We start from the raw sequence: 54,609 nt of genomic DNA on the forward strand, positions 1-54,609 counted from the left end.
ACGCGCTCGCAACGGTGTTCCACTCCCACGAGTTGCCGCCGAAGATGCTCTGCGACGTGCGAGCCGTCCACCCTCGGGTCTCCTGCCCGAACGCGTTGCGGGTCGCCACCCGGCTCGGCACCGCCACCTGCTGCACGAAGTCGATGAGCGCCGTGTGGCTCTCGGAGAGGTTCGTGGTCTCGGCGCCCCAGTAGTTCATCTGGATGTTGATGTTGGTGTGATAGTCGGACGCCCACGGCGGCTGGTTGCTGTTGTTCCAGAGGCCCTGCAGGTTCGCGGGCAGCCCGCCGGGGCGCGAGGAGCTGAGGAGGAGGTAGCGGCCGTAGTCGAACATCGCCTGTTCGAGCGTCGGGTCGGCCTTGCCCGTGGCGTAGCGCGCCAGCCGCTGGCTCGTCGAGAGCGCGGATACCTCGTCGTCGGTGTCGCCCCAGTTGACCGAGGCTCGCGACATGAGCTCGGACACCTCGGCGGTGTGCTCGTCGCGGAGCTCGGCGTACGGTCGTGCCGAGGCGGCGGCGATGGCCGCATCGATCGCCGGACGTGGGGCCGCACCGCGCCACCCGTCGGCCGCGCTCATCTCGTAGTCGGTGCGTGCATCGAGGATGAGCGTGAGTGTCGTGCATCCGGTCACGCGCACGGCATTGCCCGCGGCGGTGACCTCGCCGTCGGCCTCCGCGACGCGCACCGAGCAGGCGTGCGCGAGTCCGTTGCCCATGACGCCCTGGAACGACAGCTGCGTTCCGCCGGCCTCGACGACGGTCGGCGCGTCGGCCTGCGCGGAAGCGAGGCTGATCGTCCCCGAGAGCCCCGCAGCCGAGTCGGTCGTGTACCGGAGCACCATGACATCGGCGGTGCGGCTCGCGAACGCCTCGCGCTTCACGCGACCGGCGGTGCCGGCGAACCACGTGACGTGCACGCCGACTGCCGGGTCGAGGGCCCGCCGATAGTCGACCGCCGCGCGCTGGGTGCGTGAATCGAAGGAGGCTCCGACGATCGCCACGGCGCCGATCGCGAACGGCGTCGTCGGCGAGCTCGTGGCGAACGTCAGGCGGTACGAAGCGTATGCGGTCGTGTTGGCGAAGGTGAACGTTTTCGCCTCGCCCCGGGCGGCGAACGAACCCGCGGTCTGCGTGTCGAGCGCGACCCACGCCTGCCCGTCGTGCGAGGCCTCGAGGCTCCACCGGCGCGGATCGTGCCCGGGCGAATCGGCGGCGCTCGTCAGCACGTACGAGGAGGCGACGACCGCGGCGGGAAGGTCGAGCTGCCACTGCACGCGGGACCCGGGTTCGGCAACCTTCCACGCGGTGCTCACGTCGCCGTCGACCGTGCGCGCGAGGTCGGCGCCGTCGCCGGTGCCGTCGGAGTCGCCGCTGGGGGAGGACACGTAGATGAGCGAGCCGCCGGCCAGGCTCACGCCCGTCAGTCCGATCTCCGCCACTTGGAAATGACTGACGCCGGCCTTCGGAAGGAAGATGAAGCGGTAGAAGCGATAGGCCGTCGTGTTCGAGAAGCTGAACTGCTTGACCTGGAATCGACTCTCGAAGGGCGCGATCGCCCTCGTGTCGAGCGCCGTCCAGCTCACGCCGTCGGTGGAGCCGGCGAACGTCCAGTTCTGAGGGTCGCGGGCGGCGACGTCATTGGCGCTGGTGAGGCTGTACGACGAGACCACCGTGGCGTCGGGAAGCTCCACTCGCCACTCCACCGACGAGGGAGGGCCGTCGATGCACCACTTGGTGCGTGAGTTGCCGTCGTAGCTCTTCTCGACGGTCTCCGATGCCGAGCTCTTGTACGGCCCGCCGGGGAAGGTCACCTTCGGGCGAGCCGCGAAGGAGACCGTCAGTGCGCCGAAGTCCCGGTAGGAGCCGAAGCCCGTCATGCTGGTGTCGAAGGCGCCGTCGGGCTGGCCCATGAGGGCGTTGTCGTAATCGTTGACACCGCCCCAGAGGCTCTGCTCGTTGAACTGCACGACCTCTTCGTCGGGGTTGCCGAACAGCATGCCGCCCAGTCGGCCGTTGCCGATCGGCAGCGCCTGCGACTCCCAGTCGGTGGCCGGCAGGCCGTACCAGAGGGACTTCCGCGAGAGGCTCGGCGCGCCCAGCGCGGAGCCGGCGGCGGCGCGGGCCGCGCGCGCCTGCATCGGGACGGCCGCCGAAGCGGCGCCGGGGCGAAGGAGATCGCCGAGCAGTGGTGCCATCGCGAGCACCCCGCCCAGCTGGAGCACGAGACGGCGTTGCGGATCGAACTCGAGAATCATGGAGCCTCCCTGAACATCATTGGTCGGGTGTTTCAGGATGTCCGCTCAACAGTGCACGCGGAAATCCGAGAACCCGCCCCATACTGCCGGAGGATACGTCGGATGTATAGTCTCAGTTCAATGGGAGCGCGACCACGTGAGCACACCGGGGATGCCGCAGGCATGTGCCCGCGGCATCCGCTGCCTCGTCGCCCGACGGCGATTCAGGGGTGCACTCGAAGGTCGACCCACACGAGCCGGTGGTCGCTGCTCGGGAACGGGAACGTGCCCGTCAGGGCCGACAGCGGGTCGGCCTGCACCGGCCAGAACACGCCGGCGTCGAGCACGCGCAGGTCGCGCGAGGGCAGCACGTAGTCGGCGCGCAGGTTGCCCGGCGCCGGGTTGTCGTTGAAGTCGGCCGTGTCGTAGGCCGGGTCGCCCTCGTGCGTGAGGTTCGCGCCGGCCTGCAGCACGGATGCCTCGACGGCACCCTCCGACGTCGGCAGCGGGTCGGTGATACGCGGGTGCTCCAGCAGCTGCTGGATCGCGGCATCGACCGAGTCGCCGTTGAGCGGGTCGGCGTTCTGGTCGCCGAGGATCACGAACGACTCGCCGGGCTTCAGCCCGCCGGTCGCGCCGGCGTCGTCGGAGATGTACCGGGAGGCCTTGCCGGGCGTGACGTAGTCGGCCCAGAAGCGGATCTCGTCGTGATTGCGCAGGCCGTTGCGGTCTTCGGGCCCGTCGAACGTGGGCGGCGTCGGGTGCGACGCGAGCACGTGCACGGTGTTGCCGTTCACCTCGACGGGAACGTCCCAGTGGGACTTGCTCGAGAGGCGGAACACGTCGAGCTCTGCAGGGGAGTACCAGTCGGCGGGCGCGGGCGTGTTCGGGTCGTCGGGCAGCAGCGCGCCCGGCATGTCCTTCCACAGGAAGTGCTGGAACGTGCGCACCTCGTCGAGCACGATCGGGTACTTCGACAGCACGGCCATGCCGAACTGGCCCTCGAACGCGCCGAAGCCGAAGGCGTCGTCGCCCCCGGCGATCACGCCGTTGTTGTTGAGGTCGAAGCCGCTCGGGATGCCCGTGTTCGAGGGTGCCACGAACGCATACGGGTACTCGACCGGGTCGGCTCCGCCCTGCGAGACCTCGAGGTAGTTGTCGCGGAAGAGGTCGGCCGCGATGCCGCCCTCGACGAAGTCGAACTCGTTGAGCAGCACGACGTCGGGGTTCGCGCGCTGGATGATCTCGGCGACGGTCTTCGCCTGCGCGTTCGTGCCGGACGAGAGGTCGGCGACGAGCTGGCCCGGCGCGTTGCGGTTGAGCGACAGGTTGTACGTTGCGACGCGCAGCTCGGTCGGGCCCGTGCCGGGCGGAGGGGTGGCGGCTGCGGCACCGGCGCCGAGGGTGGCAGCGGCGAGGACCCCGACGGCGGTGGCCGCCAGGGCGGCGATGGCGATGCGTCTCGTGGACATGCGTTCTCTCCTTCGTGAACGGGGGGACGGACGAACGATGAGTCCACGGTAGGCGCGCCGGGTGGCCATGGGAAGAACCCGAGGTGACGGGATCGACGCGGGCCGACGGGATCGGGATACTGGCTCTCGTGACTGTCGAACTCGATGAACCGGTGACGCCGGGGGAGCCGCCCGCCGATTCGCCCATCGACGCGCCTGCCGAGGCTCCACGCGGCCGTGTGTGGTCGCGCCGTGTCATCTGGAGCTGGGTCGCCATCGGTGCACTGCTCATCGCGGGCGTGATCGCCGTCCTCCTGATGTTCGACGCGGCGAACGACCGCTACGACTCCGCCATCGGTCGATACAGCGCGGCGGCCGTCGAGGCCGAGGCCCAGCTCGAGCAGCTCCAGCAGGCGGAAGCGGATGCCACGTACACGAGCGATGTCGCCGTCGGGGTGCTCGCGGCCGCCGCCGACGGATACACGGATGCCGCGGCCAAGGCCGACCTCGCGGTGCACGGCGGCGAGCTCGCTGCCGCCCTCGAGTCCGATCCCGATCTCGCCGAGACCCGCATCGCCTCGCCGCCCCGTCCCGAGTCGCGGCCGTTCTGGATCACCGACCTCGACCGTGAGGCCGAGCGCTGGGGAGCCGCGACCGTGCGCGTCGACGCGTCGTCCGCAGCGTTCGAGCAGCGCACCGAGGCACTCGACGCTGCCGAGGCGGGCGTCGTCGAGAGCGGGGTCGTCTTCATGGGCACGCTGCCGGCGTCGGCGGCCGCGATGGACGCGGCAACCGGCTCGGCCCGCAACGCCGACCGCATCGAGCTGCACGCGGCGATCGAGCTCATCGCCGCCATCGGCTCGTCGTGGAATCTCGACGCCGTGGCCCGCGTCGAGCGCTACGTCGCCGCGGCCACTGCCGCGCAGGCATCCCACGCCGCCGAGGAGGCCGAGAAGGCCGGCCCCCTCCACGACCGCCGGGTCGCGGTCGAGGCGTTCGCACGGTCGATCGCGGGCGGGGTGCTGCTCGAGTTCGACTGGGCGCCCGAGGTGAACGGCTACGGTTTCGACGGCTCGTACGCCGGAACGGCGACCTGGACCGCAGCCGACCCCGGATTCTCGAGTATCACGCTCACCGACAGCGTCGCGGCGATGTGGCCCGACAACGGCGTCGCCTCGCTCGTGGCCCACGAGGTGGGGCACGCGATCGTCTCGAAGTGCTACGGCGAGATCATCAGCCCCGCGAGCCCCGAGGAGAATGAGGCGTGGGCCACGGCGTGGGCCATCGGCATGGGCTACACCGCCGACGGCAACGGCGAGAGCATCTACGGGCGCCCGTCCGACGAGCTCATCGAGAAATCCAAGGCGTGCCGCTGAGCGCGGCCACCTCGGCCTGTCGCTCGATCGGCGCGGTGCGCAGACGTAGACTGCGAAAATGGAGGCACCGGCCGGCACCACACTGGTCGTCGTCGGCGAAGAGGCGACGACGGCGATCCGTTCCCTCGAGGGGTTCGCGAACGTACGGGCAGCCACGTTCGCGGATGCATCCGACGACGATGTCGCCCGCTGGGAGGCGACCGCGAGCGTGCCATACCTCGTGCACGACCACGACCCGCTCGCCCATGTGGCCGCGGCATGGGTCGAGTTCTTCGACGACCAGTCCACCTACGGCGTGCTCGAACTCGAGATAGAGCGCGCGGTCGAGGCCGTCGAGCGGCACGCCATCAGCGTGCCCGACTACTACGTGGTGGTGCATCCCGAGGCCCTGCCGGTCACCTGGAAGCACTGGTGGCTCGGCGTGCTCGCGGTCGCGTCGCCCAATCGCGTGATTCCCTGGCCCCGACCGGATGACTCGCTCGCAGGCCTGCTTCGCCGGCTCCCCACCGCCCGGGCCTGGCCCGAGGTGGAGCCCTGGCTCCGGGGCGTCACCGCCGCCGTGCCCGATCGCGTCGGCCTCGGCGGAGCCGCGTAGTCAGTCGAGCTCGACGGTGCTGCCGGCCCGGAGCGAGTCGCTCGCCGCGAGCGCGACCCGGAGGGCGACGACCGCCGACCCCGTCGGGCAGTACTCGGGCTGGATTCGCTCGTCGACGCAGCCGAGGAAGTACGCGGCCTGGCGCGCGAACGGGTCGTCGTGCGCGGCATCCGGATACTGGAACGAGGCGGTGTCCGCATCACCCGTGACCTCGAGCGAACTGGAGAAGCGCGTGCCGGGCGGCATCTCGGCGCACGTCACGACCTCGCCGACCCCGCCGCCCGCGTACTCGACGGTCGTCTCGAACCGCCCGAGCGGGCCGGCCGGCACGGTCGTGACGGCGACCGGGCGACCGAGGAACAGGTTCAGCTGGTCGAAGTCGTGGATGGCGAAGTCGACGAGCATGCCCCCCGATCTCGACTCGTCGGCGATCCACGACGCCCACGTCGGCGCTGCCGAGAGCCGGGTCGCGCGCACGTGCCGGAGCACGCCGAGTCGTCCCGACTCCGCCTCGGCGCGCACCCGCTGGTAGCCCTCGAAGAATCGCACGACGTGCGCGATCATCAGGATCCCGCTGCTCTCCGCGGCCGCCGCCGCGACGTCGTCGGCCTCGGCGGCGGTGAGGGCGATCGGCTTCTCGAGCAGCACGCTCTTCCCGGCGCGGAGGGCACGGATGGCCAGGTCGGGATGCGAGGGGGTCGGCGTGCAGACGGACACGATGTCGGCCGCGGGGTCGGCGAGCACTTCGTCGAGATCGGTGACGAATCGGGCCATCGGCGCATGCGGGAAGGCGCTGCCGGGCGACGGGGTGCAGATGTACCGGATGTCTCGGCCGAGGCCGAGGCGCGACCACGCCTCGGCGTGGGTGCGGCCCATGTTGCCACCGCCCACGATGGCGATGCCGTGCATCAGCGAAGCGCCTCGTTGATGACCGTGGCGTCGAACAGGTGGTCGAGCACGATGCGGACCGCGCCGGTCACGCCGCCGAGCGCCTTCGTGCGCGTGACGGCGATCTCGAGGTAGTCGGTCGCCATGGGGAGGCACTCGGTGTAGATGGCGGAACGCAGGCCGGCGACGAACGCCTCGGCCTCGCTGAGGTTGCCGCCGAGCACGAGTCGTTGCGGATTGAAGAAGTTCACTATCGTGGCGAGCACTCCGCCGGTGCGGGTGCCCGCCTCTCGCAGCATCTGCGTGGCGAGCGGATGTCCGTTGCCGGCCATGACCAGCACTTCCCGGGTGTCGGCGACCTCGACGCCGGCCGCACGAAGGCTCGTCACGATGGCGGCCCCGCCGGCGACGACGTCGAGGCAGCCGACCCGGCCGCAGGAGCAGAGCGTGGCCGGCGCGTTCGGCACCGAGACGTGGCTGATGTCGCCCGCCATGCCGCGGAAGCCGTGGTACAGCGAGCCCGACGCGATCACGCCGCAGCCGATGCTCGACCCGGCCTTCAGGAAGACGAGGTGCTTGACGTCGTCTGGCGCGCTCGAGTACTCGCCGAGGGCCATGAGGTTGGCGTCGTTGTCGGCGATGACCGGCACGCCGGCGAGCTCGCTCAGCCGGGCCCCGGCGTCGAGGCCGTTCCAGCCCGGCATACGCGAGGGCGAGACGAGGCGCCGGCCGGGGAAGTCGACGGGGCCGGGGAGGCCGACGCCAATGCCGCGGAGCACCTGGCCCGGTGCCGCATGCTCCGCCACCATCGTCGCCGCCACGTCGGCGATCCACTGCAGGATTCTCTCCGGTCCGTCGGCGATGTCCATATCGAGGTGGCGCTCGGCGAGCAGCTCTCCGGCCATGTCGAAGAGCCCGAAGGAGGCGTGCCGGGCGCCGAGGTCGACGCCGATGACCCCTCCGGTCGTGGGGTTCACCTCGAGCTGCGTGGGGCGACGCCCGCCCCGGGAGCTGCCCGGACCGGCCTCGCGCAGGTAACCGTGCCTGACCAATTGCTCGACCCGGGCGGTGACGGTTGACGGCGCGAGGCCCGCGAGCCGGGCGATCTCGGCACGCGACGACGACGAGCCCGACCGCACGAGGTTCAGGATGCCGCCGGGCGAGGAATCGAGTCCGGGCACGGTGTCGAAGGTCGAGGTCATCGTCGCTGAGCCAATCCGTACAGGAACACGTGGTTGAACTGTACTGTAGCGGCTTTATTCAGAAATTGGACGAAGTAAATCCAGAATTGCACATTAGTGATGCAACTTAGTAGCATGGCCGAACTGCCAGTCGACGACGATGCGAGGAACAGATGGCCGCCCAGCTTGAACACCGAGATGCGGACGCGAGCGCCGCGTCGACGACCGCCATGGTGAGCATGCGAGCCGTCAACAAGCACTTCGGTGCCCTGCACGTGCTCCGCGACATCGACCTCGACGTGGCGCCCCGCGAGGTCGTGGTGGTGGTGGGGCCGTCCGGGTCGGGCAAGTCCACCCTCTGCCGCACGATCAACCGGCTCGAGCCCATCGACTCCGGCGAGATCCGGGTCGACGGCGAGAGGCTCCCCGTCGAGGGCCCCGGCCTCGCGAACCTCCGCGCCGAGGTCGGCATGGTGTTCCAGTCGTTCAACCTCTTCGCCGACCGCACCATCCTCGACAACCTCACCCTCGCTCCGACCAAGGTGCGGAAGGTGAAGCGCGCCGCCGCGGAGGCCGAGGCCCTGTCGCTCCTCGACCGCGTCGGCATCGCCGACAAGGCCGGGCACTTCCCCGCCCAGCTCTCGGGAGGCCAGCAGCAGCGCGCCGCCATCGCCCGTGCCCTGGCGATGCACCCGAAGGTGATGCTCTTCGACGAGCCGACCTCCGCGCTCGACCCCGAGATGATCAACGAGGTGCTCGACGTCATGGTCGACCTCGCGCGCGAAGGCATGACGATGATCGTCGTCACCCACGAGATGGGCTTCGCCCGTCGAGCCGCCGACCGCGTCGTCTTCATGGACCAGGGCCGCATCGTGGAGCAGAACACGCCCGCCGCATTCTTCGACGCGCCGCAGACCGATCGGGCGCGCTCATTCCTGGCCTCCGTGCTGACGCATTAGAGCCGAGCAGCCACCAGGGTCGACGCGACTTCGCGACGACACCACCGCACCAGAGAACACCGAAAGGAAACGCCATGTCAGTCACCTCCATGCGCAGGAAACTGCCTCTCGCAGGGGCCGTCCTCACTGCGTTCGCGCTCACCCTCACGGCCTGCTCGAGCGGATCGGGCTCGGCCGCCGTTCCCGGCGAGTCCTCCGACTCCGGGAGCGGGAGCGAGACCTCGGCGGTCTTCGAGAACGCGCCCGTCGCCGACGACGAGCTCATCCTCCCGGGCTCCACGATGGAGGCCATCAAGGAACGCGGCACGCTCGTCGTCGCCGAGGCCCTCGACGCCCCGCTGCTCTCCCAGCAGGACCCGACGAACCCCGACAGCGTCACCGGGTTCGACGCCGACCTCGCCAAGCTGCTCGCGATCTACATCCTCGGCGAGCCGAACGTCGAGATCGTGCCTCCCGCCTCGGAGACTCGCGAGGCCCTCCTCGCGAACGGCACCGTCGACGTCGTCTTCAACACGTACACCATCACCGAGGAGCGCGCCGAGCAGGTCTCCTTCGCCGGCCCCTACTTCAGCTCGGGCCTCGCCGTGGCGGTGAAGTCCGACAACGACGACATCAAGGGCATCGACGACCTGGGCGGCAAGACGGTCATCGTGGGCGCCAACACGCCTGCTGTCACCGCCGTGCCCGAGGAGCAGCCCACCGCCACGCTCGTGGACTTCGCGACCGACCCGCAGGCGGTGCAGGCGCTGATCCAGGGCCGCGGCGACGCCTACGTGCAGGACTACACCCTGCTCGCCAGCAACGCGGCCGCCAACGACCAGCTCAAGGTCGTGGGCCAGCCCTTCACCTCCGAGCCCTACGGCATCGGCCTCAAGCACGACGACGCCGAGTTCAAGGAGTTCATCAACACCTGGCTGCTGAAGATCCAGGAGGGCGGCCAGTGGGGCGAGGCGTGGAAGGCCAGCCTCGGCACCGTCGTCGAGTCCGACATCCCGACGCCGCCGGCGATCGGCTCGGTCCCCGGCTCCTGATGCGGGCGGCAGCGCCAGAGAACGGCATCTGATGGACATCCTCATCGAGAACTTCGGGCCCCTGCTCGAGGCGCTCGGAACCACGCTCATGATGGCGGTCGTCGCCGGCATCGGCTCCCTGATCCTCGGGGTGCTGGTGACCGTCGCGCGGGTGAGCCCGATCCCGATCCTCCGGGCGGCCGCCTTCGGCTACGTGCAGTTCTTCATCAATGTGCCGCTCCTGGCGCTGCTGATCCTCGCGGTGTTCGCGCTGCCGGATGCCGGCCTGATCCTGCCGCTGACGCCCACCGCGATCATCGTGCTCATCGTCTACGAGGCCGCCTACGTGGCCGAGGCCGTGCGCAGCGGCGTGAACACGGTGGGCGTCGGCCAGATCGAGGCCAGCCGGGCGATCGGCCTGTCGCTCGGGCAGTCGCTCCGCTACGTCGTGATCCCGCAGGCGATGCGCGCCGTCGTGCAGCCGCTCGGCAACGTGATGATCGCCCTCGCGATGAACACCGCGCTCGCCGCGGCCGTCGGCGTCGTCGAGCTGACGTCGCGGGTGAACAAGGTGAACCTCGTCTACGCGCAGCCGATCGAGATCTTCACCGGCGCGGGTCTCGTGTACATGGCCATCGCGCTCGCGATCGGCCTCGGCACCGGATGGGTGGAACGAAAGGTGGCGATCGTCCGATGAGCACGGCGCGCACGAACCCCGCTTCCTACCTCTACGAGCCGCCCGGTCCGCGTGGCCGCCGCAACATCATGATCGGCTCGGTGGTGAGTGCCCTCGCGCTCCTCGGCGTGGTCGCTCTCGGCCTCTGGCAGTTCGGCTCCCACGGCCAGCTCGATGCCGACAAGTGGCTCCCCTTCACCGAGTGGGCCATCTGGGAGTACCTCCTCGTCGGACTCCTCGGCACGCTCGCGGCCGCGGCGATCGTCGCCGTGCTGGGCTCGCTCTTCGGCATCGTGCTCGCGCTCGGCCGGATGAGCCGCGTGCGGGTCATCCGCTGGGTCTCCACCGGCTACATCGAGATCGCCCGCACCGTTCCCGTGCTGCTGCTCATCTACCTCATGCTCTTCGGCCTCCCGCAGCTCGGCATCAACCTGCCCACGCTGTGGAAGCTCGTGATCCCGCTCACCTTCGCGACGGCGGCGGTCTTCGCCGAGATCGTTCGCGCCGGCGTCCTGAGCCTGCCGAAGGGCCAGAACGAGGCGGCGCTCAGCCTCGGCATGCGCCCGCACCAGGCGATGCGCCTCGTCGTGCTGCCGCAGGCGCTGCGGAACGTGACGCCCTCGCTCGTGAGCCAGCTGGTGAGCCTCCTGAAGGACACGTCGCTCGGCTTCATCGTGGCCTACACCGAACTGCTCTACCGCGGGCAGGTGCTCTCCGCGTTCAACCACCTGCTCATCCAGACCTTCCTCGTGGTCACCCTCATCTACCTCGTGGTGAACGGCAGCCTGTCGGCGGTCGCGTCACGCCTGCAGCGACCGGGACGCAAGCGGATGCCGGTACCGCAGCCGGTCGCGACCCTCGCCGCGACGATGCCGCACGCCGAGTTCCCGCTCACCGACGGCGAACGACACGTGCCCGCGGCAGCAACCTCCTCCGCGCCGGCTCCGACCCTGAAAGATCCCTCGTGACTGAATCCACGTCCACCGCCGGCGCCGCGGCGCCCGCTGTCCCCGGCCTCGCGGAGCTCGCCGTCGTCTGGCGCTCGGGCCTCATCGAGAGCCGGCATTTCGGCTCCCTCGTCGCGCTCGACGCCGACGGCACCGCGGTGCTCGAGCTCGGCGCGACGGATGCCGCGATCCTGCCGCGTTCCACGGTCAAGCCGGTGCAGGCGCTCGCGTGCCTCACGGCCGGCGCCCCCCTCGCCGGCGAGGAGCTCGCCATCGCCGCCGGCAGCCATACCGGCGAAGACGCGCACGTCGCCGTCGTGCGCCGCATCCTCGAGCGGGCCGGCCTCGACGAGTCCGCGTTGCAGTGTCCGGTCGACCGGCCAGAAGACGAGTCCACCTTCGAGGCGCTGCTGAGATCGGGCGAGGGCCGCGCGGCCGTACGCATGAACTGCTCGGGAAAGCACGCGGCGATGCTCCTGGCCTGCGCCGTGAACGGCTGGTCGACCGCCGACTACCTCGACCCCGCACACCCGCTGCAGCAGCACGTGCTCGCCACGATGGCCGAGGTCACCGGCGTGCCCGTCGAGCACACCGCCATCGACGGGTGCGGCGCGCCGCTCTTCGGCACCACCGTGCGCGGTGTCGCGGCCGCCTTCCGCGCCCTCGTGCTCGCCGACCCGGCGAGTCCGGCCGGCCTCGTCGCTGCGGCGATGCGCGAGCACCCCTTCTTCGTGGGCGGCAGCGGGCACCAGAACTCCGAGCTGATGTCCACGATCCCCGGAGTGCTCGCCAAGGGCGGCGCCGAGGGTGTCATCGGGGTGGCTGACGCCGACGGGTCCGCCGTGTCGATGAAGATCGTCGACGGCAGCCCGCGCGCGACCACCCTCATCGCCCTGCGGGTGCTCGAGGCGCTCGGAACGCCGATCGACGGGGCGAGCGCGCTCGTCGAGCTTCCCGTGCTCGGCGGCGGGGTTCCGGTGGGCGAGATCGCCCTCGGCCGCGATCTCGCGTCGGCGCTCGACGCGCTCGCCGGAGACCAGGAGTGACGCTCCTCGAGATCTGCCTCGACGACATCGACGGAGCGATCACGGCCGAGCGCCGCGGGGCCGACCGCATCGAGCTCTGCGCCGGGCTCGTCGAGGGAGGCACGACCCCGAGCCTCGGCACCGTGCAGACGCTGCTCGGGCACGTGGAGCGGATCGGCGTGCAGGTGCTCGTCCGGCAGCGTGCTGGGGACTTCGTCTTCTCAGCCACGGAAGTCGACGCCATGTGCGCCGACATCGAGGCGATGAGAGCGCTGCCCACGCCGACCGGCGTCCGCCTCGGCTTCGTGATCGGTGCACTGAACCCCGACGGCACCGTCGATCGGGATGCGACACGGCGGATGCTCGCTGCCTGCGGTGACGCACCGGTGACCTTCCACAAGGCGTTCGACGAGACCATCGACCTCGACGAGGCGCTCGACATCCTGATCGAGCTCGGGATCGGCCGGGTGCTCACCTCCGGCGGGCCGGGCACCGCAGCGGACGGCGCCAGCGCCCTCGCCCGTCTGGTGCGGCGCTCCGCGGGCCGCATCGCGATCCTCGCCGCTGGAGGCATCCGGCCGCACACTGCGGCGGACCTCATCGTGCGCACGGGCGTCGGCGAGGTGCATCTTCGCGCCCAGGAGGCGATTCAGAGCGGTCGCCGCGAGGACACGGCAACCCGACTCGTCACCTCCGCCACGGTGATCGACGACATGCTCCGGGCCCTCGGCCGATGAGCGAGCCGAGCGGATCCGGCCGGGGACCCCAGCCTGCGCAGGTCGGCAGCGCCGTGGTGATCGCCGTCGACCTCGGCGGTTCGTCGATGAAGGGCGCGGTCGTCGACGAATCGGGCCGGACCCTCTTCACCGAGACGCGGTCGACCCCGCGCGTCGACATCGTCGATGCGCTCGTCGAGTTGCTCCTGCACCTGGCCGACACCGCGGCGACGCATGGCCACCCGGTCGCCGCTGCGGGCGTCGTCACGCCCGGCATCGTCGACGACGCCTCGGGCTCGGTGGTGTACGCGTCGAATCTGGATTGGCGCGACCTGCCACTGCTCGACCTCCTGCGATCGCGCCTCGCGTTTCCCGTCGCCGTGGGGCATGACGTACGGGCGGCCGGCCTCGCGGAGCACCTGCTCGGTGCGGCGCGTGGGTCGGACGATTTCGTCCTCGTCCCCATCGGCACCGGTGTCGCCGCAGCCCTGGTCACCGCCGGTCACACGATCACCGGCGCACTCGGCGCCGGGGGAGAGTTCGGCCACATCCCCGTGGTGCCCGGCGGGGAGGAATGCCCGTGCGGCCAGCACGGATGCTTCGAGGTGTACGCATCCGGCGGCGGGGTCGCCCGTCGCTACCGTGCCCGGGGAGGCGCTGCGCGCTCGTCGCGCGAGATCGTTGCGCGGCTCGGGTCGGATCCGCTCGCCGATGAGGTGTGGAACGACGCGGTGCGGGTGCTCGCCCAGGGCCTCGCGATTCTGACCCTGCTGCTCGACCCCCGCGTGATCGTCATCGGCGGCGGCTTCGCGCAGGCCGGCGAAACGCTGTTGGGCCCGGTGCGCGAAGGTCTCGCCGACCTGCTCGCCTGGCGCGACCCTCCCGAGGTCGTGCAATCGGTGCTCGGCGGCGAGGCGGGTCGCACGGGAGCCGCGATCCTCGCCTTCCGTGCTGCGGGCCTGGGCTCGGTCGTCGACGGTTGGTCGATGGCGCGCATCGGAACGGATGCTGCAGCGGCTGCGCCCCTCGGGACCTGACGGCACCGGGCGCTGGGTCAGCTGACGTCGCCGGCGGCGCGGGCGTACCGCTCCGAGTAGGTGCGGAGCACCTGCCGCAGCTCGGCCGGCGACTCCACCGTGAAGTCCATGCCGAGCATGCCGATGTACGCGGCGATGGTGTCGAGGCTGTCGGCGCCGGTCACCAGCACGGATGCCCCGGCGCCCGCGTCCTCGACGATCCCGACCGCGGGGTTGATGCGCGCGAGCACCGCCTCGGCGGGCGCCGCGACGCGGAGCCGTGCGTGCACGGTCCACCCGCTCGCGGCGATCGAGCGCATCGCGAACGCCGTGTAGTCGCCGCCGGGCACCGGCACTGCGGAGAAGCGGCGACGGGTCGGCATCCGCGGCTCGATCCAGTCGGCGCGGAAGGTGTCCCACACGCCCGATGCCGGGTCGCGGGCGACGAGGTACCAACGGCGCTGCCACGCGAGCAGGCGGTACGGCTCGACGAGACGCGCATCGCCTCGAAAGTCGAACCGGAACCACTCGCCGTCTTGGATCGCGCTCGCGACGGCGCGCAGTACGGCCGGGTCGACCTGGGGGTCGGGCGCATCCGTGCCCGTGTTCTCGGGTGCATGCTCGATCACGGTGCCGAGGGCCTCGACCATGGGTCGGAGGCGCGAGGGGAGCACCTGCTCGAGCTTGGCGAGGGCGCGCGTGCTCGACTCCTCGATGCCCGCGATGCCCTTGGCCGTGCGCAGTCCGATCGCGACGGCGACCGCCTCCTCGTCATCGAGGAGGAGCGGCGGCAGCTTGCCCCCCGCGCCCAGCCGGTAGCCGCCGGTGGCCCCACGGGTCGCATCGACCGGGTAGTCGAGCTCGCGGAGCCGGTCGATGTCGTTGCGCACCGTTCGCGTGGTCACACCGAGGCGTGCGGCGAGCTCGGGGCCTGTCCAGTCGGGCCGGGACTGCAGCAGGGAGAGCAGCGCGAGCAGGCGCGCGGCGGTGTCGGACATGGGCGCCCCCGAATCAAGGATGATGCGGTTCTCACGCTATCCGGGACGGTCGTTCGGATGCACGAACCATTGCGCGGATTCGGTACCCCGGGAAACGGAGCTTGTCCCCCGTTCTGGTGTCTAGGGGGATCGCATCGGGACAGGTAGCGTGTGCCGTACGGCGCAGGGGGGCTACCGGGTGTCGCCATGTTGGGGGACATGGCGTACAACTCGGGGTGTCGGTGCGATCGCGCAGGCACCATGATTGCGCCCGGGGAGAGCCGTCGAGCGCGGAGGCGAAACGCCTTCGCGTCCGGCGGCGCTCCGGTGAACGCGGGCCGCCCGGTGCGAGCGAACTTCGTTGATTAGGAACCAGACATTCCTATATGCCTCGTACTGTCGAAGACATGACGAACCTCAGCTCCGACACCAGCATCGCCATCCGCCCCTTCCGCGTCGAGATCGCCCAGGCCGAACTCGACGACCTCAGGGATCGCCTCGCGCGCACCCGGCTGCCGCAGCCCGCGCCCACCGACGACTGGGACACCGGCACCCCGAACTCCTACCTCCGCGACGCGGTCGAGCAGTGGCGTGCGTTCGACTGGCGGGCCGCCGAGGCGCGCATCAACGAGTTCCCGCACTTCGTCACCGACGTCGACGGGCAGCCGATCCACTTCATCCACGTGCACTCGCCGCACGCCGGCGCGACGCCGCTGCTGCTCGCGCACACCTACCCCGGGTCATCCGTCGACTACCTCGACCTCATCGACGAGCTCGTCGACCCGGTCGCGCACGGCGGGCGGGCGGAAGACGCCTTCCACGTCGTGATTCCGGATGCCCCGGGCTACGGCTTCTCGAACCCCGTCACCGAGGCCGGCTGGACGACCGCGCGAGTCGCCCGCGCCTACGACACCCTCATGCGGCGGCTTGGGTATGCCGAGTACGGCATCCACGGCTCCGACAACGGCGCGATGGTCGCCCGTGAGCTGGGCCTGCGGAGCCCCGACGGCTTCCTCGGCCTCCACGTGCTGCAGCTCTTCTCGTTCCCGTCGGGCGACCCGAGCGAGTTCGAGCGCCTCGAGCCCCAGGATTACGCGGGTCTCGAGCACATGAAGTGGTTCCAGTCGGTCGGCGGCTACAACACGATGAACGCGAGCCGCCCGCAGACGGTCGCGGTCGGGCTCAGCGACTCGCCCGTGGGGCTCCTCGCCTACAGCGAGCTGTTCAACTCCTTCGGCAACGGCACCTCGCTCGTGCCGCTCGAGAAGATCCTCACCGAGGTGAGCGTGAACTGGTTCGCGAATGCCGCAGCGGGCATGAGCCGCAGCTACCTCGAGAACGCCCGTGCGGAGGCCGAGCCGCAGGTCAACGGGGCACCGACCGGCGTGGCCGTGTTCAAGGACGACTTCCAGACGATCAAGGTGTTCGCCGAGCGCGACAACTCGAACATCGTGCACTGGAGCCGCTTCGAGGAGGGCGGGCACTTCGCGGCGCTCGAGGTGCCCGAGGTCGTCGTGGGCGACATCCGCGCGTTCTTCGCCACGCTGCGCGGAGCAGTGCAGGCGTAGCCGCGAGGCGCGAGCTGCGGAACGGGGGCGGATGCCACGGCGCGAGCCGGGGCATCCGCTCCCGTCATGCTCGGGGCTCAGGTGCGCGTCGAGCGGCCTGCCCGGCGGCAGCCGCGTCGAGTGCCTGCCGGGCGAGCATCGTGGAACCCGCCACCGCCGCCGGCATCGTGACGATCGCGCCGAGCGGCACGAGGAAGCACAGCTGCGTGGCGACGCCGAAGCCGAGCAGTTGCGCCCGGCGCCCGTGCAGCACGGTCCGCCGGTCGGCCTTCGACATGCCGCGCGCGTCGAAGGCGCGCGAGGTGAGCTCCCGCGCGAGCAGCCATCCCGAGAGCGCCGTCCCGAGCACCGGGGCTGCGATGGCGCCCACGATCGGCAGGAAGCCGACGAGTCCGACGCCGAGCGCCGAGACCGCGCCGAGGGCGATGAGGCCCGCCGAGTCGCCGACCGCGCTCCAGAACCCGGCGCCGCGATCGGGCACCTCGCCGCCGAGCTCGAGTTCGACGGCCTTCCAGATGCGCTCATAGAACGGGTCGCCGACGGCGAGCGTGATGGCCGTGAACGTGACGGCGGCGAGCAGCACCGCGCCCGCGAACGTCAGGGCGGCCACGGCGAGGCGCACGGAGGTCGCCCAGAACTCGTCCCACGCATCGGCGAACGGGGTGGCCCACTCGACGATCGCGGGCAGCTGCACGCCGAGCACGACGAGCCCGGTGAGGATCACCACGAACACGATCGCGGCGGGGATCAGGCCCAGCATCATCGCGCCGGGGCGGCGACCCCAGAAGCCGAAGCCGCGCATCAGCATGGCCGCGCCCGACAGGAATCGTCTCAGCATCGCACCAGCATAGGTCGGCAGCGCCGAACGGCCGTTTCGCACCCGCGAGGTTGACGCGCGCGCGGCGACGTGCTCGCATGGCGGGATGGAACACGCCTCGGCTCCCGCGTCTCCCGCGCTCATCGGCGACGACGAGCTCGACGAGCTCGAACGCGAGTTCGTCGGCCGCGTGCGGGGCCGCGTGCTCGAGATCGGCGCGGGTGAGGGCGAGAACTTCGGCGCGTTGCATCCGGATGTCTCGTGGCTCGGCCTTGAGCCCGATGCGCCGCGCCGCGCGGAGCTCGCGACCCGGGCCCGCGAGTGGGGGCATGCCGCTGCGCCGCTCGACGCGAAGGCCGAGCGGATCCCGCTCGCCGACAGCTCGGTCGACGCGGTCGTCGGAACCTACGTGCTCTGCTCGGTCGGCGACCTGTCGGCGGCGCTCGCCGAGGTGCGGAGAGTGCTCACGCCGGGCGGCCGGGTCGTGTTCGTCGACCACGTGGTCGCACCGCCGCGCACGGCGAAGCGCGTCATCCAGCGGGTTGCGACACCGTTCACCGCGCGGTTCCACCACGGATGCCACTGGGATCGCGACACCCGGCAGGCGCTCGCCGACGCGGGGTTCGTCGGCGACGACGTGCGGCAGCTGCGCGTGCGGTCGATGCCGTTCGGTCCCGTGCCCACGCTGCTCTTCGACGGCCACGCGCCGTGAGCGGGCGGCTGCCGGGCCCGTCGCAGGGTGAGGCATCCGTCGCCCTCGACTAGCCTCGAAGCATGAGCCGTACCATCTGGACCGTCATCGGCGTGATCGCCGCCGTCGTCATCGCATGGATCCTGGTCGACGTGGTGTTCAGCGTGCTCTGGTTCATCGTCAAGCTCGCGATCGTCGCGGTGGTCGCGGTCGTGGTGTTCTTCGTGCTGCGCAACGTGTTCGGCCGCTCGGGAGACCAGGGCTCGATCGAGCGGTGACGCTGCGAAGGCTCGGACGGTCGGCCTCGGCGGCTGCTTCGAGCTCGGTCACCGCGAGCAGCACGTGCGCGAATGTCGCGATGTCGACTTCTGTTGATGCTCGTCGTCGCTCGCATCGCGTCCGATTCTCACGTTGACGTTCGATTTCCCGTATGACAGTTCCCCCTCATCGATGAGGGGGAACTGTCATACGCGCCGGGAAAATTGCGGCGACGAATCGGCATTCGATCGCTGCACGGGCGCCCTGCCGGCCTGCGCCCGCCGCCGCCGGCCTGCACCGCCGCGCGGCGAGTCAGCCGAGCGAGTCGAGTGCCCCCGCCAAGTCGCGGTGCAGGTCGTCGACGTGCTCGAGTCCGACCGAGAGTCGCACGAGTCCTTCGGGGATCGTCGGCTGCTCGGCGGGCCAGCGGCGACGGCGCTCGAAGGTGGACTCGACCCCGCCGAGGCTCGTCGCGTGCACCCAGAGCGAGGTGCGCTGCACGAGTGCGTCGGCCGGTTCGGCGCCGCCGCGCAGCACGATCGACACGATCGCGCCGAAGCCGGGATATCGCACCTCCTCGAGCGCGGGGTGCCCGGTGAGGCGACGCACGAGCTCCTCGGCGTTCGCCTGCGCCCGCTCGAGGCGCACGGGCAGCGTGCGCAGCCCACGCAGCGCGAGGAACGTCTCGAGCGGTGCGGGAATCGCGCCGTAGAGCGAGCGGTGCTTCACGATCGCGTCGAGGTGGGCAGCCGACGCCGCCACGACGGCGCCCATGAGCACATCGCTGTGACCCGAGATGTACTTGGTGGCCGAGTGCACGACGAGGTCGGCGCCGAGCTCGAGCGGCCGCTGCAGCAGGGGAGTGGCGAAGGTGTTGTCGACCGCGACGAGCGCTCCGTGCTCGTGCGCCGCCCGTGCGATCGCGGGGATGTCGGCGACCTCGAGCGCCGGGTTCGTGGGTGACTCGAACCACACCATCGCGGCATCCGCGCTCGCCGACGCCACCGCCGCGGTGTCGGTGATGTCGACGAAGACGGCCTTCGCGCGACCCTTCGCCTCGAGCTCCCTCAGCGCGCCGACCGTGCCGGTGTACGAGTGCCGCGGTGCGACGATCGTGCTGCCCGGCGCGACGAGGTCGAGCACCGCCGCGATCGCGGCCATGCCGGAGGCGAAGGCCACGCAGCGCCCACCCTCGAGGGCGCCGAGCGTGTCCTCGAACGCGGTCCACGACGGGTTGCCGTAGCGGCCGTATTCGAGCTCTCCACCGGCGACGTACGTCGAGGTGAGGTGCACGGGCACGTTCATCGGCTGGTCGGACGTGTGCGGCGGCCGGCCGGCGACGATCGCGAGGGTGTCGGGGTGGAGCGTCGGCGCGTCGGCCGCGGTCGCTTCGTGCACGTTCGTACCTCCAGGGCTTCGGGGGCGGATGCCACGGCTGCGGCAGCGCGCACGGGCCAGCGTATCCGCCCGGCCGGTGGTGTGACGCTCCGCTGCGGTACCCTAGGTGAAAGCTGTATTCATATATGAAAGCGAGCCGAGATGTCCGAACTCCTCGAACGAGGCGCGTCGCGCACCACCTGGATCAGGTCCCGGATGCCCCTCCTCGCCGCGACCCGTCGCGACTTCGCAGAACGGCTCCCGTTCGCGGGCCGCCGCGTCGGCATGTCGCTGCACGTCGAACCGAAGACCGCCGTGCTCCTCGAGGTGCTCGCCGCGGGCGGCGCCGAGATCATCGCGACCGGCAACCACGGCTCGACGCAAGACGACATCGTCGCCTTTCTCCGCGACCGCGGCATGACGGTCTTCGGCCGCCGCGACGACACGCTCGCCGAGCACGAGGCGAACGTGGCATCCGTCGTCGCGGCGCGACCCGACATCATCCTCGACAACGGCGCCGACCTCGCTGCCGGCATCGTCGCCACCGGCGCGACTGACACAGTCGTCGGCGGCACCGAGGAGACGACGAGCGGCGGCATCCGGCTGCGCGGCGAACTCGCGGGGCATGTGCCGTTCCCGGTGATCGTCATCAACGACAGCCCGCTGAAGGCGATCGGCGAGAACCGGCATGGCGTCGGACAGTCCGTCGTCGAGAGCATCATGCGCATCACGAACCTGATGATCCCCGGTCGCAGGGTCGTGGTCGCGGGCTACGGCTGGTGCGGGCGCGGCATCGCGCAGTACCTCAGGGCCTTCGGCGCGCGCGTGGCCGTCGCCGAGATCGACGAGATCAAGGCGTTCGAGGCAGCGCTCGACGGTTACCGCGTCGACGAGCTCGGCAACCTCGCCGAGTGGGGCGAGCTCTTCATCACCGCGACCGGCCACCCCGGCATCATCACCGACGAGGTCATCGAGCGCATGCCGAGCGGGGCCGTGCTCGCGAACGCCGGCCACTTCCCGTGGGAGATCGACACCGAGGCGCTGTACCGTGGCGCGGCCGCAGTCACCGAGCTCGACGCGGCGATCGAGCGGGTCGACCTGCCCGACGGACGCGAGCTCATCCTGCTCGCCGGTGGGCGCATGGTGAACCTCGCGGGCCGTGAACCCAAGGGCAACTCGCTCGAGGCGATGGACCTCGGCTTCCTCCTGCAATCCCTCTCACTCGAGCGAGTCGCGACCGCCGCCGCCGCGCTCGCGCCGGGCGCGCAGCCCGTGCCCGACGACCTCGAGCGCGAGATCGCCCGCCGGTTCGTGCGGGCGCTCGGCGCGAACCGCTGACCGAGCGATCGACGGAGACATCCGCATGCCTGAACGCACCGCAGATCGCGCGAGCGACTACTCGGCCCCCGCCCTCGACAAGGCGCTCGACATCCTCGAGCTCCTCGCCGGTGAGGCGGGCGGGCTCACCCAGACCGAGATCGCCCAAGCCGTCGGCCGCAACGTGAGCCAGATCTACCGCGTGCTCGCGACGCTCGAACGGCGCGGCTACCTCACCCGCGACGGCGGCGGCCGATACGTGCTCTCGATGGCGCTGTTCGACCTCGCCCACCGGCACCCGCCGCTCCGGGGGCTCGTGCAGCTCGCCGCCGGTCCGATGCGCGAGCTCGCCGACACGATCCGGCAGTCGTGCAACCTGAGCGTCGACGACGCAGGCGCAGTGCGCATCATCGCGCAGGCGGAGTCGCCCGCCGACTTCGGGTACCAGGTGCGCGTCGGCGCGCGCTTCCCCCTCGAGAGCACGGCGACCGGCGTGGTGCTGTCGGCGGGATCGACGGATGCCCCGTCGCTCGAGCCCGACGACGACGCGCAGCTCTCCGACGGGTATCTCACTCGGCCCGACCGGCTCCAGGCCGGCATCACCGATGTCGTCGTGGCGATCACGGGCCGAAGGGGCGAGACTGTGGCTGCGCTCACCGTGCCGTACATCGGCACGTCCTACAGTGCGGTCGGCCTCGACGATGTCGTCGCTGCCGCTCGGACGACCGCGGCGGAGATCTCCGCACGCCTCGGCGGGGGAATCGGGCGCGATCCGGTGGGCCGGTACCAAGGAGGACGATGATGACCGACGAGTTCGACGTCCGAGTCGGCGATCGCACGCTGCATGCCCACGACACCGGCACGGATGCCGCAGCGCGGCTCGCACTCGTCTGGCATCACGGCTCCCCGCAGACGGGGGCGCCGCTCGAGCCGATGCTCGCCGCGGCGGCGGCGCGGGGCATCCGTCTCATCTCCTACGGCCGCCCCGGCTACGGGGGATCGACGCCGCGCCCCGGCCGCGATGTCGCGTCGTCGGCGGGTGACGTGGCGGCGATCGCGGATGCGCTCGGCCTCGAGCGGTTCGCCGTGATGGGCGCCTCGGGCGGTGGGCCGCATGCGCTCGCGTGTGCGGCGCTGCTGCCCGATCGCGTGGTCGGCGCGGTCACCCTCGCGGGCATCGCGCCGTACACCGAGGAGTTCGACTGGTTCGCGGGGATGGCTTCGCCGGGCGCGTTGCGTGCCGCCCGTGAGGGACGTGACGCGCGGGCTCGCTTCGAGGAGACCGACGAGTTCGACCCCGACCAGTTCCTGCCCGCCGACTGGGCTGCGCTCGAGGGGCCGTGGGCCTCGCTCGGCGCCGACGTCGGGCGCTCAGAGGCGTACGGCCCCGGCGGACTCATCGACGACGACGTCGCCTTCGTCTCGCCGTGGGGCTTCGAGCTCGACGCGATCACGGCGCCCGTGCTGCTCGTGCAGGGCGAGCACGACCGCGTCGTGCCGGCGAAGCACGCCTCGTGGATGCTGAGCAGGCTGCGCCGCGCGCAACTCTGGATGCGGCTCGACGACGGCCATGTTTCGGTGCTCGACGTCGTGCCCGACGCGATGGACTGGCTGGTGCAGCGGGCCTGACCACCGCCGCCCGTCGAGCGACTACGCCTCGAGGGCGTCGCGGGCCTCGTCGGCCGCGGCGCGCGCCTCCTCGGCCGAACGTGCCGCCCGGTCGCGATCGCGTGCGACCGGGCGCAGCTCTCGCTCAGCGTCGGCGAGGTCGGACTCGACCCTGCGCAGACGCTCCTCGAGCTCGTCGCGTTCGTCGGTCAGCTCCGCGATGCGACGTCGATGCTCCTCGACGCGACCGTCGAGCTCCTCGAGCGCCGCCTCGGCCGCATCGGCGCGCTCTTCCGCCTCGCGGGCGGCGCGTTCCGCTCGCTCGGCGCGTTCGCGGGCCTTGCGGGTCTCCGCTTCGCGGGCTTCCTGCGCGTCGGTGTCGGTGGGCACATCAGCGTCGACATCGGATGCCGCCTCGGCCTCCGTCGCGCCGCCGCTCTTGCGTGGCCGCGCGCCTTCGTCGACCCCACCGGTGCGGGCCCGCCGGCCACCGCCCCATCGAGGTCGACCTCGAGCCCGACCGCCTCGAGCGCACGAACCAGTCGACCCGACCGAACGGCGTCGGCGGCAGCGGCATCCGACATGCCCGCCTGCAGCGTCTCGGCGACCTCGTCGAGCACTGGGCCGCGCACCGGATTTCCAAGCTCGTCGGCCAGCTCGCCCGCATCGCGCGCCAGTGCGGCCACGAGTTGCCGTCGTTGCCTGGCCAGCCGCGAGAGCGCGGCGGCATCGAGATCGTCCTGCGCCTCGCGCAACTCGGCGCCGAGGTCGATCAGCGCCTCGAGCTGATCGGCGCGATGACGCACGAGCTGGTTGACGAGCCACGCGGCGGGCGATGGGCGACGCAGCTCCTGCACCAGCGACGCGAGCTCACGATCATCACCGCGCAGCTCGCGAGACCGCTCATTGCGCGCCGCCGTGAACTCGTCGGGCGGAAGTGCATAGAGCTCGTCTGCGACGGCGGCGAGCGCATCGGGCGGCATGGGCTCATCCTCGCCCATGAGCGGTGCGGGAGGAAGGGCCCGCGGAATCCGAGCCGGCACCTCGCGCATGTCGGGAGCCGCCCATAGACTCGCGATCGTGTCGTTCTTCCTCGTCGACAACCAGCCGGGCCAGGGGCCCGACCTGCATGAGTACCCGTACACCGAGACGTGGGTGGTGCTCGACGGCGAGGTCACGGTCACGGCAGACGGCGTCGATCACCACGCCACGGTGGGCGACATCCTCGTCGTCGGTCCCGAGACGCCGCACCGGTTCCGCGCCGGGGGCGACGGCACGCTGCGCATGATGTGCATTCACGCGACGCCCCGCATCCTGCAAGAGTTCATCGACGCGTAGCCGCTCACCACCGAGAGGAATCCATGTCGTTCCAGGCATATCTCGACAACATCGAGACGAAGACCGGCCTCACGCCGCGCCAGTTCATCGAACTCGCCGCCGAGAAGGGCTACGACGATCCGTCGGTCAAGGCCGGCGTCATCGTCGACTGGCTGAAGGCCGACTACGACCTCGGCCGCGGCCACGCGATGGCGCTCGTGCACGTCATCAAGAAGGGTCCGCAGATCGACGCCAAGCACGTCGGCACCGACGGCGTGCATCGCGACGAGACCGACACGCTCTGGCTCGACGGGGTGGCGACGAAGCCGGCGTAGGCCGGCGGTGGGTGGTCCGCTTAGACGGATGCCGCGTGCCGCAGTAACGCGTCGAGTGCGGGTCGTTGCCCGGCGACGAGAAGTCCGCGTGCCTCCGCGAGGGGCACCCAGCGCGCCTCGTCGACCTCGGGGAACGACTGGTGCCGCCCTGAGCGCGGCGGCCACTCCAGCTCGAACGTGTTGCTCACGAGCTCGTCGATCTCGAACGCCGGCGCCGCGCCGGCGAAGACGCGCACGAGCTTGCCCGACGAATAGCGGAACTCACCGAGGTCGACGTACTCGACCTCGGGCGCCGGCGCGCCGATCTCCTCGGCGAACTCTCGCCGCGCCGCCGCGAGCGGGTCCTCGCCGTCGACGTACTCGCCCTTCGGGATCGACCAGGCGGCGGCCTGCTTCCGCGCCCAGAACGGCCCGCCCATGTGCGCGATGAACACCTCTGGTGCGGCCGGTGCGGCCGCTCCGCGCCAGAGCAGCAACCCCGCGCTCGTCACGGGCACGGCCGCACCCCCGCGGTCGGAACACTCGCCCGGTACGGTGGAAGGGAACACGCGAAGGAGTTGCGCATGTCACGCATCGTAGTCATCGGCGGTCACGGCCGGGTCGCCCTCAGGCTCGAACGCCTGCTCGTCGATCGCGGCGACGAGGTCGACGCGATCATCCGCAACCCGGCGCACACGCCCGACATCGAGGCCACGGGTGCGCACGCGGTCGTCGCCGACATCGAACAGCTCGACGTCGACGAGCTCAGCGAGCTCCTCCGCGGTCATGACGCGATCGTCTGGTCGGCGGGTGCCGGCGGTGGCGACCCGCAGCGCACCATGTCCGTCGATCGCGACGCCGCGATCCGTTCGATGGAAGCCGCCGACCTCGTCGGGGTGCGCCGTTACGTGATGGTGTCGTACTTCGAGTCGCCCGATCACGTGGTGCCCGAATCCAACCCGTTCCACGCCGACGCGGAGGCGAAGGCCGCCGCCGACGAGCATCTCGCCGCCACCGGCCTCGACTGGACGATCCTCGGCCCCAGCCACCTCACCGACGGCGATGGAACGGGACGCATCGACGTCGAGGCATCCACGAGCAGCTCGGTCGATCGGGCGGATGTCGCGGCCGTCGTCGCGGCCGCGCTCGAGAGCCCCGGCACGATCGGTCGCACGATCCGCTTCAACGCGGGCGAGACCCCGATCGCCGACGCCCTGGGCTGACCCCGCCCGTCACCGCCGTCAGTACCGACGTGGACTCCGCACGAGCGACCACAGCGCGGCCAGCAGCAGGATGCCGCCCACCACGCCGAACGCCCCCAGAAGTGACCACAGCACGAACTCCGTCGTCATCGCGTACCCCCATCGTCTGTGCGTTCATTCTGCCCGCCCGAGGCCGCGAGCGACAGCCTCATCGCAGACGGATGCCGCGACAGCGAGGGCGTTCGTCAAGCGGTTGACGGGGCATCCGCTCGCCCTGCACGCTGGGAGCATCCGAGCACGGAGGCGATCATGACCGACCCACGCGAACCGATGGAACGACGCGACCCGCGAGCGGGCACGCCCGACGTCGGCGGACCCGACGCGGAGCAGCACAATGCGGCCGACGACGTGGAGACCGCCGAGAAGGATGCCGCGCAGGGCGACGACCAGGTGGGTGACGACGCGAACGACCTCGAGGCCGACAACCCGGTCGAGGAGGACACGCTCGAGACCGTCGACCCCGACAACGCTCCCGCATAGCAGGCCGGGTCAGCCGAGGTCGCGCTCCCGAGACGCCTCGAGGGCGCGGATGAGCGTCGCCGAGTCGTATGGTCCGACGTGCCGCTTCTCGCCGACGAAGAACGTCGGCGTGGAGTGCAGGTCCATGAGCTCGGTGTCGAGCACGTCGTCTTCGACTCGACGTGCAACCGCCGGCGAGCGGAGGTCTTCGGCGAAGCGGTCGACGTCGAGCCCGATGTCGCGGGCATAGCCGACCAGATCGTCGGTCTCGAGATGGTCCTGGTTCGCGAACAGCGTTCGCGCCATCTCCAGGAAGCGGCCCTGCAGTGCCGCGGCCTCGTAGGCCTGCGCCGCCTCCCTCGCGTGCGGGTGCACCTGCTCGAGCGGCAGGTGCCGCCACACCCACCGCACATCGTCGCCGAAATGCGCGATCACGGCGTCGATCGAGCCGGTGGCGCGACTGCAGAACGGGCACTCGAAGTCGCCGTACTCGACGATCGTGTACGGGGCATCCGGCCGCCCCCGAAAGTGGTCGCGATCGACGTCGACCGGTCGCAGGAGCTTCACGCCGATGGCCTGCGGCGGCTGCAGGCGATCGGCGACGGCGAAGATGCCCCAACCCAGCAGGAACGCGATGACGGATGCCGCGAGCACGCCCACACGCGCGAGATCCTGCAGCTCGGGGTCGTCGATCGCAAGGCCGACGATGAAGAGCGAGATCGTGAAGCCGATGCCGGAGAGACCCGCGCCGCCGGCGATGCGCGGCATCGCGAGCCCCGGCGCGAGGCGGCCGACGCGGAGCCTCTGCACGAGCGCGGTCGCGCCGGTGATCCCGACGAACTTGCCGACGACGAGGCCCGCGACGATGCCCCACACCAGGGGTGAGGTCACCGCGGCGCCGAGGATCGCCGGGTCGAAGCGCACCCCGGCGTTCGCGAGCGCGAACACGGGCAGCACGAAGAACGCGATATAGGGCCCCCACGCATCCTGCAGGCGGTCGTTGATCGAGAGCGAGTCCCGCAGGCTGCGGGTCGCGGCGCGCGCGGCCCCCACGTCGGGCGACTCGCGGAACGCCCGGGTGAGCGCGGCCGCACGCTCGACCTCCATGCGCCGCGGCGGGAACACCGGAATCATCAATGCCACCGCGACGCCGGCGAGCGTCGGATGCACCCCGGCGGCGCCGACCCCCAGCCAGAGGGCGAAGCCCAGCACGGCGTAGGCGACGCCGCGTCCGGCGCGGAGGAACCGCACGAGCGCGAGGAGCACGAGCAGCACGGCGACGATCGCGAGCGGGAGCACCTCGAAGCCCGAGTTGTAGAACAGGGCGATCACGATGAGCGCGCCGATGTCGTCGACGACCGCGAGGGTCAGGAGGAAGGTGCGCAGCCGTGCCGGGTACTTCGGCCCGATGATGGCGAGCGCCCCGAGGAGGAACGCCGTGTCGGTCGAGATGACGACGCCCCACGCGTGCGCCTCGGCGGTGCCCGCGTTCAGTGCGAGGAAGATGACCGCGGGCAGCACGAGCCCGGCGACCGCCGCGACGACCGGCACCACTGCCCGGGCGCGATCGGTCAGCTCGCCGATCGTGAACTCCCGCTTGACCTCGAGCCCGACCGTGAAGAAGAAGAACGCCATGAGGCCGTCGTTGACGAACTCGTGCAGGGTGAAGACGGCGTCGAATCCTCCCACCGAGAGGTCGACCTCGGTGTCCCAGAACTCGTCGTAGCTCGCACCCCAGGGCGAGTTCGCCCAGACGACGGCGATGACGGTGAAGAGCAGGAGGAGCATGGCTGCCTTGCGGTCGGCGGTGCCGCCTCGCAGGTGCACGCGCCGAGCGACGGCAGTGGAGGTGGCCGGGATGCTGCTCATGACCTCGCCGCTCCTCCCCGTTCGTGGGTTCATTCTGCATGCCGACGGCTTCCGACTTCCAGCCTTCGGCGAAGCAAGGTAAGGCAAACCTCAGAAGAAAAGCACGCCTGATCGGGGGAAAACGCCTCGCCAGCCCTGTCGGCCGGGGCGCCGCGGGACTACCATTCCCGTAACGTACGGTCGCAATCGCATCAGGAGGTCGCCATGAGCATGACGCTCGATGAACTGCCCGCCGTCTCCGAGTGTTCGGTCACCGGATGCTCCTACAACGACCATTCGCACTGCCACGCCGCCGCCGTGACGATCGGCGGCTCGATCGGCGATGCCGAGTGCGCGACGTTCATCCCACTCGGCATCAAGGGCGGGCTCGACAAGGTGATCTCGCACGTCGGCGCGTGCCAGCGGTCGGAGTGCATCCACAACTCCTCGCTCGAGTGCACCGCGCCATCCGTGCGCGTCGGGCCGGGCGCCGTCGACGCCGACTGCCTCACGTACGAGCCGGCCTGAGCCCCGAACTCGACGCCCCGGTCCTGCGCGATGCGCAGCACCGGGGCGTTCGTGCACCCCGGCTACGCCGCCTTCGCGACGGTCAGGTCGCGCACCTGCGCGAGCGCGCCCGCCCACGGGATGAGCTGGTCGAGCTGCGTGGCCAGCATGCCGGCGTGGTACTCGGCCGGCGTGAAGACGGAGTAGTTCTCGAAGTCGGTCATGAGTGAGAACGAGACCTGCTGACGCACGTCGGCGACCTGGAGCTCGCCGAGGATGAGGCGCAGGTGCTCGGCCGCGCGGGTGCCGCCGGCGCTGCCGTAGCTCACGAGCCCGGCGGCCTTGTTGTTCCACTCGCCGTAGACGAAGTCGATCGCGTTCTTCAGGGCACCCGAGGTGGAGTGGTTGTACTCGGGTGTCACGAAGATGTAGCCGTCGAACGAGTCGACCTTCCGTGCCCACGCCTTGGTGTGCGCGTTGGCGTACTGGCCCATGCTCGCCGGCACCGCCTCGTCGAGGTGGGGCAGCGCGAAGTCGTTGAGGTCGACGAGCTCGAACTCGGCGTCGGTTCGCGTCGACGCCTGATCGAGCACCCACTTCGCCACCTGGTCGCCGACGCGACCGGGTCGTGTGCTGCCGATGATGATGCCGATCCTGATTTCGGACATGTGAGTCCCTTCCCGAACGAAGTAGTTGACGCGTCATCATAACTCAGGAAGATGACATGTCAACTAAATGCCGGTATGCTGGAGGCATGTCAGAAGTGTCCGAAGTCGACGAGTCCGAGTGGGAGCTGTTCTCGGCGTTCGCGACGATGTACACCGAGCTCATGCGCGAGTTCGATCGCCGCCTCCAGCGCGATGCCGGCATCTCGCAGGGCGACTACGGCGTCATGCTCACGCTGTTCCGTGCCCCCGACCGCCGCCTCCGCCCGGGGGCGCTCGGCGAGGCCCTCGGCTGGGAGAAGAGCCGCCTGTCGCATCAGCTCACGCGCATGGCCGCGCGCGGACTCGTCGAGCGCGTCGAATGTGACACCGATGGGCGGGGCACTTGGGTGCTGCTCACCCGCGACGGCCGGCGCGCGCTGCTCGGCTCGATGCGAGACCACGCCGCGGCCATCCGCACGCTCTTCCTCGACGTGCTCGAACCGCACGAGAAGCGGGCGATCGCAGATGCCTCGGCACGCGTGCTCGAGCGGCTGAACGAGCCGGCGGCGCTCCGGGCCGGCTGAGCGCGTGCGCCCGCCGGTTCTGCTCTGAGCGGATCGACCTGTCGCCGACCGCACGTCGCGGGCTACCCTCGGGGCATGGGCAAGGTCGTCGAATTCCCGCCGCAACCGGGCTCGCCTGAGCCGAAGCCGCTCGCGAAACCGCTCTGGCGACATGTCGCCGGCGGGGTGCTGCGCACCGAGCGGCTCGAGCAGGGGCGCATCCTCACCGAGGTCGCCGCGACCGCCGGCGTCTCGCCGCAGTACCTCTCCGAGGTCGAGCGCGGCCGCAAGGAGCCATCGTCGGAAGTACTCGGCTCGGTCGCCCAGGCACTCGGACTCGACCTCGTCGACGTCGTCGCCCGCGTCGCCGGGCGACTCGGCGCGGCTCGCGACGACGAACGCCGCTCCGAGCGCGAACGTGAGCTGGTGCGGCGTCGCCCGACCGCGCCGTTCGGCGCAGCGGCACCGGCTCCGGGGCATCCGCTCGATCTCACCGCACCCGCCGACGCGCACTCCCTGTCGGTGATCACCGGCACCGGCACCGGCGTGTCGAGCGCCGAGGTGTTCCTGCTCGTCGCGTGACCGAATCGGCCCACCCGCGCGTCGTCGTGCTCACGGGGGCCGGCATCTCCGCCGAGAGCGGGGTGCCGACGTTCCGCGACGCCGGCGGCCTGTGGGAGGGGCATCGCGTCGAAGACGTCGCGACGCCAGAGGCGTTCGCCCGCGACCCCGACACGGTGCAACGCTTCTACGACGCGCGACGTCGTGCCGTGGCATCCGTCGTCCCGAATGCCGCACACCTCGCGCTCGCCCGGCTCGAGCGTGCGCTCGGCGACGGGCTGCTCCTCGTGACGCAGAACATCGACGACCTGCACGAGCGGGCCGGATCCCGCCGCGTCGTGCACATGCACGGCGAGCTGTCGTCGGCGCTGTGCGGGTCGTGCGGTCGGCGCTCGCCGGTGCCCGGCGACCTCGTCGAGCAGCCGGCGTGCCCGGCATGCGGCGAGCGGATGCTCCGCCCCGACGTCGTGTGGTTTCGGGGAGCGGCCCTACGACCTCGACGTGATCGAGGCGGCGCTCGAGCGGTGCGAGCTGTTCGTCGCGATCGGCACCTCGGGCGCGGTCTACCCTGCGGCGGGCTTCGTGCTCGTCGCCGCCGAGTACGGCGCCCGCACGCTCGAGCTCAACCTCGCCGAGAGCGAGATCACGCCGCTCTTCGACGAGACGCGGCTCGGGCCGGCAAGCGTGCTCGTGCCCGAGTGGGTCGACGAGCTCACCTGATCACCGCGACTACGCGAGCGCCGCGGCCATGCCCGCACCGACCGGCACCCGCGAGGTCAGCACGTGGTCGGCGAGACCGTACTCGACCGCCGCTGCGGCGGGCAGGATGAGGTCGCGGTCGGTGTCGTGACGCAGGGTCACGGCATCTCGTCCGGTGTCGGCCGCGAGCGCCGCCTCGAGCTCGGCGCGGACCCGCACGACCTCGTCGGCGTGGATGATGAGGTCGGGGATCGTGCCGCGCCCCTGCGTCGAGGGCTGGTGCAGGATGACCCGGCCGTGCGGCAGGATCGAACGCTGGCCCTTGGCCCCGCCGGCGAGCAGCACCGCGGCCGGCCCGCCGGCCTGGCCGACGCACGTCGTCGCGACATCCGGCCGGATGTGCTGCATCGTGTCGTAGACCGCGAGCGCCGCGCCGGGCGAGCCGCCGGGGGAGTTCAGGTAGAGGCTGATGGGCAGGTCGTTCGACTCCGACGCGAGGTGCAGGAACTGCGCGATGAGCACGTTCGCGACGCCGTCGTCGATCTCGGTGCCGAGGTAGACGATGCGCTCGGAGAGCAGCCGGCTGTAGACGTCGAGCGAGCGCTCGCTGTTGCCGCGCTTCTCGACGACATAGGGAATCGTGTAACTGGTCATGCCGGGACTCGCAATCCGGTCTGGGGGTGCACGACCCCCGGGTGCATCTCGCCGAAGCCGTCGGCGACGCGGTCGATGAAGCCGTAGTCGACGGCCTCGCCCGCCGTGTACCAGCGGTCGCGCAGCGAGTCCTCCGCGAGGCGTTCGACGGGCTGGCCGGTGAACTCCGAGACGAGTCCGAGCACGGTGTCGCGGGTGTAGCGCAGGTCGTCGGCCTGCAGTTCGACGTCGACCGCGGTGCCGCCGATGCCGGCGGAGCCCTGGTGCATGAGGATGCGCGCATGGGGCAGCGCGAACCGCTTGCCCTTCGTGCCCGCAGACAGCAGGAACTGGCCGGCGCTCGCCGCGATGCCGACGGCGATCGTCGACACGTCGTTCGGGATCGACCGCATGACATCGGCGATCGCGAGCATCGCCGACACCGAGCCGCCGGGGGAGTTGATCCAGAAGCGGATGTCGCGGCGTGGGTCGTCGGCGGCGAGGGTGACGAGCTGCGCGATGAGACGATTGCCGCCCTGCTGGTCGAGCTCGTCGCCGAGCACGATGATGCGTTCGTGGAAGAGCCGCCTCGTCAGCTCGGCGTCGATCGGATGGATCGGTGGGGTCTCGTGATCGGTCATGCGACCAGCCTGCGCCGGGCGACGGCGTCGTGGGGCGGATGCCGCTCTGAGCAGCACTGCCCTCAGCGGAACGCCCTCGCACGACTCGTCGCCCCTCATCGCCCCCCGCGTCGCCCCCTCGTCACCCCAGTCGTCGCGAGAGTGCGCGTCGTGTCGGAATCGTCGCGGAATTCCGACACGACGCGCACTCTCGGCGTCGGGAGATGGGGAAGGCGGCGTCAGCCCGCGCGAGCGACCGCGGGGCCCTCGCTGAACTGGCACGAGGTCGCGGTGAGGCGCTCGTCGGGGTCGAGTCGCGTGAGCACCGCGCCGGCGATCTCGTAGAGCTGTCCGAGCTGCTCGGGGCTGAGCACGTCGAGCACGCTCGAGCGCACGGTCTCGACGTGACCGGGTGCGGCCTGGGCGATCAGGTCGAGGCCCGCGTCGGTGACGGTCGCGTTCGTGGCTCGGCGATCCTCGGGGCAGGGGAACCGGCGGATGAGCCCGCGCTCCTCGAGTCGCCGGGCGACGTGCGAGAGGCGGGGGAGTGTCGCGTTGGTGCGCGCGGCGAGCGCGGTCATGCGCATCGTGCGGTCGGGCGCGCCGGCGAGCGCCATGAGGGCGCCGTACTCGAAGTGCGTGAGGCCGGCGTCACGCAGGAGCTGCGTGTCGAGCGCGTTCGGCAGCAGTTCGGTGAGCGCGACGAGGCGCACCCACGCGGCCGACTCCTCGGTGCTCAGCCATCTCGTCTCACTGCTCATGCGTCGAGTCTAGCGCATTGGTTGACGCGACAACTGATTATCGCTAGAGTGTTGGTTGTCCCTACAAGTAATCGCGTCGAACGGCGCGTGGAGGAGAACCACACATGACCACCGTCAGCATCATCGGATCCGGCAACATGGGCAACGCGATCGGAGCCATCGTGGCCGCCGGCGGCAACACCGTCGAGTTCATCGGTCGCGACACGGCCGACACGATCAACGGCGACATCGTCGTGCTCGCCGTGCCGCACCCCGCGCTCGACGAGATCGTCGCGACCCGCGGCGCACAGCTCGCCGGCAAGATCGTCGTCGACATCACGAACCCGCTGAACTTCGAGACCTTCGACTCGCTCGTCGCGCCCGCCGACGGATCGCGGGCGAGCGAACTCGCCGAAGCGCTGCCCGAGTCCCGCGTGCTCAAGGCGTTCAACACGAACTTCGCCGCGACGCTCGCGACGAAGTCGGTCGGCGGCCAGCCGACGACCGTGCTCATCGCGGGCGACGACGACCTCGCCAAGCAGCAGCTCGCCGACGTCGTGCGTGCCGGCGGCGTCGCCGCGGTCGACGCCGGCCGCCTCGGCCGGGCGCGAGAGCTCGAAGCGCTCGGCTTCCTCCAGCTCACGCTCGCGGTGCAGGAGAAGACCGGCTGGGACGCCGGGTTCGCCCTCGTCTCCTGACGATCAGGCGATGCCGCGCAGGTACCTGAGCTGCGCTCGAACGGATGCCTCGGCTGCGCTTCGCACCGAGGCATCCGTGTCGAAGTACACGACGTCGGTGACCGCCTCGGTCGACGCGTCGTCGCCGAGCTGGCGCAAGGCGCCGCGCACCTGCTCGAGACGTTCGGCACGGTGGGTGAGATAGGCGTCGCAGACCGCCGTGAGATCGGGCAGCACCGGACCGTGTCCGGGGAGCACCGTCGTGGGCCCCGGCGCGCCGAGCGCGCGGAGCCGGCCGAGCGAGTGGAGGTAGGGCCCGAGCGAGCCGTCGGGATCGGCGATGATCGTCGTGCCCGCGCCGAGGATGGTGTCGCCCGTGAGCACCGACCCGAAGTCGCCGTCGCCCGCGAGCACGAAGCACGCCGAGTCGGCGGTATGCCCGGGGGTGGCGAGCACGTGGATCTCGAGGCCGGCGGCCACGACGAGCTCGCTGTCGGTGAGTGGCTCGGCGGCGAAGCAGTGTACGGGGTCGATCGCGCGCACCGGGGCATCCGTCATGCGATGGAACGCGTCGAGCCCCTCGACGTGGTCGGCGTGGTGGTGCGTGACGAGCACGAGCTCGACCCGACCGGCGCTCGCGAGCCGGCTGAGGTGCCCGTGGTCGTCGGGACCGGGGTCGACGATGACGACACTGCTCGCGCCCGGCGCGCGCAGCACGTAGGAGTTCGTGCCGCCGAGGGTCATCGGGCCGGCGTTCGGTGCGAGCAGGAGCCGGGTGAACGGGGTGGCCTGCTCGCCGGGTGCTGCGGGCTCATCCATGCCCCGAAGTGTATCCACTCGGGCTGCCCGCCGGCCGGTACGCCGTCACGTGCGGGACGGTCGGTCGTGGGCGTCGCTGTGGGGCGTCCGAGCGTCCACCCCTCGCGCCGATCGGCCCCCGAACGCGTGTACTCCGCACCGGTGCGTGAGCGACCGGCGCGGCCTAGTCTGAGAGGCATGGACAGCGAGCTCGAATCCCTGACCGATCCGAAGGCGACCGGCTCAGCGGCAACCGTGGTGCTGTTGCGCGACGGCGAGCGCGGGCTCGAGGTGCTCCTCGCCGAGCGCCCCCACGACCGCGGCTCGTTCGCCGGAGCCTGGGTTTTCCCGGGCGGCGCGGTCGACCCGGCGGATGCCGCCGGCGGGGCCTTCGACTCCGAAGACGCCGCGCTCCGTGCCGCCGTGCGCGAGACGCGAGAGGAGATCGGGCTTGAGCTCGACCGCCGCGAACTCGTGCCCTTCTCGCGATGGACGCCGCCGAAGAACTCGCCGAAGCAGCTCACCACCACGTTCTTCGCGGTGCGCGTCCCCGAGGGCGAGATCCGGCCCGCGCCCGACGAGGTCGCCGCGGTCGAGTGGGTGCGCCCCGTCGACGCACTCGAACGGCACGCGGCCGGCAGCATGACCCTGTGGCCGCCGACGTGGGTCACCCTGCACGGCCTGGTGCACGCGGCATCCGTCGACGAGGCCCTCGCCGAGCTCCGCAGCGGCGAGGTGCGCCCCTACATCGCGAAGCGAAGCGACGACGGCCGCACCATCCTCTGGCAGGACGACGACGAGTACGACACCCCGCGTCGCCGAGGGTAACCAGCACCGGCTCGTCATGGACGGACTGCCCTGGGTCTACGTCAACACCCTCGGCGCCGGATGATCGCGTGACCGACGTCACGGTCGTCGGCAGCGGGCCCAACGGGCTCGTCGCGGCCGTCATCGCCGCCCGCGCCGGACTGTCGGTGCGCGTGCTCGAGGGTGCGTCCACGATCGGTGGCGGCCTGCGCACAGCCGAGCTCACGCTGCCCGGATTCTGGCACGACGTGTGCTCGGCGGTGCATCCGGCCGGCCTCGCGTCGCCCGTCTTCCGCAAGCTCGGTCTGCTCGACCGGGTCGAGTGGGTCGTGCCCGAGCTCTCGTACGCGCACCCGCTCGACGGCGGCCGCGCCGGACTCGCTTGGCGCGACCTCGACCGCACCGTCGAGGGGCTCGGCGCCGACGGCCCCGCGTGGCGCCGGCTGGTCGCGCCGCTCCTCGCGCGCTCGCGCGGCGTCATCGACTTCACGGGCTCGCAGCTGCTGCGGGTGCCGCGCGACCCGATCGCCGCACTCCGGTTCGGGCTGCGCTCGCTCGAGCAGGGCACCGCTCTGTGGAACACGCGCTTCCGCGGCGACATCGCACCCGCGCTCTTCACGGGCGTGGTCGCACACGCGGCCGGCGGCACGCCCACGCTCGCGTCGGCCGGTGCCGGGCTGCTGCTCGCGATGCACGCGCACGGCGCGGGCTGGGGGTTCCCCGTCGGCGGCTCGCAGGTGCTCGCCGACGCGCTCGCCGACGAGCTCCGCGCGCGCGGCGGCGAAATCGTGACGGATGTCCCGGTCACCTCCCTCGACGAGGTGAGCGATTCCCGCGCCGTCCTGCTCGACACCGCACCCGCGCTCCTGTTCACCGCCGACCTCCCGTCCGGCTACGCCCGCGCGTTGCGGCGCTACCGCTACGGTTCGGGCGTCGCGAAGGTCGACTTCGCCCTCGACGGACCGGTTCCGTGGGCGAACCCCGAGGTGGGGCTCGCGCCGACGGTGCACCTCGGCGGGTCCCGCGCCGAGATCGCGGCGGCCGAGAACGCCGTCGCACGCGGACACCAGCCCGGGATCACGAGCGGGGGCTCGGGCGGCGGGCCGGAGCATCCGTACATCCTCGTGACGCAGCCGAGCATCGCCGACCCCAGCCGCGCGCCCGCGGGCAAGCACGTGCTCTGGGCCTACACGCACGTACCCGCGGGCTCGACGCTCGACGCGACCGAGCTCGTCACCGCCGAAGTCGAGCGGTTCGCGCCCGGGTTCCGCGACCTCGTACTCGCGTCGGCGTCGAGCTCGGCGACCGAGCTGGCCGCCTACAACCCGAACTACGTGGGCGGCGACATCTACGCCGGCGAGCTGACGATGGCGCAGCTCGTGAAGCGGCCGGTCGTGTCGACGGCCCCGTGGCGCACGCCCGTCGACGGCGTCTACCTCTGCTCGAGCGCGACACCGCCCGGCCCGGCCGTGCACGGCATGAACGGGTGGTGGGCGGCGAAGCTCGCGCTGCGCGAGCGGTTCGGCATCGGCTGACAAGCCGGTTCCCCAGCACACGGGGTTCGGCGTAGCGTGTGGGCGTGGACTGGACCGGCTGGTTCGACGCGCACGACTACGAGATCGCTCGCCAGGTGCTGCAGCGCGGGGTGGCGGCGCTCGCCTTCGTCGCGTTCCTCTCGACGCTGAACCAGTTCCGGCCGTTGCTCGGCGAGCACGGGCTGCTGCCGGTTCCCGAGCTGCTGCGGCTCGCTCGGCGCCTGCGCGGCCCGAGCCTCTTCCGCTGGGGGTACTCCGACCGGCGGCTCGTCGCCGTCGCGGTGGCCGGGCTCGTGTTCGCGGCATCCGTCGTCATCGGACTCCCGCAGCTGGGCCCGCCGTGGGTGCCGCTCCTCGTCTTCCTCGCGCTGTGGGTGCTCTATCTCTCGATCGTGAACGTCGGCCAGACGTTCTACGGCTTCGGCTGGGAGATGCTGCTCTGCGAGGCGCTCTTCACCGTCGCGTTCCTCGGCTCGAACGACCAGCCGCCACCGCTCGCGGTCATCGTCGCGATCTGGTGGCTCGTGTTCCGCCTCGAGTTCGGGGCGGGCATGATCAAGATCCGCGGCGGCTCGGAGTGGCGCGACCTCACGGCGCTCACGTACCACCACGAGACGCAGCCGATGCCGAATCCGCTGAGCCGCCAGGCGCACCTGCTGCCGAGGTGGTTCCACAAGGGCGAGGTGCTCGGCAATCACTTCGCGCAGCTCATCGTCCCGTTCCTGCTCTTCGTGCCCGGGCCCGTGGGGTCGGCGGCCGCGACGGTGGTGATCCTCACGCAGCTCTGGCTCATCGTCACCGGCAACTTCGCGTGGCTCAACTGGATCACCGTCGTGCTCGCGGCATCCGCCATCACCGACCCGGCCTGGCACTGGCTCATCCCGGCGATTCCTGCGAACCTCGGCACGGATGCCTCGACCACGCCCCTCTGGTGGTTCGCCATCGTCGCCGCGGTGACGGTGCTGCTGCTCGTGCTGAGCGTGCGGCCCGTGCAGAACCTGTTCTCCCGGCGGCAGCTCATGAACGCGTCGTTCAACCGGTGGATGCTCGTGAACGCCTACGGCGCCTTCGGCACGGTGACGAAGCGGCGCATCGAGATCGTCGTCGAGGGCACCCTCGCCGAGACACCCGGCGAGGGTGCCGAGTGGCGCGAGTACGGCTTCAAGGGCAAGCCGGGCGATGTTCGCGCGGTGCCGCGGCAATGGGCGCCGTACCACCTGCGCCTCGACTGGCTGATGTGGTTCCTGCCGCTCGGGCGCATGTGGGAGCCGTGGTTCGAGGCGTTCCTGCTGCGGCTGCTCGAGGCGGATGCCCCGACGCTGCGCCTGCTCCGCAGCGACCCGTTCGGCGGCTCGCCGCCGCGCTGGGTGCGCGCCCGGGCCTACCGCTACCGCTTCGCGACCCGTGCGGAGTACCGCGAGACGGGCGAGCGGTGGGTGCGCACGCTGCAGGGCGACGTGATTCCGCCCACCGGCCTGCGTTGAGCGGCGGCAGCGCGGAGCGCGCGGCGGCGAGCTCAGTGCTCGTCGACGGCGGTGCTCTCCACCGGGCGGTGCTCCACGTCGTCGACGTGCGCCTGTGGCATGGCGAGGCCACCCGCGATCGTCGCGAATGCGGCGACGAGCACCGCGATGAACACCGCTGTCGATGCCGACTGGATCGCCACGGGGGAGTGCTCCCCGAGGCCCGAGCGGGCGATGACGCCGTTCGCGACGGCACCGAAGATCGCGACGCCAACGGCACTGCCGACCGAGCGGAGGAACATGTTGGCTCCGGTGACGACCCCGCGCTCGGTCCACGGCACCGACGACTGCGCCGCGATGAGCGTCGGGGAGGCGACGAGTCCCAACCCGAGGCCGACGATGAAGCACGCGAGCGCGGCCGTCCACGGATTCGGCGTGAAGGAGACGACCACGAGCGACGCCGCTCCGAGCACGGCGACCGCGAGGCCGATGAGCGCGGTGCGGCGGAAGCCGATGCGGAGGAACAGTCGGCCCGACTGCGAGGCCGCGATCGGCCAGCCGAGCGTGAGTGCGGCGACCGCGAGCCCCGAGATCAGCGGCGAGGTGCCCGCCGAGACCTCGAGGAAGGTCGGCACGTACGAGGTGAGGCCGATGAGCACGGCGCCGACGCCGAGGGAGATGAGCGACGTCGTCACGATGAGGCGCCGGGAGAAGAGCCAGAGCGGCAGCACGGGCTCGGCCGCACGCCGCTCGATGAGCGCGAACGCGACGAGCAGCAGGCCGCCGACGGTGAAGGCGGCGATCGACTGCCACGAATCCCACGCCCAGGCCTGCCCGCCCTCGAGCACCGCGAGGATCAGCAGCGTGAGCGCCACGGTCAGCACGGTCGCGCCGGCCACATCGATGCGGTGGTTCTCGCGGCCGACCTTCTCGTGGTACGCCCGGAGGAGCATCAGGGCCGCGATGACGCAGAGGGGGATGTTCACCCAGAAGATCCAGCGCCACGAGGCGAACTCCGCGAAGAGCCCGCCGAGCGTGGGGCCCAACACCGACGAGACGGCCCAGACGCTCGCGATGTAGCCCTGGACGCGAGCCCGCTCGCGAACGGAGTAGATGTCGCCGGTGATGGTGATCGAGACCGGCAGCACGGCACCGGCGCCGAGCCCCTGCACGGCGCGGAACACGATGAGCGAGGTCATGTCCCAGGCGAACCCGCACAGCACCGAGCCCACCAGGAACAAGCCGATGCCGATGAGCATGATCGGCTTGCGGCCGACGGTGTCGGCGAGCTTCGAGTAGACCGGCACCGAGACCGCCTGCGCGAGCAGGTAGATGGAGAAGAGCCACGGGAACTGCGCGAACCCGCCGATGTCGGCCACGATCGACGGCACCGCCGTCGCGAGGATCGTCGCATCGATCGCGATGAGCCCGGTCGAGAGCATCACCGCGATGAGCACGGGCCCGCGCTCGGAACGGAATCCGACGGCAGCCTGCTCGGTCACGTTCCTCCTCGTTCCGGGCGCGTCGAAGCGCGGCCCCACTGAAGGCCAACGCGTCGGGAGGGGATTCATTCCGCGAACGGCGAGCCGTCGAGCGCACGGATGCCTCGGCGCCCGCGTGGACGCAGGGGCATCCGTGTTCGGAACTCGCCGTGCCCGGCACGCCGCCGTGCCGCCCGCGCGCATTAGCGTCGGATCATGCGGATCCGAACGAAACGCCCGGTGGCTCCCACACCGCCCCCGGCTGCCCAGGTCACGACATCCAGCGAGTCGCGTGCACCCGAGCTGAAGATCCGCGCGTTCCGCATCGGCTTCGTCGGGGCGCTCGGCGTGCTGCTCGCCGTGCTGCTCGGCGGCATCGTCGGACAGCTCGGCACCGTCATCCTCTACGTCGCGCTCGCGCTGTTCCTCGCGCTCGGCCTCGACCCGGTCGTGAGCTGGCTGCAGCGTCGCGAGATGCCTCGATGGCTCGCGATCCTCCTCGTCTTCGTCATCGTGATCGGCGTCTTCGTGGGCCTCATCGCGACGATCGTGCCGATCATCGTGCAGCAGACCACGAAGATCGTCGAGGACTGGGACTCGATCGTCGAGAACGTGCAGAACAGCGACTTCGTGGCCTGGCTCAACAACCTGAGCGGCAGCGGTCAGGCGATCCAAGACGCCATCGCCTCCGCCGGCGACTGGCTCGCCGACCCCCAGAACCTCGGCTCGCTCGGCGGCGGCATCCTCGCCGTGGGGGCCGGAATCGCCGGTGGCTTCACCGGCGCGGTGATCGTGCTCATCCTCACCCTGTACTTCCTCGCCTCCCTCGACTCGATGCGCCGCTACGCGGCCCGCTTCGTGCCGGCGAGCTCGCGCGGCTCGTATCGCGAGGTCTCCGAGGAGATCACCGGCTCGGTCGGCCGCTACGTGATCGGCCAGGTGAGCCTCGCCGCCATCAACGGCGTGCTGAGCCTCATCTACCTGTCGATCATCGGCGCGCCGGCGCCCATCCTGCTGGCCTTCATCGCGTTCCTGTTCTCACTCGTGCCGCTCGTGGGAACCCTGACAGGCGCCATCATCATCTCGCTCGTGTGCTTCGCCGCCTCGCCCGAGACCGCGCTCGCCGCGGGCATCTACTACCTGATCTACATGCAGGTCGAGGCCTACGTGCTCAGCCCTCGCATCATGAACCGTGCGGTCGCGGTGCCCGGCGCGCTCGTCGTCATCGCCGCCGTCGCCGGCGGCACGCTCGGCGGAGTGCTCGGTGCCCTGGTCGCGATCCCGATCGCCGCGTCGCTCATCATCATCATGGAGAAGGTCGTCTTCCCCAGGCAGGACGCGATCTAGCCGGGCGCCCGCACCGCGGGCGCCCGGCACGAGCGGCCGCTAGGCCGGCACGGGGCTGGCGGCGAGCACGCCCTGGATCTGCGGGAGGGACTCCGGAAGCCCGGAGGCACGGATCAGGTCGACCATCTCCCAGGGTGCAGCGGGGTCGGCGCCAGGGCGCTCGGCCGAGGCCTTCTCGAAGAGCGGCACGCCGTCGACGAGCTCCTTCGCCGGCGTCCAATGCGGATCCCGGTTGAGGTACGAGAACGGGTCGCCGCGCAGGAGCCCGGAGAACACCGCAGCCACGATCGTCGAGCCGACCGCACCGAGGCGCTCGCCATCGTGCTGCTCGCCCGCCTCCTTCAGGATGTAGACCCACAGCGACTCCTCCATCGGCGCCAGGTTCGGCAGCGGCCGAACGTGCAGCGCGGTCGCGACCTCGCTCGCCGGCGGCAGCTCCATGCGCCAGCCGCGCCGGATGTTGAGCTCGGCGAGGGGATTCGACGCGCCCTGCCCGGCAGGGATGTTGAACACCGCCCGCGACAGCCGCATGTCGATCTTGTGCGCGAGCTGCGGGAAGACGGGCTTCACCGACGAGGCGAAGTCGAAGTACCAGTCCCATTGCAGCGAGTGCTTCGCGGGAAGCCGGCTGCCGCCGCGAAGGTCGGGCGGGCCGTCGGGCCGTGGCGGGGTGCCGGGGCGCGGCGAAGATCGGCTTGCCGAACTGCGCGCCGACGCCGCCCTGGAGCGGGAAGTTGAGCTGGTACTCCGAGCGGATCATCGAGTGGCCGAAACGATAGGCCGCGGTCGAGAACTCCACCGGGATGTACGGGTTCACGCTCCAGTCGTAGACGCCCTTCAATCCGTAGCGCACGTCGTAGAACGGGCCATCGCCGTCGCCGGCATCCTCATCGAACTGGATCGCCTTCGCGAACACCGCGGGGTCGACGACGCGCGAGATGAAGTCGTTCCAGGTGAGGTACTGGTAGAACCACACCGTGATGCGCTGCGCCTCGAGGAAGAGGCTTCGCCCGCCGCGGGACGATGCGCCCGGGGCATCCGCGAGCTTCTGCAGCACGTTGTTGTGCACGAGGGCGAATGCCAGCTGCAGCTGCGAGACGATGATGTTCTCGTCGTTGCGGGGATCGCCGATCATGGCGACGCCCTCGGCGTTGCGCTGCAGGTCGGGCTCGAGGCCCGACGGATTCGCGCCCGTGCCGGTCGCGAGGAACCCCGCGAACCCGTCGTGGAGCACCCGCGTGTGGTCGTAGAGATAGGGCTGGTCGTCGGGCCCGCGCCCGTAGAGGCTGTCGAGGTCGAGTCGTGGCGAGCGGAAGTTCTGCAGCCCGTCGGGATCGTTGTGCCTGGTGAGGCTCGACTGCGGATCGAAGGTGATGTCGTGGTCGACGAACTGGCCGAAGTACGTGTAGCCGACCGGCATGCTGCTCTCGGGCGGCGCGTCGTCGCCGAACATCTCGTTGACGGCGAACTCGTGGATCGCGAGCGACTTCTCGGGGTCGCCCGATCCCGGCGGCTCCCAGATCGTGAAGCCGCGCCCGAAGAGCCGGCCGAAACGGCCCTCGTGGCTCCGCGAGTGCGGCACATTGAGCGGCACGATGGTGTGCGCAGTGGCGTGGTGCATTGTGTTCCCTCCGAGATGGACCTGTCGCCGGATGTGCCACGCGAGATGGCCAGGGGGAACGCATCGCGACTGAGTCGGTGTGTTTCAGGCGCGACGTTAGCGCCGAGCCGAGCGATGCTCAAGACAAGTGGGCGCGTCTGGCACGGATTTCAGTGGCAGCACTGAGGGCTGGGCCCGAGGGGCACACGGATGCCGCGGCGCCCGGGCTCCCGCCGCATCCGTGAACGCCGCGTCAGGTGCGGAGCACCGCGCCGCCCGCCCGGTGCCGCGACACCGCGTCGACCGTGGCCGCGAGGATGAGCACGCCGCCCGTGACCGCGTAGTTGACGCCGGCGGGCAGGTTGAGCAGGCCCAGCCCGTTCGTGATCACCGCGATCACGAGCGCGCCGATGGCGGCGTGCAGCAGGCGCCCGCGTCCGCCGAAGAGGCTCACTCCGCCGACGACGGCCGCCGCGACGCCGCTCAGCACGAGGTCGCGCCCGGCCGCGGCATCCACCGACCCGACCTTGCTGATGGAGAAGAGGCCGGCGACGACCGCGAGCGAGGAGCACACGATGAACGCCGTCCAGCGGATGAGGACGACCTTGATGCCCGCGCGGCGGGCGGCCTCGGCGTTGCCGCCGATCGCGTAGATGTAGCGGCCGTATCGAGTGCGGTCGAGCACGAACGTGCCGATCCACAGGATCACGAGCACGATCGGCACGACGATGGGGACGCCCTGCACGGCTCGAATGGACTGCCCTCGGTCCTGGTTGAGGATGAACACGACGGTGCCGCCGAGCGCCGCGATGACGCCGAGCTTGATCCACACGAGTGCGATGGTGCGATTGGGGACGCCGGCACGTGCCCGGCGTGCCCGATCCCAGAACGAGGTGCCGGCCGACACCGCGAGGATGACGACGAGCATGGCCCACCCCGCCCACGGCGGCATGTTGCTGTTCTGGATGGCGAGGATCTCGGGGATCTGCACGCGGTAGAGGCCGCCCGAGCCGATGATCATGAGCTCGAGGCCCTGCAGCCCCAGGAAGAGGCCGAGGGTCACCACGAATGACGGGATGCCCACCCTTGCGACGAAGAAGCCGATGAAGGTGCCGATCGCGATGCCGGTCGCGAACGCGATCGCGAGGGCGACGATCCAGTTGAAGCCCTGCACGTTGACAAGAACGATGAAGATGCACATCGTCACGCCGGCGGTGACCCCGGCCGACAGGTCGATCTCGCCGAGCAGGATGACGAACACGAGGGCCATGCCGAGCATGACGAGCGTCGCCGCTTGCGTCATGAGGTTGGCGAAGTTGCGTTCGGTCAGGAAGAACGGGCTCAGGATCGAGAACATGACGCTGAGCACGATGAACCCGCCGACCGCGGGCAGCGCGCCCATCTCGCCACTGCGCACGCGCTGCCACCAGGCGCGCACCTGATCGCCGACGCCGCCCTCCTGGCCGCTGCCGATGAGGTCGCCGACGCCCGGATCCGGGGCGGCCTCGGAGGTCGGGACCGTGCCTTGCGTGGTCATGCTGTCGCTCCCGTCGGAGTCTTCGTGCCGGTGATGTATCCGACCACGTCGTCGCTGGTGGTCTCGCCTGTGTCGAGCGAGGCGACCATCTGGCCGAGGTACAGCACGTTGACGTGGTCGGCGACGGCGAACACGTCGACGAGGTTGTGGCTGATGATGATGACCGCGACGCCCTGGTCGGCGAGGCGGCGTACGAGGTTCAGCACCTGCTCGGTCTGCGCGACGCCGAGCGCCGCGGTCGGCTCGTCGAGGATCACCACTCGGGCCTTCTTCAGCACCGCCCGTGCGATGGCGACGGTCTGGCGCTGGCCGCCCGAGAGCGACGAGACCTTCTGCCGCACCGACTTGACGGTGCGCACCGAGAGCGAGCGGAGCGTGTCGGACGCCTGCCGCTCCATGCGCCCCTCGTCGAACGTGCCGAACGCCGTCTCTTCACGGCCCAGGAACATGTTCTGCACGATGTCGAGGTTCTCGCAGAGGGCGAGGTCCTGATAGACGACCTCGATGCCGAGGTGCGCCGCGTCGCGGGGAGTGTGCAGGGTCACCTCCTCGCCGTCGAACCGCACGACGCCCTCATCGTAGGGCTGCACGCCGGCGAGTCCCTTGATGAGCGTCGACTTGCCGGCTCCGTTGTCGCCGACGAGTGCGGTGACCTTGCCCGGGTAGGCCTTGAGGTCGACGCCCTTGAGCACGCTGACCGGGCCGAAGCTCTTGACGACCCCTGACAACTCGATGATGGGCGCATCCATGCGGGGATTCCTTTCAGACGACGCTGTCCTGCTCAGTGTGACACGCGCCGGGGGCGCGAGCGCGGGTGAGTCGGAAGGGCCCCGAGCCGACCTCATCGGTGCTGCCCGGGGCCTTCCGCGCTGGGGCCTCAGCCGCTGATGCCGTATTGCTCGCAGGCGGCCGCGACCTCGCCCTCGCAGAGCTCGGCCGGGTCGGCATCGCCGGCGTCGACGACGTCGACGACCTGCTCGGGACCGACGAGCTGCGGGGTCACCGCGATGTACGGCGTGCCGTCTTCGAGCTCCTGGTCGGCCGTCGGCGTCTCACCCTCGAGCAGCGCGGTGGCGAGCTCGATGGCGGCGTCGGCCTCGAGCTTGATCGGCTTGTAGACCGTGGCGGTCTGCTTGCCGAGCAGCACGTTCTGCAGGCCCGCGATCGAGGCGTCCTGGCCCGAGACCGGAACGGTGAGGCCGTTCTTGTCGAGGACCGTGATGACGCCCGCCGCGTTCGTGTCGTTCGCGACCCAGACGGCGTCGACCACTCCGCCGAGCGAGGTGAGCGCCTGCTCGAAGTTCGTGGCGGACTTGTCGCCGTCCCAGACTCCCGGCGGCTCGGCAGCCGGCGTGATGCCCGCCTCCTCCATGACCTCGACGGCGCCGTCGTGGAACATCTTGGCGTTGCCGTCGGCAGGGTCGCCGCCCATGTAGACGACCTTCGCGGTGGCCGGATCCTTGCCGGCGGCCGCGAGGCCGTCGACGATCGACTGGCCCTCGAGGCGGCCCACCTCGACGTTGTCGAACGAGACGTAGTAGTCGACACCCTCGATCGGGCGGTCGTAGGCGATGACCGGGATGCCTTCGGCCTTGGCCTTCTCGGCCACGGCGGCACCTGCGCCGTTGTAGTCGACGAGCAGCATCACGCCGCAGCCCTTGCTGAGCTGCTGGTCGGCGATGGTGGCGTACTTGTTGGTGTCACCCTGGGCGTTCTGGATGTCGGTCTCGAACCCGGCCTCGGTGAGGCCCTCTTCGAGATAGGGACGGTCGTTGTTCTCCCAACGCGGTGATGACGCGGCATCGGGGAGGATGACGCAGGCTCGCGTGGCGGCTTCGCCGCCGTCGCTCCCCCCGCCCCCGTCGCCTTCGCCGGCGCCGCCCGAACAGCCTGCCAGCAGTAGTGCCGAGATTCCGGCGAGTGCGGCAGCAGAGACCAATGAAGTTGACTTCATGGCGCTCCCCTTCTCTGAGGTGAGGTCGACCCCTCGTGGTGCCGTCGTCTGCATTGGCGCGGCACAGCCATGATCGCGCATTTGTGGCGCTGCGGAACAAAAGCGTTCATAACGCTTGGGTAACTAACTGACCGGTCAGTAAGCAAAGATGTGCGTGTTCGGCGGCACTCCGGGGGAGCGCTCTCACCTGATGCCCCGAACTGGGGTGACCGGTCAGAACCAGATGCTCAGCTGCGGCGTGCGCTGCGCCTGGAACATCCGGTCGGTGAGCGCGAGCGAGCGAGGCGACAGTTCGGTGATGCGACCCGCACGCGCGAGCACCGAGGCACGCACGCCGCCGAGGTAGATCGCGCCGAGCTCCCGCACTCCGAGCCGGATGCCGCGGACGCCACGAGTGGATGTCGCAGCATCGGCTTCGACCCGCTCGACCTCGGCCCGGCCACTGTCGCCGACCGTGAGGTCGAATCGCCCGGCGGCATGGCCGAGGGGATCATCGACGTGGATGCGCAGCGTGCCCGGCGTGCCGTAGTCGCGCGCGGTGAGGGCCGCTACGGGGTCGAGCACGCGCACCCAGAGGTGGTCGACGACGTTCGACATCGTGATGGCGCGCGGGTCTTCGAGGAGCCAGTGCAGCGGCTCGTCGACCGAGCGGAGCGTGCCGCGGACGCCCGACACGAAATCCTGCTCGACGAGGAAGCGCCAGAGGGCGCGTTCGGCGTCGTCGGTGGCGGCGGCGAGGAAGTCGAACTGGAGCTCGCCCGGCTCGTCGGGGATGCGCTGCACCCGATAGGCGACGAAGCCCTGGGGCTGCCCGTGCTCGTCGTCGTAGCGCACGAGGCGGATGGCGCGCGCGGAGTCGCTCTCGGGGTCGACGAGTCCGAGCACCCGGTCGAGGAGCCCTGGCCAGCGGTCGACCTCGCCCGGCGTGCGGGCGACGGCGCGGCGCGCGAGCGCGGGAGCGATCTCGCGGAGGGAGGCGGCCTCGACGAACTGCAGGCGGCCCGGGGCATCCGGACCGATCCACTTGGCACGACGGCGGTCGACGTGCACGGTCGCCGCCTGCGCGGCAGGGGCGTAGCCGTAGCGCCCGTAGATGGTCGCCTCGGTGACCGTGAGCACCGCGAGGGCTGCGCCGGCATGCTGCGCGTTGGCCAGCTCGCCGTGCATGAGCGCACGCGCGATGCCGCGACGGCGGTGGGTCGGTGCGACGGTGACCGAGCTCACCGCCCAGGCGTCGACGCTGCGGCCGCCGGGCACGCTGAGGCCTGTCGGCCACGACGACACGGTGGCCACCGGCGTGATCGGGTCGGCCGCTGCCGCGTCGTACACGCCCTGCACGCGCCGCTCGGCCATGACGCGGCGGTCGTACTCGAGCTCGGGAGGTCGCGGCCGGGAGTGGTGGAAGCCGCGAACGTCGGCTTGGATCCAGGCATCGAGTGCGGTGGTGTCGGCCGGGTCGAGCACCCGGTACTCGAGCTGCTGGGCCGCGAGATCGGCGGATGCCGCGGGGTCGACCGGGATTGCCTGGAGATCGAACGACATCAACCCAGCGTAGCGACCGCCGCCGGATTCACGGCACAATGGAACAATGACTCGGCAAGCGCTTTCCAAGATCGAATCCGCGATCGACGGACGGCATCCGCTGCGCTCGGTGTTCCGGCTCCTGGGCCTGCATCGCGCCCGCGTGCTCGGCTCGGTCGGGTTCTTCGCCCTGAAGGACACCCCGCTCTGGCTGCTGCCCGTGGTCACCGCTGAGATCATCGACGTCGTCGTCGCGGGCGGCCCCGCCTCGACCCTCTACCTCTGGGCGGGAATCGCGCTCGTCGCACTGCTCCAGAACTACCCGAACCACGTGCAGTACACGCGACTGTTCATGGGCGCCGTGCGCTCGATCGGCGCCGACCTCCGCAATGCCCTCGCGTCTCGTCTCCAGTCGCTCTCGATCGGCTTCCACACGCGCGCCAACTCCGCGATCGTGCAGACCAAGGTCGTGCGCGACGTCGAGAACGTCGAGCTCATGCTGCAGCAGACGACGCATCCGCTGCTCTCGGCGACGATGGTGCTCATCGGCGCCGTCGTCATGACGGCGATCAACGTGCCCGCGTTCCTGCCCGTCTACGCTCTCGCGATCCCGCTCGCCGTGCTGCTGCGCGCGATCCTCAATCGCCGCAGCGCCGCACGCAATGCGACCTTCCGTCGCGAGGTCGAGGCGTTCTCGGCGCGCGTCGGCGAGATGGCGACGCTCATGCCGATCACCCGCGCGCACGGCCTCGAGCAGACCGCCGTCAATCGCGTCGCACACGGCGCCGAGGGGGTGCGCAGCGCCGGATTCCAGCTCGACCTGCTGAACGGGCGGTTCGCCTCGCTCTCCTGGGTGAGCCTGCAACTGCTCGGGGTCGGATGCCTCGTGCTCGCCGCTTGGGTGTCGATCAACGGCTGGATCCCGATCACCGCCGGGCAGGTCGTGCTCCTCAGCTCCTACTTCGCGCTGCTCACCGGCGCCGCGACGAACCTGCTCATGCTCCTGCCCGTGATCGCCCGTGGCACCGAGTCGATCCGTTCGATCGCCGAAGTCGTGCAGGAGCCCGACCTCGAGTTCAACGCGGGCAAGCGCGCCGTCGACCAGGTGGTCGGCGACCTCCGCCTCGAGCACGTCGAGTACCGCTACGAGTCCGGCGCGACGCCGGCGCTCGACGACGTGTCACTCGAGGTCCGAGCGGGCGAGACGGTCGCGTTCGTGGGCTCGTCGGGCTCGGGCAAGTCGACCCTTGTGAACGTCGTACTCGGCTTCCTCCGGCCGGGGCGGGGCCGGGTGCTGCTCGACGGCGTCGACATGGAGGAGCTCGACCTTCGCACCTTCCGCCGCTTCGTCTCGGTCGTGCCGCAGGAGTCGGTGCTCTTCGAGGGCACCATCAGGGAGAACATCGTCTACGGGCTCGACGATGTCGCCGACGAGCGGGTGCTCGCCGCGCTGCGCGGGGCCAACGCGCTCGAGATCGTCGAGGCGCAGCCGAACGGCTGGGACACGGTCGTCGGCGAGCGCGGCGCGCGCCTCTCGGGCGGCCAGCGCCAGCGACTCTCCATCGCCCGTGCGCTCGTGCGCGACCCCCGCGTGCTGCTGCTCGACGAGGCGACGAGCGCCCTCGATCCCGAGTCGGAGGCGAAGGTCCGGGGTGCGCTCGAACACCTCATGCGCGACCGCACCACGCTCGTCGTCGCCCACCGGCTCTCGACCATCCGCTCGGCCGACCGCATCGTCGTGCTCGAGCGCGGACGCATCGTCGAGGTCGGCACGCACGCCGAGCTCGTGGCCGCCGGCGGGCGCTACGCCGAGCTGCACCGGGTACAGTCCGCCTGACCGAATGCCACGGGACGCGTGCCCTTTCAGTGCGGATGCCTCAGCCGCCCGCGTGCGCGCCGAGGTGCGCGTGCACCGACGAGACGACCACCGACCCCTCGCCGACGGCGGAGGCCACGCGTTTCACCGAACCCCGCCGCACGTCCCCGACGGCGAAGAAGCCCGGCACCGAGGACTCGAGCGGCGCCGGGCCGTCGTCGCTGCCGAGCCACGCCCGCCGCCCGCCTTCGGCGAGCACTTCCGCGCCGGTGATCACCGACCCCCAGCGGTCGCGCAGCACCTCGGGCGGGAGCCACTCGGTGTGTGGCCGGGCACCGATGGTGATGAAGACGGCGTGGGCCGGCACGGCGACGCGCTCGCCCGATCCCGTGCGCTCGAGCACCACGTGATCGAGTCGGTCGGCACCGCCCGCGCCCGCATCGACGACGCGCGAGCCGGTGATCAGTCCGACGCCCGCGGCCTCGAGCTGGTCGATGAGGTAGCGCGACATGCTGTCGGCGAGCGATTCTCCGCGCACGACGAGCGCGACGGAGCGGGCGTACCGGGCGAGGTGGAGCGCCGCCTGCCCCGCGGAGTTGCCGCCGCCGATGACGAGCACGTCACGTCCTGCCTGCGCACGCGCCTCGACCGACGAGGCGCCGTAGAACACCGACGCCCCGACGAACGGCCGCAGGCCGGGCGCCGAGATTCGTCGATAGCTGACCCCAGTCGCGAGCACCACCGCGCGTGCACGCACGATCTCGCCGGGGGCGGCATCGAGCTCGAAGCCGCCGTCGACGACGCGCATGCCGGTGGCGCGACGAGTGTGAGCGAACCGGGCGCCGAATACCCAGGCCTGCTGGTAGGCGCGCTGGGCGAGCTCGGCCCCGGAGACGCCGCGCGAGAAGCCGAGGTAGTTGCGGATGAGGGAGCTCGATCCCGCCTGCCCGCCGATCGACTCGCCCTCGAGCACGAGTGTGTCGAGTCCTTCGGATGCCGCGTACACCGCAGCGGCGAGGCCGCCCGGGCCCGCGCCGACGACCGCGAGGTCGACGATTCCGGTCGGCAGGGCCGTCTCGAGGCCGTGAGCGCGTGCGAGCTCGGCGTCGTCGGGGTCGACGAGCACCCGGCCGTCGGCGGTGCGCACGAGTGGGACGCCCGCATAGTCGACGGCGGCTTCCGCGAGCATCGCGAGGGCGTCGGGTGCGTCGGGCGTGAGGTGGTCGGTGGGGACCCCGCCTCGCGCGAGGATGCTCCGCAGCAGGTGCGTGCGCGGCTGCGCGTCGTCGCCGATGACGGTGAAGCCCCGGTGCCGCTTGCCGGCGGCGGCCTCCCACTCGCGGAGGAAGTCGGTCACGGCGCGATGGAACGACTCGTCGGGCGAGTGCACGGGACGCACCACGTAGTAGTCGATCTGCAGGCGCGTCATGAGCTCGAGCACGGCATCGGCCGTCGCGCGGTCTGCCCATGATCCCCACTCGATGACGAGTCCCCGCCGCACGTCGGGGAACCGGCGTCGGGCCGCCGCGAACACGCTTTCGTGCCCGGAGACCGGTGACGGGTCGTCGGCGAGCACGAGGGCGAGGTCGCCGCCCTCGGCGTGCACTCCCTCGACCGCCGCGACCGCGCGGTCGGGGTTCTCGACGTCGATGATGCGGTAGTCGGCGGAATACCTCCGTTGGAGCGGTTCGAGGAGCGAGGCACGGGCCGACGGGTCGCTCGCGACGACGAGGATGGCGGGCGGCCGGTGCGGCGGTTCACGGACGTCCATGCGTTCGGCCCCCTCGGCGTGGCGCGTGGCGGCGGCCCGGGCCGCCACGCGGCGAGTGTACCTCCGCGTCGCGGTCGCGCACCACCGGGTGGTCCGTCGGGCAGTGGGTATTTACAGGCGGATGCCCCGAGGATCAGACTGCACACATGAGTCCGTTCGATCGGGCGATCCGCACCCCCGACCAGCGTCTGCGCGTCTTCGTCAGCTCGACGCTGCGCGAGCTCGCCCCGGAGCGCCGCGCGGTGCGGGCGGCGATCGAGCAACTGAACCTCGCTCCGGTGATGTTCGAGCTCGGCGCGAGGCCGCACCCACCGCAGGACCTCTACCGTGCGTACCTCGAGCAGAGTGACATCTTCGTGGGCCTCTACTCCGCGAGCTACGGGTGGGTCGCGCCCGGTGACGAAGTGTCCGGTCTCGAAGACGAGTACCGGCTCGCGGCGCACGAGATGCCGAAGCTCGTGTACGTGAAGGAGGGCGTCGAGCGAGAGCCCCGCCTCCAAGAGCTCCTCGCCCGCATCAAGGTCGACGGGATCTCGTACGTCTACTTCACCGACGCCGACCAGCTCGCCGAGCTCGTGCGCACCGACCTTGCGACCCTCCTCGCCGAGCGCTTCGCACGTGGCGCAAATGAGGTGGCGTCACGCGACGGGCTCGACGGCACGGTCGAGCTCCCGGCCGCCCTCACCGCGCTCATCGGCAGGGAGTCCGAGGTCGAGCTCGTCGTCGGCCTGCTCGCCGACGACGCTGTGCGGCTGGTCACGATCACCGGCCCCGGCGGCATCGGCAAGAGCCGCCTGTCGATCGACGCCGCCAATCGGGTGCGCGACAGCTTTCCCGGTGGCATCGCCTTCGTCGACCTCGCCCCCGTCACGAATCCCGATCGCGTGCCGGCCGCCATCGCCGATGCGCTCGGCATCCGCGACATCGGCGACGGCACGCTCGATGAGAAGCTCCGAATGGCCCTTCGCGACCGGCGGATGCTCTTGCTCCTCGACAACGTCGAGCAAGTGGTCGAGGCGGCGCCGGCGATCCGGTCGCTGCTGACCGATGCCCCGGGCCTGACGGTGCTCGCGACGAGCCGGATCCTGCTCCGCCTGACCGGTGAGCACGGCGTTGAGCTCGGCCCGCTCGCGTTGCCCGATCCCGATCCCGATCACGGCGTGAGCGTGTCGCGCGCCCTGTCGACCTCGTCGGTCATACTCTTCGTCGACCGGGTGCGGGCCGTCAAGCCCGATTTCGAGCTGACTGATCAGAACGTCGAAGACGTCGAGCGCATCTGCATCGCCCTCGACGGCGTGCCCCTGGCGCTCGAGCTCGCAGCCGCGCGGGCACGGGTGCTGACTCCGGCCGAGTTGCTCGAACGCCTCGACCACCGTCTTCTCGTGCTGGGCGGCGGCGCCCGCGACCTGCCCGCGCGGCAGCGCTCGATCCGCTCCACGATCGAGTGGAGCACCCAGCTCCTCGGTGCTCCCGCGCGACAGCTGCTCGCCCGGCTCGGCCTCTTCGCGGGTGGATTCACCCTCGATGCCGCCGAATGGATCGCCGACGGCATCCCCGAGGCGAACACACTCGACAGCCTCTCCGAGCTCGTCGACGGCAGCCTCGTGCGCCAGCAGGATCGCGGAGACCGCGCGGTGTTCTCCCTGCTCGCGGCGGTGCGCCAGTACGCCCTCGACGAGCTCGAACACCAGCCGGATGCCGCCCAGCTCCGCGATCGCCACGCACAGTACTTCGTTCGTCTCGGCGAGCAGGTCGAATTCGAGCTCGAGGGCGCGACCCAACTCGAGTGGATCGGCCGACTCGCCGAGGAGGGCGACAACCTCCGCGCGGCCGTGCGACACCTGCTCGACACGGGGCAGTGGGCCACCGCCGCGCATTTCGCCTGGACACTCTACGTGTACTGGTGGGTCGACGGGCACCTGGGAGAGGTGCGGGAGTGGATGCAGGAGGTACTCGACTCCGGCGCCGAGCTCGACGACCTCACCCGCGCCACCGCGATGTACTTCACCCGAGCTATCGCGTTCTGGCAGGACCCCGACGAATGGCTCGTTCCGGGGCTCGGTGAGAGCGCCGAGCTCTTCCGCCGCGAAGGGGAGAGGTCCGGGGAGGCGCTCGCGCTGATCTCGCTCGCCCTCGCACTCCTCGGGGCCCGCCAGCCCGACACGCCGCGTGCCGACGAGGCGCTCGACACGAGCCTTGCGCTGTTCCGCGACGCCGGCGACACGTGGGGCGAGGCGATGGCCCTCGTGACCCTCGGCCGGGTGGCGCTCCTCACCCGCGATGTGCGGGCGGCGCTCGCGCGCTTCGACGAGAGTCTCGCCGTCGCCAAGCGCCAGGGCGATGATCTCGGGGAGGCCATCGCACTCCACCACCGTGGCTGGGCCGAGGTGCTCCTCGGCGAGTTCGCGATCGCCCGCGACTGTTTCGAGCAGAGTCTGACGCTCTCGGCCCGCATGCGCCACGACGAGGGCGTCGCGTACGGGCTCGAGGGGCTCACCGCAGTCGAGGCCGGTGCCGGCGAGGTGACGCGCGCCGGAACGCTCCTCGGCGCGTCGAGCATGCTGCGTGAACGCACCGGCCTCTACAACGCCCCCTCGTTCTCATTCCACGAGCAGTTCGTCGACGACATCCTCGCCGGCCCCGGCGCCGAGGCGTTCGAGTCGGCCCTCGCTCGCGGGCGGCAGCTGCGCGTCGATGACGCCGTCGCCTTCGCACTGCAGCGCGATGAGGTGCGTGCCGAGGCATCCGTCACCTGAACCCGCACCGAGGCATCTGCCCCGACCCGAGGGAGGCACCATGAGCCACGTCGCACGCGATCCGCACACCGCAGCACCGGCACGGCAGCACCTCGAGCCGCACGACCGGGTGCTGCCCTACACGCGGGTCGTCGCCTATGTGATCATCCCGTTCCTCGTCGTGGCGGCGTTCCTCCTGCTCGTGCTGCCGGGTGGCACCGAGGAGCACTTCGCGTGGACGATCGCACCTCCCGTCACGGCGATGCTGCTCGGCTCCGCATACGCCGGTGGCGTCTGGTTCTTCGCGCAGGTCGCCGTGCAGCGACACTGGCACCGGGTGCGCCACGGATTCCCCGCCGTACTCATGTTCGCGAGCCTCGCTTCGGCGGCGACGTTCCTGCACTGGGATCGCTTCCATTTCGGCCACATCTCGTTCATCACGTGGGTCGTGCTCTACATCACGACGCCCGTGCTCGTGCTTCTCGTGGTCGTGTTCAACACCCGAGCCGACGACGGTGCGCCCGAAGGCGGCGACGTGACCATCCCGTCGCCGTGGCGGTACGTGCTCGCGCTCGTCGGCGCCGCGGCATCCGTGACCGGGTTGGTGCTCTTCGCGGTGCCGTCATTGCTCATCGGCGCCTGGGCGTGGGACGTCACCCCGCTCACCGCGCGCATCGTCGGCGCCGTGCTGACCTTGCCCGGCATGGTGAA

Annotated in this window: 54 protein-coding genes and 2 pseudogenes (2 of these 56 only partly in view); 33 read left to right on the forward strand and 23 right to left on the reverse strand. The window is 70.9% G+C overall.

Annotated elements, in window-relative coordinates; translation table 11 throughout:
- Positions 1–2,254, reverse strand: the 5' portion of a protein-coding gene (locus QFZ26_RS13255) for a glycosyl hydrolase family 95 catalytic domain-containing protein (protein WP_307042847.1). It extends 983 nt beyond the left edge of the window; the window shows 2,254 of its 3,237 coding nt (coding positions 1–2,254); the start codon lies at positions 2,252–2,254; its stop codon lies beyond the left edge, outside the window.
- A gap of 203 nt (positions 2,255–2,457) precedes the next feature.
- Positions 2,458–3,705, reverse strand: a complete 1,248-nt coding sequence (locus QFZ26_RS13260; protein ID WP_307042849.1) for an endonuclease/exonuclease/phosphatase family protein — start codon at positions 3,703–3,705, stop codon at positions 2,458–2,460.
- A 128-nt stretch (positions 3,706–3,833) separates the two neighbouring features.
- Between QFZ26_RS13260 and QFZ26_RS13265 the strand changes: the two genes are divergently transcribed.
- Positions 3,834–5,060 (forward strand): hypothetical protein, encoded by a 1,227-nt coding sequence (locus QFZ26_RS13265; RefSeq protein WP_307042851.1) that lies wholly within the window; start codon positions 3,834–3,836, stop codon positions 5,058–5,060.
- Between the two features lie 58 nt (positions 5,061–5,118).
- Positions 5,119–5,655 carry a hypothetical protein gene (locus QFZ26_RS13270; RefSeq protein WP_307042853.1) on the forward strand — a complete coding sequence of 179 codons (537 nt, stop codon included), beginning with the start codon at positions 5,119–5,121 and terminating at the stop codon, positions 5,653–5,655.
- Here the strand turns inward: QFZ26_RS13270 and QFZ26_RS13275 are convergent, their stop codons facing one another.
- Together QFZ26_RS13275 and QFZ26_RS13280 are read right to left on the reverse strand one after the other, a co-directional pair.
- Complete coding sequence (locus tag QFZ26_RS13275) at positions 5,656–6,564, reverse strand: Gfo/Idh/MocA family protein (RefSeq protein ID WP_307042854.1); 909 nt, start codon at positions 6,562–6,564, stop codon at positions 5,656–5,658.
- Positions 6,564–7,745, reverse strand: a complete 1,182-nt coding sequence (locus QFZ26_RS13280; RefSeq protein ID WP_307042856.1) for an ROK family transcriptional regulator — start codon at positions 7,743–7,745, stop codon at positions 6,564–6,566. The genes QFZ26_RS13275 and QFZ26_RS13280 overlap by 1 nt, the downstream gene beginning before the upstream one ends.
- Positions 7,746–7,897: 152 nt before the next feature.
- Between QFZ26_RS13280 and QFZ26_RS13285 the strand changes: the two genes are divergently transcribed.
- The 7 genes from QFZ26_RS13285 to QFZ26_RS13315 all read left to right on the forward strand — a co-directional run bounded on the left by QFZ26_RS13285 (position 7,898) and on the right by QFZ26_RS13315 (position 14,094).
- Entirely contained in the window at positions 7,898–8,683 is a 786-nt protein-coding gene (locus QFZ26_RS13285) for an amino acid ABC transporter ATP-binding protein (RefSeq protein WP_307042858.1), read from the forward strand.
- 74 nt (positions 8,684–8,757) lie between these two features.
- Positions 8,758–9,714 (forward strand): glutamate ABC transporter substrate-binding protein, encoded by a 957-nt coding sequence (locus QFZ26_RS13290; protein ID WP_307042860.1) that lies wholly within the window; start codon positions 8,758–8,760, stop codon positions 9,712–9,714.
- A gap of 31 nt (positions 9,715–9,745) precedes the next feature.
- Positions 9,746–10,390: an amino acid ABC transporter permease gene (locus tag QFZ26_RS13295; protein WP_307042862.1), complete on the forward strand. Its 645-nt coding sequence runs from the start codon at positions 9,746–9,748 to the stop codon at positions 10,388–10,390.
- Entirely contained in the window at positions 10,387–11,337 is a 951-nt protein-coding gene (locus QFZ26_RS13300) for an amino acid ABC transporter permease (RefSeq protein ID WP_307042865.1), read from the forward strand. Before QFZ26_RS13295 ends, QFZ26_RS13300 begins: the two co-directional genes overlap by 4 nt.
- On the forward strand, positions 11,334–12,362 hold the full coding sequence (locus tag QFZ26_RS13305; protein ID WP_307042867.1) for an asparaginase: 1,029 nt from the start codon (positions 11,334–11,336) through the stop codon (positions 12,360–12,362). Before QFZ26_RS13300 ends, QFZ26_RS13305 begins: the two co-directional genes overlap by 4 nt.
- Positions 12,359–13,078: a copper homeostasis protein CutC gene (locus tag QFZ26_RS13310; protein ID WP_307042869.1), complete on the forward strand. Its 720-nt coding sequence runs from the start codon at positions 12,359–12,361 to the stop codon at positions 13,076–13,078. Before QFZ26_RS13305 ends, QFZ26_RS13310 begins: the two co-directional genes overlap by 4 nt.
- Positions 13,075–14,094, forward strand: coding sequence for an ROK family protein (locus QFZ26_RS13315; RefSeq protein ID WP_307042871.1), 1,020 nt, complete (start codon positions 13,075–13,077; stop codon positions 14,092–14,094). Before QFZ26_RS13310 ends, QFZ26_RS13315 begins: the two co-directional genes overlap by 4 nt.
- Before the next feature lie 17 nt (positions 14,095–14,111).
- On the opposite strand, the gene QFZ26_RS13320 is transcribed toward QFZ26_RS13315, so the two are convergent.
- Positions 14,112–15,071, reverse strand: coding sequence for a helix-turn-helix transcriptional regulator (locus tag QFZ26_RS13320; protein ID WP_307042872.1), 960 nt, complete (start codon positions 15,069–15,071; stop codon positions 14,112–14,114).
- A gap of 386 nt (positions 15,072–15,457) precedes the next feature.
- Here QFZ26_RS13320 and QFZ26_RS13325 point away from each other — a divergent pair, with 386 nt between their 5' ends.
- Positions 15,458–16,618, forward strand: coding sequence for an epoxide hydrolase family protein (locus QFZ26_RS13325; RefSeq protein WP_307042874.1), 1,161 nt, complete (start codon positions 15,458–15,460; stop codon positions 16,616–16,618).
- Positions 16,619–16,682: 64 nt separating this feature from the next.
- Here QFZ26_RS13325 and QFZ26_RS13330 read toward each other — a convergent pair whose 3' ends face one another.
- Positions 16,683–17,456 (reverse strand): EI24 domain-containing protein, encoded by a 774-nt coding sequence (locus tag QFZ26_RS13330; protein WP_307042876.1) that lies wholly within the window; start codon positions 17,454–17,456, stop codon positions 16,683–16,685.
- An 85-nt stretch (positions 17,457–17,541) separates the two neighbouring features.
- On the opposite strand from QFZ26_RS13330, the gene QFZ26_RS13335 reads away from it, so the two are divergent.
- Both QFZ26_RS13335 and QFZ26_RS13340 read left to right on the forward strand, forming a co-directional pair.
- Positions 17,542–18,147, forward strand: a complete 606-nt coding sequence (locus QFZ26_RS13335; protein WP_307042878.1) for a class I SAM-dependent methyltransferase — start codon at positions 17,542–17,544, stop codon at positions 18,145–18,147.
- A gap of 62 nt (positions 18,148–18,209) precedes the next feature.
- Positions 18,210–18,404 carry a hypothetical protein gene (locus QFZ26_RS13340; RefSeq protein WP_307042880.1) on the forward strand — a complete coding sequence of 65 codons (195 nt, stop codon included), beginning with the start codon at positions 18,210–18,212 and terminating at the stop codon, positions 18,402–18,404.
- A gap of 292 nt (positions 18,405–18,696) precedes the next feature.
- On the opposite strand, the gene QFZ26_RS13345 is transcribed toward QFZ26_RS13340, so the two are convergent.
- The gene (locus QFZ26_RS13345; RefSeq protein ID WP_307042882.1) at positions 18,697–19,782 is read right to left on the reverse strand and encodes a trans-sulfuration enzyme family protein; all 1,086 of its coding nucleotides are present in this window, start codon (positions 19,780–19,782) and stop codon (positions 18,697–18,699) included.
- Positions 19,783–19,923: 141 nt separating this feature from the next.
- Here QFZ26_RS13345 and QFZ26_RS13350 point away from each other — a divergent pair, with 141 nt between their 5' ends.
- From QFZ26_RS13350 to QFZ26_RS13360, 3 genes are read left to right on the forward strand one after another with little or no spacing between them, the layout of a single operon-like run.
- Positions 19,924–21,099, forward strand: a complete 1,176-nt coding sequence (locus tag QFZ26_RS13350; protein ID WP_307042884.1) for an adenosylhomocysteinase — start codon at positions 19,924–19,926, stop codon at positions 21,097–21,099.
- A gap of 25 nt (positions 21,100–21,124) precedes the next feature.
- Positions 21,125–21,880, forward strand: coding sequence for an IclR family transcriptional regulator (locus QFZ26_RS13355; RefSeq protein WP_307042886.1), 756 nt, complete (start codon positions 21,125–21,127; stop codon positions 21,878–21,880).
- On the forward strand, positions 21,880–22,707 hold the full coding sequence (locus tag QFZ26_RS13360) for an alpha/beta fold hydrolase (RefSeq protein ID WP_307042888.1): 828 nt from the start codon (positions 21,880–21,882) through the stop codon (positions 22,705–22,707). Before QFZ26_RS13355 ends, QFZ26_RS13360 begins: the two co-directional genes overlap by 1 nt.
- Before the next feature lie 21 nt (positions 22,708–22,728).
- Here the strand turns inward: QFZ26_RS13360 and QFZ26_RS13365 are convergent, their stop codons facing one another.
- Positions 22,729–23,076, reverse strand: coding sequence for a hypothetical protein (locus tag QFZ26_RS13365; RefSeq protein WP_307042889.1), 348 nt, complete (start codon positions 23,074–23,076; stop codon positions 22,729–22,731).
- A 53-nt stretch (positions 23,077–23,129) separates the two neighbouring features.
- Here QFZ26_RS13365 and QFZ26_RS13370 point away from each other — a divergent pair, with 53 nt between their 5' ends.
- Genes QFZ26_RS13370 through QFZ26_RS13380 form a run of 3 tightly spaced genes read left to right on the forward strand, consistent with a single transcriptional unit; the run spans position 23,130 to position 24,338 of the window.
- On the forward strand, positions 23,130–23,756 hold the full coding sequence (locus QFZ26_RS13370; protein ID WP_307042891.1) for a hypothetical protein: 627 nt from the start codon (positions 23,130–23,132) through the stop codon (positions 23,754–23,756).
- A 10-nt stretch (positions 23,757–23,766) separates the two neighbouring features.
- Positions 23,767–24,024, forward strand: coding sequence for a cupin domain-containing protein (locus QFZ26_RS13375; RefSeq protein ID WP_307042893.1), 258 nt, complete (start codon positions 23,767–23,769; stop codon positions 24,022–24,024).
- Between the two features lie 23 nt (positions 24,025–24,047).
- The gene (locus QFZ26_RS13380) at positions 24,048–24,338 is read left to right on the forward strand and encodes a DUF4287 domain-containing protein (protein WP_307042895.1); all 291 of its coding nucleotides are present in this window, start codon (positions 24,048–24,050) and stop codon (positions 24,336–24,338) included.
- 20 nt (positions 24,339–24,358) lie between these two features.
- Here QFZ26_RS13380 and QFZ26_RS13385 read toward each other — a convergent pair whose 3' ends face one another.
- A complete protein-coding gene (locus tag QFZ26_RS13385) occupies positions 24,359–24,835 on the reverse strand; it encodes an NUDIX domain-containing protein (RefSeq protein WP_307042897.1) in 477 nt (158 codons plus the stop codon).
- 66 nt (positions 24,836–24,901) lie between these two features.
- Here QFZ26_RS13385 and QFZ26_RS13390 point away from each other — a divergent pair, with 66 nt between their 5' ends.
- Entirely contained in the window at positions 24,902–25,540 is a 639-nt protein-coding gene (locus QFZ26_RS13390) for an NAD(P)-dependent oxidoreductase (protein WP_307042899.1), read from the forward strand.
- A 288-nt stretch (positions 25,541–25,828) separates the two neighbouring features.
- Positions 25,829–26,059, forward strand: coding sequence for a hypothetical protein (locus tag QFZ26_RS13395; protein WP_307042900.1), 231 nt, complete (start codon positions 25,829–25,831; stop codon positions 26,057–26,059).
- Positions 26,060–26,068: 9 nt separating this feature from the next.
- Here QFZ26_RS13395 and nhaA read toward each other — a convergent pair whose 3' ends face one another.
- Positions 26,069–27,907, reverse strand: a complete 1,839-nt coding sequence (nhaA, locus tag QFZ26_RS13400; RefSeq protein ID WP_307042902.1) for a Na+/H+ antiporter NhaA — start codon at positions 27,905–27,907, stop codon at positions 26,069–26,071.
- A gap of 204 nt (positions 27,908–28,111) precedes the next feature.
- Between nhaA and QFZ26_RS13405 the strand changes: the two genes are divergently transcribed.
- Complete coding sequence (locus tag QFZ26_RS13405; RefSeq protein WP_307042904.1) at positions 28,112–28,414, forward strand: DUF1540 domain-containing protein; 303 nt, start codon at positions 28,112–28,114, stop codon at positions 28,412–28,414.
- A gap of 62 nt (positions 28,415–28,476) precedes the next feature.
- Here the strand turns inward: QFZ26_RS13405 and QFZ26_RS13410 are convergent, their stop codons facing one another.
- Positions 28,477–29,061: an NADPH-dependent FMN reductase gene (locus QFZ26_RS13410; protein WP_307042906.1), complete on the reverse strand. Its 585-nt coding sequence runs from the start codon at positions 29,059–29,061 to the stop codon at positions 28,477–28,479.
- Between the two features lie 86 nt (positions 29,062–29,147).
- Between QFZ26_RS13410 and QFZ26_RS13415 the strand changes: the two genes are divergently transcribed.
- The 4 genes and pseudogenes from QFZ26_RS13415 to QFZ26_RS13430 all read left to right on the forward strand — a co-directional run bounded on the left by QFZ26_RS13415 (position 29,148) and on the right by QFZ26_RS13430 (position 30,884).
- Positions 29,148–29,624: a MarR family winged helix-turn-helix transcriptional regulator gene (locus QFZ26_RS13415; protein ID WP_307042908.1), complete on the forward strand. Its 477-nt coding sequence runs from the start codon at positions 29,148–29,150 to the stop codon at positions 29,622–29,624.
- Between the two features lie 75 nt (positions 29,625–29,699).
- Positions 29,700–30,185 (forward strand): helix-turn-helix domain-containing protein, encoded by a 486-nt coding sequence (locus QFZ26_RS13420; RefSeq protein WP_307042910.1) that lies wholly within the window; start codon positions 29,700–29,702, stop codon positions 30,183–30,185.
- Positions 30,186–30,247: 62 nt separating this feature from the next.
- A pseudogene (locus QFZ26_RS13425) lies at positions 30,248–30,586 on the forward strand (Sir2 family NAD-dependent protein deacetylase); the annotation flags it as partial.
- Between the two features lie 79 nt (positions 30,587–30,665).
- The gene (locus QFZ26_RS13430) at positions 30,666–30,884 is read left to right on the forward strand and encodes a hypothetical protein (protein ID WP_307045165.1); all 219 of its coding nucleotides are present in this window, start codon (positions 30,666–30,668) and stop codon (positions 30,882–30,884) included.
- 9 nt (positions 30,885–30,893) lie between these two features.
- Here the strand turns inward: QFZ26_RS13430 and QFZ26_RS13435 are convergent, their stop codons facing one another.
- The 3 genes from QFZ26_RS13435 to QFZ26_RS13445 all read right to left on the reverse strand — a co-directional run bounded on the left by QFZ26_RS13435 (position 30,894) and on the right by QFZ26_RS13445 (position 32,877).
- Entirely contained in the window at positions 30,894–31,517 is a 624-nt protein-coding gene (locus QFZ26_RS13435; RefSeq protein WP_307042912.1) for a ClpP family protease, read from the reverse strand.
- On the reverse strand, positions 31,514–32,137 hold the full coding sequence (locus tag QFZ26_RS13440) for a ClpP family protease (protein WP_307042914.1): 624 nt from the start codon (positions 32,135–32,137) through the stop codon (positions 31,514–31,516). Before QFZ26_RS13440 ends, QFZ26_RS13435 begins: the two co-directional genes overlap by 4 nt.
- 218 nt (positions 32,138–32,355) lie before the next feature.
- Positions 32,356–32,877 (reverse strand): MarR family winged helix-turn-helix transcriptional regulator, encoded by a 522-nt coding sequence (locus QFZ26_RS13445; RefSeq protein WP_307042916.1) that lies wholly within the window; start codon positions 32,875–32,877, stop codon positions 32,356–32,358.
- A 104-nt stretch (positions 32,878–32,981) separates the two neighbouring features.
- Here QFZ26_RS13445 and QFZ26_RS13450 point away from each other — a divergent pair, with 104 nt between their 5' ends.
- Positions 32,982–33,554 (forward strand): NADPH-dependent F420 reductase, encoded by a 573-nt coding sequence (locus QFZ26_RS13450; RefSeq protein WP_307042918.1) that lies wholly within the window; start codon positions 32,982–32,984, stop codon positions 33,552–33,554.
- Positions 33,555–33,557: 3 nt separating this feature from the next.
- Here QFZ26_RS13450 and QFZ26_RS13455 read toward each other — a convergent pair whose 3' ends face one another.
- Positions 33,558–34,352: an MBL fold metallo-hydrolase gene (locus QFZ26_RS13455; RefSeq protein ID WP_307042920.1), complete on the reverse strand. Its 795-nt coding sequence runs from the start codon at positions 34,350–34,352 to the stop codon at positions 33,558–33,560.
- Between the two features lie 177 nt (positions 34,353–34,529).
- On the opposite strand from QFZ26_RS13455, the gene QFZ26_RS13460 reads away from it, so the two are divergent.
- From QFZ26_RS13460 to QFZ26_RS13470, 3 genes are all read left to right on the forward strand, one after another.
- Entirely contained in the window at positions 34,530–35,159 is a 630-nt protein-coding gene (locus tag QFZ26_RS13460) for an NUDIX hydrolase (protein ID WP_307042921.1), read from the forward strand.
- 68 nt (positions 35,160–35,227) lie between these two features.
- The gene (locus QFZ26_RS13465) at positions 35,228–36,673 is read left to right on the forward strand and encodes a phytoene desaturase family protein (protein ID WP_307042923.1); all 1,446 of its coding nucleotides are present in this window, start codon (positions 35,228–35,230) and stop codon (positions 36,671–36,673) included.
- 44 nt (positions 36,674–36,717) lie between these two features.
- Complete coding sequence (locus tag QFZ26_RS13470) at positions 36,718–38,157, forward strand: lipase maturation factor family protein (RefSeq protein WP_307042925.1); 1,440 nt, start codon at positions 36,718–36,720, stop codon at positions 38,155–38,157.
- Between the two features lie 32 nt (positions 38,158–38,189).
- On the opposite strand, the gene QFZ26_RS13475 is transcribed toward QFZ26_RS13470, so the two are convergent.
- Entirely contained in the window at positions 38,190–39,578 is a 1,389-nt protein-coding gene (locus QFZ26_RS13475; protein WP_307045079.1) for an MDR family MFS transporter, read from the reverse strand.
- 279 nt (positions 39,579–39,857) lie between these two features.
- Here QFZ26_RS13475 and QFZ26_RS13480 point away from each other — a divergent pair, with 279 nt between their 5' ends.
- Entirely contained in the window at positions 39,858–40,964 is a 1,107-nt protein-coding gene (locus tag QFZ26_RS13480) for an AI-2E family transporter (RefSeq protein ID WP_307042926.1), read from the forward strand.
- A gap of 39 nt (positions 40,965–41,003) precedes the next feature.
- Here the strand turns inward: QFZ26_RS13480 and QFZ26_RS13485 are convergent, their stop codons facing one another.
- From QFZ26_RS13485 to QFZ26_RS13510, 6 genes and pseudogenes are all read right to left on the reverse strand, one after another.
- On the reverse strand, positions 41,004–41,495 hold the full coding sequence (locus QFZ26_RS13485) for a hypothetical protein (RefSeq protein WP_307042928.1): 492 nt from the start codon (positions 41,493–41,495) through the stop codon (positions 41,004–41,006).
- Between the two features lie 265 nt (positions 41,496–41,760).
- Positions 41,761–42,585, reverse strand: a pseudogene (locus QFZ26_RS18905) (peroxidase family protein); the annotation flags it as partial.
- 232 nt (positions 42,586–42,817) lie between these two features.
- The gene (locus tag QFZ26_RS13495) at positions 42,818–44,101 is read right to left on the reverse strand and encodes a sugar ABC transporter permease (RefSeq protein ID WP_307042932.1); all 1,284 of its coding nucleotides are present in this window, start codon (positions 44,099–44,101) and stop codon (positions 42,818–42,820) included.
- Positions 44,098–44,850, reverse strand: a complete 753-nt coding sequence (locus QFZ26_RS13500) for an ATP-binding cassette domain-containing protein (RefSeq protein ID WP_307042934.1) — start codon at positions 44,848–44,850, stop codon at positions 44,098–44,100. The genes QFZ26_RS13495 and QFZ26_RS13500 overlap by 4 nt, the downstream gene beginning before the upstream one ends.
- A gap of 128 nt (positions 44,851–44,978) precedes the next feature.
- The gene (locus QFZ26_RS13505; RefSeq protein ID WP_307042936.1) at positions 44,979–46,055 is read right to left on the reverse strand and encodes a sugar ABC transporter substrate-binding protein; all 1,077 of its coding nucleotides are present in this window, start codon (positions 46,053–46,055) and stop codon (positions 44,979–44,981) included.
- A gap of 213 nt (positions 46,056–46,268) precedes the next feature.
- Positions 46,269–47,597, reverse strand: a complete 1,329-nt coding sequence (locus tag QFZ26_RS13510) for a GNAT family N-acetyltransferase (RefSeq protein WP_307042938.1) — start codon at positions 47,595–47,597, stop codon at positions 46,269–46,271.
- 46 nt (positions 47,598–47,643) lie between these two features.
- Between QFZ26_RS13510 and QFZ26_RS13515 the strand changes: the two genes are divergently transcribed.
- On the forward strand, positions 47,644–49,413 hold the full coding sequence (locus QFZ26_RS13515) for an ABC transporter ATP-binding protein (protein ID WP_307042940.1): 1,770 nt from the start codon (positions 47,644–47,646) through the stop codon (positions 49,411–49,413).
- A 40-nt stretch (positions 49,414–49,453) separates the two neighbouring features.
- On the opposite strand, the gene QFZ26_RS13520 is transcribed toward QFZ26_RS13515, so the two are convergent.
- Positions 49,454–51,211: an FAD-dependent oxidoreductase gene (locus QFZ26_RS13520; RefSeq protein ID WP_307042943.1), complete on the reverse strand. Its 1,758-nt coding sequence runs from the start codon at positions 51,209–51,211 to the stop codon at positions 49,454–49,456.
- Positions 51,212–51,309: 98 nt separating this feature from the next.
- On the opposite strand from QFZ26_RS13520, the gene QFZ26_RS13525 reads away from it, so the two are divergent.
- Both QFZ26_RS13525 and QFZ26_RS13530 read left to right on the forward strand, forming a co-directional pair.
- Positions 51,310–53,919 (forward strand): ATP-binding protein, encoded by a 2,610-nt coding sequence (locus QFZ26_RS13525; protein ID WP_307042945.1) that lies wholly within the window; start codon positions 51,310–51,312, stop codon positions 53,917–53,919.
- A gap of 40 nt (positions 53,920–53,959) precedes the next feature.
- Positions 53,960–54,609: the 5' portion of a hypothetical protein gene (locus QFZ26_RS13530; RefSeq protein ID WP_307042947.1), read on the forward strand. Its footprint extends 232 nt past the window's final position; only the first 650 of its 882 coding nucleotides appear in the window; it begins with the start codon at positions 53,960–53,962; its stop codon lies off the right edge, out of view.

The sequence above is a fragment of the Agromyces ramosus genome (assembly GCF_030817175.1).
GTDB lineage: Bacteria > Actinomycetota > Actinomycetes > Actinomycetales > Microbacteriaceae > Agromyces > Agromyces ramosus_A.

What these genes read in the sequence shown, in the direction of transcription:
- QFZ26_RS13525 (WP_307042945.1), top strand. Translation starts at nt 51,310, where the DNA reads ATGAGTCCGTTCGATCGGGCGATCCGCACCCCCGACCAGCGTCTGCGC.
- nhaA (WP_307042902.1), bottom strand. Translation starts at nt 27,907, where the DNA reads ATGAGCAGCATCCCGGCCACCTCCACTGCCGTCGCTCGGCGCGTGCAC.
- QFZ26_RS13435 (WP_307042912.1), bottom strand. Translation starts at nt 31,517, where the DNA reads ATGACCAGTTACACGATTCCCTATGTCGTCGAGAAGCGCGGCAACAGC.
- QFZ26_RS13260 (WP_307042849.1), bottom strand. Translation starts at nt 3,705, where the DNA reads ATGTCCACGAGACGCATCGCCATCGCCGCCCTGGCGGCCACCGCCGTC.
- QFZ26_RS13455 (WP_307042920.1), bottom strand. Translation starts at nt 34,352, where the DNA reads ATGGATGAGCCCGCAGCACCCGGCGAGCAGGCCACCCCGTTCACCCGG.
- QFZ26_RS13275 (WP_307042854.1), bottom strand. Translation starts at nt 6,564, where the DNA reads ATGCACGGCATCGCCATCGTGGGCGGTGGCAACATGGGCCGCACCCAC.
- QFZ26_RS13395 (WP_307042900.1), top strand. Translation starts at nt 25,829, where the DNA reads ATGACCGACCCACGCGAACCGATGGAACGACGCGACCCGCGAGCGGGC.
- QFZ26_RS13510 (WP_307042938.1), bottom strand. Translation starts at nt 47,597, where the DNA reads ATGTCGTTCGATCTCCAGGCAATCCCGGTCGACCCCGCGGCATCCGCC.
- QFZ26_RS13270 (WP_307042853.1), top strand. Translation starts at nt 5,119, where the DNA reads ATGGAGGCACCGGCCGGCACCACACTGGTCGTCGTCGGCGAAGAGGCG.
- QFZ26_RS13485 (WP_307042928.1), bottom strand. Translation starts at nt 41,495, where the DNA reads ATGCGGCTGTCGCGGGCGGTGTTCAACATCCCTGCCGGGCAGGGCGCG.
- QFZ26_RS13325 (WP_307042874.1), top strand. Translation starts at nt 15,458, where the DNA reads ATGACGAACCTCAGCTCCGACACCAGCATCGCCATCCGCCCCTTCCGC.
- QFZ26_RS13360 (WP_307042888.1), top strand. Translation starts at nt 21,880, where the DNA reads ATGACCGACGAGTTCGACGTCCGAGTCGGCGATCGCACGCTGCATGCC.
- QFZ26_RS13460 (WP_307042921.1), top strand. Translation starts at nt 34,530, where the DNA reads ATGGACAGCGAGCTCGAATCCCTGACCGATCCGAAGGCGACCGGCTCA.
- QFZ26_RS13295 (WP_307042862.1), top strand. Translation starts at nt 9,746, where the DNA reads ATGGACATCCTCATCGAGAACTTCGGGCCCCTGCTCGAGGCGCTCGGA.
- QFZ26_RS13340 (WP_307042880.1), top strand. Translation starts at nt 18,210, where the DNA reads ATGAGCCGTACCATCTGGACCGTCATCGGCGTGATCGCCGCCGTCGTC.
- QFZ26_RS13320 (WP_307042872.1), bottom strand. Translation starts at nt 15,071, where the DNA reads ATGTCCGACACCGCCGCGCGCCTGCTCGCGCTGCTCTCCCTGCTGCAG.
- QFZ26_RS13450 (WP_307042918.1), top strand. Translation starts at nt 32,982, where the DNA reads ATGACCACCGTCAGCATCATCGGATCCGGCAACATGGGCAACGCGATC.
- QFZ26_RS13380 (WP_307042895.1), top strand. Translation starts at nt 24,048, where the DNA reads ATGTCGTTCCAGGCATATCTCGACAACATCGAGACGAAGACCGGCCTC.
- QFZ26_RS13475 (WP_307045079.1), bottom strand. Translation starts at nt 39,578, where the DNA reads ATGCTCTCGACCGGGCTCATCGCGATCGATGCGACGATCCTCGCGACG.
- QFZ26_RS13405 (WP_307042904.1), top strand. Translation starts at nt 28,112, where the DNA reads ATGAGCATGACGCTCGATGAACTGCCCGCCGTCTCCGAGTGTTCGGTC.
- QFZ26_RS13285 (WP_307042858.1), top strand. Translation starts at nt 7,898, where the DNA reads ATGGCCGCCCAGCTTGAACACCGAGATGCGGACGCGAGCGCCGCGTCG.
- QFZ26_RS13300 (WP_307042865.1), top strand. Translation starts at nt 10,387, where the DNA reads ATGAGCACGGCGCGCACGAACCCCGCTTCCTACCTCTACGAGCCGCCC.
- QFZ26_RS13440 (WP_307042914.1), bottom strand. Translation starts at nt 32,137, where the DNA reads ATGACCGATCACGAGACCCCACCGATCCATCCGATCGACGCCGAGCTG.
- QFZ26_RS13335 (WP_307042878.1), top strand. Translation starts at nt 17,542, where the DNA reads ATGGAACACGCCTCGGCTCCCGCGTCTCCCGCGCTCATCGGCGACGAC.
- QFZ26_RS13315 (WP_307042871.1), top strand. Translation starts at nt 13,075, where the DNA reads ATGAGCGAGCCGAGCGGATCCGGCCGGGGACCCCAGCCTGCGCAGGTC.
- QFZ26_RS13505 (WP_307042936.1), bottom strand. Translation starts at nt 46,055, where the DNA reads ATGAAGTCAACTTCATTGGTCTCTGCTGCCGCACTCGCCGGAATCTCG.
- QFZ26_RS13350 (WP_307042884.1), top strand. Translation starts at nt 19,924, where the DNA reads ATGTCCGAACTCCTCGAACGAGGCGCGTCGCGCACCACCTGGATCAGG.
- QFZ26_RS13420 (WP_307042910.1), top strand. Translation starts at nt 29,700, where the DNA reads ATGGGCAAGGTCGTCGAATTCCCGCCGCAACCGGGCTCGCCTGAGCCG.
- QFZ26_RS13330 (WP_307042876.1), bottom strand. Translation starts at nt 17,456, where the DNA reads ATGCTGAGACGATTCCTGTCGGGCGCGGCCATGCTGATGCGCGGCTTC.
- QFZ26_RS13515 (WP_307042940.1), top strand. Translation starts at nt 47,644, where the DNA reads ATGACTCGGCAAGCGCTTTCCAAGATCGAATCCGCGATCGACGGACGG.
- QFZ26_RS13355 (WP_307042886.1), top strand. Translation starts at nt 21,125, where the DNA reads ATGCCTGAACGCACCGCAGATCGCGCGAGCGACTACTCGGCCCCCGCC.
- QFZ26_RS13410 (WP_307042906.1), bottom strand. Translation starts at nt 29,061, where the DNA reads ATGTCCGAAATCAGGATCGGCATCATCATCGGCAGCACACGACCCGGT.
- QFZ26_RS13500 (WP_307042934.1), bottom strand. Translation starts at nt 44,850, where the DNA reads ATGGATGCGCCCATCATCGAGTTGTCAGGGGTCGTCAAGAGCTTCGGC.
- QFZ26_RS13390 (WP_307042899.1), top strand. Translation starts at nt 24,902, where the DNA reads ATGTCACGCATCGTAGTCATCGGCGGTCACGGCCGGGTCGCCCTCAGG.
- QFZ26_RS13280 (WP_307042856.1), bottom strand. Translation starts at nt 7,745, where the DNA reads ATGACCTCGACCTTCGACACCGTGCCCGGACTCGATTCCTCGCCCGGC.
- QFZ26_RS13415 (WP_307042908.1), top strand. Translation starts at nt 29,148, where the DNA reads ATGTCAGAAGTGTCCGAAGTCGACGAGTCCGAGTGGGAGCTGTTCTCG.
- QFZ26_RS13290 (WP_307042860.1), top strand. Translation starts at nt 8,758, where the DNA reads ATGTCAGTCACCTCCATGCGCAGGAAACTGCCTCTCGCAGGGGCCGTC.
- QFZ26_RS13495 (WP_307042932.1), bottom strand. Translation starts at nt 44,101, where the DNA reads ATGACCACGCAAGGCACGGTCCCGACCTCCGAGGCCGCCCCGGATCCG.
- QFZ26_RS13445 (WP_307042916.1), bottom strand. Translation starts at nt 32,877, where the DNA reads ATGAGCAGTGAGACGAGATGGCTGAGCACCGAGGAGTCGGCCGCGTGG.